This is a genomic window from Pseudomonas sp. SIMBA_041 (assembly GCF_046535095.1).
Lineage (GTDB): Bacteria > Pseudomonadota > Gammaproteobacteria > Pseudomonadales > Pseudomonadaceae > Aquipseudomonas > Aquipseudomonas mucoides.
The window spans coordinates 170890-228560 of the sequence record NZ_JAWRXJ010000011.1 but is presented as its reverse complement, the minus strand read 5'-3'; the positions used below and the strand labels follow the sequence as shown (position 1 = coordinate 228560).

Below are 57671 nucleotides of genomic sequence, written 5' to 3'. Positions count from 1 at the left end.
GGATTATGTTGCGGTGAGCATGCTTTCACAGTCCTTGATCAAAGTAACGATGACGGTCGTGCGGGATTTATTGACCCTCACAATGCCCGTTAGTGCTGAGCAGCGTTTACATTAATCACAACGGAAGCAGCCGGTCCTGAAAAACGCTTTTCATGACGAGCTACGAGGAAAGAGATGCTCTGCGACGGCGATCCCACCGAGGGTACTGCACCGTCTAATCTGTGTAGAGCACGATCACAAATACGCCTCTAGCCTTTTGATTGAGGGGAAGCAGGATGATCGAAAAAACAGCGCGCCCAGGCTGCTCATGGCTGCTCCTCCCCTTGCTCGTCATCAGCCTGGCGCTGACAACAGGATGTTCAAGAAAAGTGCACAGGGATCCCTATGCGCTTTCAAGCTTTGGCTCAAATTGCTATGCGAAAGCGCTACCCACTACCGGCGAGGGTGGTCTGGCCTGGGGCGACACCTTGAACATGGCGCGCAAGAAATCCATGGACAATTGCATACGCTATGCCGGTCGCTCCGGTGGCACGCCGAAGACCTGCCAGGTGGTGGTCGCGGAGTGCAAAAATCAATAGCGGCCCAAGACGGCGGACCAGAGCTTAACCCTGCCGCACAATGTCGACCGAGATCTCCACCGCCGCTACCGTTCCTCTGTTCTCCAGCCAGTGTGTGGTGTTCCTGTCTTCCGGCCAGCCCACTCCCGGGCCATAGTCCGTGGCGACACCGTTGCGGTGATCGGTGATCGTTCCTTGCAGGATGTAGACGGTGCCGGGTCGGTCTACATGGTTGTGAATCGGCCCGAAGACGCCTCCAGGCTCGATGGTCACCCTGCGCATTCTGAGTTGGCGCCCTGCCATGCCCTCGATCTCAGGACCCAGGTCAATCGTTGCCAGTAACTGCACCGCAACGCCTTTTGTCTCGGGTGCCGCCTGCTCATTACTCATCACCTATTCCTCTCTGTACAGACCGGGCCTGACTGTTAGTAAACACCCTTAAAGCGTGTGTGCACTCGAGAGGCGACAAAGGATCGATCAGCGGTTCAGACGTGTCATGAAATGAAAAGAAGGTGTCGTCGAATGAATGGTCGGCCACAAAAAAATACGCGTAAAACACGTCACTAACCGTAGTGGCGCTGCGCCTCTTTCGTACCTCCAAAACATAATAATAATCCGAAGAAGGATCGCGTTTTATGCGTGTGAATTTGCCCGTAACCGAGCATGAAAGACTCTTCCCCGCCGAACAACGGTTGATCTCCACAACCGACCTTGATAGCCGAATCACTTACTGCAATGAAGCGTTTGTGGCCATCAGCGGTTTCACCCATGACGAATTGATCGGCCAGCCGCATAACCTGGTCCGACACCCTGATATGCCGCCCGGGGTCTTCATTCATATGTGGCACACCATCAAGCAAGGCAAACCCTGGATGGGGATTGTGAAAAACCGCGCGAAAAATGGTGATTTCTATTGGGTCAGCGCCTACGTCACACCCATCTTTGAAAACGGACGATTGAGTGGCTATGAGTCGGTTCGTTCGGTGCCCACTCGCGACCAGGTCCGCCGGTCCTCGGCACTCTATGCGAGGATGCGGGCCGGCAAGCCGATCGTTTCGCTGAGTGCACGGATTTTCCGGCCGATGCAACACGGCTGGCCATTATTGATGGCAGGTGTGGTTTCACTTCTGGCTGATCAGTGGCTCCCAAAAGTGGCAGCCCAAGGGGTTCTGTTGGCGAGCCTGGGTATCGCCTGGTACTTGATCGAGTCCCGACATCGCCGAGCCATCGAGCGCACCCTGGCCGAGCATCCGAAAGCCTTTTCCGATCCGTTGGTCGCGCTCACCTTCAGCGACAACCACGGCCCCCAGGGTCGGCTGGACATGGCCATGCTCAGTGAGGAAGCACGCTTGCAGACAGCCTTGTCCCGACTGGTGGATGCCGGGATCAATGTGAAGGCCAAGGCCGCACAGTCCTCCGAACTCTCGGGTGCGCAAGCGCAGTCACTGGATCGCCAGCGCAGTGAAACGGATCAGTCCGCCGCCGCCATTTCGCAGATGGCGGCAACGAACCAGGAAGTGACGCAAAACGTCATGAACACCGCGCATGCCGCGTCCGAAGCCGACCAGTTGACTCGCGAAGGCAGTGAGCTGGCGGTGCAAAGCCTGAGCGCCATGCAGGCCATGAACGATGCCGTCAACGAAATCGGCCAGGCGGTCAACGCATTGGCGATCGAGACGCAAGCCATCGGCAGTGTCGTGGACGTCATTACGTCCATCGCCGAACAGACCAACCTGCTGGCGCTGAATGCGGCGATCGAGGCGGCCCGGGCAGGTGAACAAGGGCGCGGCTTTGCCGTGGTGGCCGACGAGGTGCGCTCCCTGGCACAACGCACCCGCACCTCCACCGAGCAGATCCACGGCATCATCGCGTCACTGAACATGGGCGCCGATCGCGCCGTCTCAACGGCCAGCCGGGGTGAGCAGATTTCCCGCGACAGCATGCAGCGTGTCGAGGCGGTACAGTCGGCGCTGGTCGGCATCAGTGAAGCCGTCAGCCGAATCACCGGCATGAGCCAGCAGATGGCGTCGGCATCGGAAGAACAAAGTCACGTGACTGAAGACATCAATCAGCAGATTACGCGGATCGCTCAGCTGTGCGATCACAGTGCCGGGCAGGCCAAGCAAGGTGCTGCGATCAGTCGGGATCTGGAGGGAATGGCTGAGTATCTGCACGGATTGGCAGAGCGTTTTAACCGATAGGTATTAGTGACGGTTGACCTACAGGGTGCTGAATCAGCACCCTGCGGTCATCACGGGCAGCACTTCCGTAAACAGGAGTCCCTCATCAGCAGGACAACGTTGCCAGATAATACGCAGTCGACCTTCCAAAATATCTAGGATCGACGACCCGGTTGGAACCCATGACGTCTCGCACTCAACACGGCCAGTAGGCTCAAAACTGCAAGAACCAATAGCGTCCATGGGAAAGAGCCAGGACCGGCGTATTGAAGTAACACTCCCCCCAGCAGCCCACCGCCGGCGACAGCAAGATTGAATACGGTTACCAACATTGACTGCGCGACATCTGTCCCTTCCCCCGCGTTATCCGCGATGGCTGTCTGCAACAGCGTTGGCGCCCCACCGAAGGTCAGCCCCCACAAGGCAATACCAGCCAGCGTAACCATTGAGCTGCCATTGGCGAAGCCAATGATTAATGCAGCCGCGGCAAACAGAGCGAGGCTGAGAATCGTCAGCATCCTGAGAGAGCGATCTACAAACACCCCCGTTATCCAGATTCCGAGGACGGAAGAGGCACCAAACAAAAACAACACAACATCCACATATTCGGCAAGTCCCACTGACGCCAGATAAGGTGCGATATAGGTGTAGAGGATGTTGTGAGCCAAGATCCAGGCAAAGATCACAAAGAGGACTGACCGGATACCCGGGGTAAGGAAAATTTCGCGAATGGATTGACGCTTTGAAGACGATTGACCGGGGTAATCAGGAATACAGGATCGGACCCAAATCAACAGTGCAAATGAAAGCCCCGACATTATCCAAAATACGCCTCTCCAATCCGAAAGACCGCCCAGCCAGGTGCCCAATGGAACACCAATAGACAGAGCGATGGGTTGGCCAACCCCGACAATTGCCAAGGCGCGTCCTTGAAGATGGTTAGGGACCATGCGTCTGGCGTAGCCAGCCAGCAGCCCCCAAATAAGACCCGCCGCCATACCTGCAATAAAACGCGAGACAAGTATCACTACGAAATTAGAAGAAAGCGCGGTAATTGAGTTGAAAACCAGCAAACCAAGAATAGCCAGAAGAAACAGAGGTCTCCTCCGCCAACTGCGTGTGGCTGCAACGATAGGAATCGCGGCTAAAACCGAACCCAACGCATAGAGAGTTACCAACTGACCGGCGAAAGCCTCTGAAACGCCAAGGCTTGATCCAATCTGTGGCAACAGTCCCGCCGGCATGGTTTCAGTCATGATGGCAATGAAACCCGCCAGGGTAAACGCCAGTAACTTCCAAATAGGAATACGTTCGCTATAGCCGATATCGGAAATAGGCTGATTGGAAAAACTGCTGTCCTGAGCTGTCATAATACGTTCACCGCTTTAATAATTTGGGACTTTGCAAAGTAGATGCGCACGCTGGAGAATCTCGTATTCATAAACGTCCGCGTGCCATCCAAAGGGGGTCAACAGGCTCGAATGCTATTGATATTTTTACGATACTTTCAACAGCACTAACTCAAGGCTCGGGTACCGCGTCACCTCAAACGCGATAGATCCACGTTAACTTGCCTTGTTTTATCAATCAGTACAGCCAAGACGCGTTCGTACTGATGGTGTTCAGCGCAGGTTTTACATCGCATTAACACGATCATCTAAAACAGCCAGACTTCTGGAATGATCAGTACAATACTAGGCAAAAAAATTTAACTGAGCTTGGTTATTCTAAAAAAAAGGCCTCAAAGAGCACTTATTGCGACGTCAACAATGTCTCCCAGCCTTTCCGCACGCTCTTCTTGTGCACTTCCTTTGCCAAGCACCCTGATACCCTGAATTGTGCTGACAAAGAATCTCGCAAGTGCGCCGGGATTTTTTTCTACGGATATTTCGCCGCTCTCCTGGCCTCGCTTTATCAGCCCCTTAAGGGCCCGCTCCATGCGCGAAAAGTTTTGGGCGACCAAACTTGCTATTTCCTGATCATGCCTTGCCAACTCTAACGAGGCATTGGCGACCATGCACCCCAGACTCTCTTTATCGTTGAGTTCTTCCGAAACAATCTTCATCAGCAGTTTGCGCACAATATCTCGCACCAAACCTTCCTCTGATAAAATCGAGATATTTGGCGCAGTGAGTTGGTAATAACGGCGAAGAGCAAATTCATAGAGACCTCGTTTGCTGCCGAACGCGTTATAGAGACTTCCGCGTCCTAACCCCGTTCCGTCTACAAGATGTTGAATACTTGCTCCGCTATACCCTCGCAACCAGAAAACATGCATAGCCGCTTCGGCTATGGCATCTGAGTCAAACTCCTTGGGTCTCATAGGGTGTGCGCTCTGGAATGATCGTTCCAAACAATCTAAAGCGTCCATGCCCGATAGTCAACACACGATTGAGCGCTCTGAAACGGGTCTCTTGGCCTTTACCGTAAACAGGGCAATACTAAAAAATGATCTTCAGCACACAAAAAATCCTGTAATTGCCGAAAATCGGCTCCATCCCCGGGCTTACTTCGAAAGCTCTTGCAACAAAGTTTGAAATCGTGCTGCAGCAATCCACCTGTGGATTCAATCGGCCAGAAGCAACCATCCGCAAACGTATAATTCAACGCTGATGATTGGAGCCGTATTGGTCAAAAGGAGATCGGGTGGGGGCATTACGCAGGTTCGCCCCCCACTACTAATCCACAATAAACAACTTCGCCCCGGTGGTGGTGAACGACCGATGTCCCTCAGCATTATTACCCACCTGATAACTCATGCCCGGCGTCAGTGTGAACTGACGACCATCTTCCAGCTCTGTATGCAACTGCCCCTCCAGGCACAAAAGGATGTGCCCCCTCCAGCACCAGTGATCGGCCAGATACCCAGGGCTGTACTCGACCATCCGCACACGCGCTGAACCAAACTGGCAGGTCCGCCAATAGGCTGTGCCTGTCTGACCGGCATGCGCCACCGGCTCTATCGTTGACCAATCGGTGGTACCGAAAGGAATGGCAGTGAGATCCATGGTTGCCTCATCGAATTACAATAAATGCGGACCGTAACAATCTGGCGATGGTGCCGATAGACACAGACAGCCCGGATTTAGGGGATACAGGCGCTGCAAACCCGCAACAGGCTGGCGAGCCATCTCACTGTTGTTTCTGGCTTACCGTACTAGCGATGGTTGCGATAGCGTTCGGTCAACGACTGCACGAGGGTGACGTAGGATTGCGTCTCGGCGTAGGGAGGCACCCCGTTGTACTCGACCACGGACGCTTCGCCAGCGTTATAGCCTGCCAACGCCAGCACCTGGTTTCCGTTGAAGCGCTTGAGCAACCAGGCCAGGTAGCGCACGCCGCCACGGATGTTTTGTCGTGCGTCGAACGGATTGTCCACGGCGAAGCGCTCGGCGGTGGCGGGCATCAACTGCATCAGCCCTTGGGCGCCAGCCTCGGAAATGGCGTTGGGGCGAAACGCCGATTCGGCATGAATCACTGCGCGGACCAGCGCCCTGTCGACACCGTAATGCCCCGCAGCGGCTTCGATCTCCCGCCGATAGGAATCAGTGTCCAGGCGCAGTGAGGCGACCTTGAAATCCTTCGGCACCCTGCACAGATAGCAGCCCTTGATGACATAGAGCTCAAGGACATCGACCCGTGCGGAGATGCCGACGGGACGTCGGCTCACATATTGACGAATACCCTTGTGCTTGAAGGTGAACACCCGAACCCGCACCGCGCCTGAATCGTCGTCCTGCGCAAGCTGGGGCGGGTCAATTGTCTTAGTGCCGACACCGGCGCCCGCCGTGCCATTCAGGCGAGTGCAGCGGGCGTTGGAACTGGCTTGGCTGGTGTAGCTGATGGCTCCGTCACTGGCTTGGCACTTGAACGTGGCGCTCGCGCACAGTGGAGCGGCCAGCAAGGCCAGCTCGATGCAGCCAAGAAGGCTCTTGCAAGCCCATCGCCATGCTCTGGAACTCATCACATCGCTCCGTGCCCGGGCGCAGCCTTTGGAGGCCTGTACTGGTGATCGCCTTTGTTCTGATAGTTATACCCCTTGTAACCGGTCAAGGAACTTGCATTGACGTACGGGCTGCCGGCGCTCCACGGCGAGGCCCAGACTTGATTGCTCGCACGACGCGACTTCCCAACTGTTGCCTGGACGAAAGCTGAGTGCTTTGGCATTCCTGCCAGGAATGCAATGCATAAAATTAATGAATTTTTATTATCGCCGCTTATGACCTAAGTTGATTCCAAGGACATGGAGAACCGCCTTGAAATCACCACTTAACCCCGCTGAAAAGTTTGATAACACTCGGGCCAATGAGTACGGACGACAGAGCCGTATCGCACTGGCAGGTTATGACGCCTGTCAGGACTTGGTGGCGTGCATGCTCGCGGCAAGCCTTGGAAAGAGGGACTCGGCAAAAATACTGGTCGTTGGCGCTGGCGGTACGGCGCAGGAGATCATCGCGATGGCCAGGCTTGAGCCAGTCTGGCGCTTCACCGCCGTTGATCCGTCTGAGCCGATGCTGGAAACCGCGAAACAGCAGTTAGCCGTAAACAACGTGCTTGAAAGAACGGACGTGCATCTCGGGCACGTTGAAGACTTGGCCGCAGATGAGTCCTACGACGCAGCCACTTTGATCGGTGTACTCCACCATCTCGATGGGGATGATGCCAAGGGAGAAATTTTACGGTCCATTCGGGCTCGTCTGAAACCGGGGGCTCCACTGATTGTCGCCGGCAATCACTATGCCTACGCCAGCCAGCCGTTACTCCTGGCAGCCTGGGGGCAACGTTGGCGGCAGCACGGAGCCAGTCCGGATGAAGTGAAAGTCAAACTTGGGAAAATTCTTCAAGGCGCTGACCCTCCACATTCTGAGGCGGCTGTTCAGAAGCTTTTGCATGATGCGGGTTTTGGGGACGCTACCCGTTTTTTCAGCAGCCTGTTTTGGGGTGCCTGGTTAACGTGTAAAACAGTCTGAACGGCGATCTGACATGCACGGAGCTAGACTCCGCCGTCATCCCCTTTAGTTGGCGTAACAGCCGAACCTGCCAGCAGGCCGCCGTCAATGTTGAATTCACTGCCGGTGATGTATGTCGCTTCATCCGAGGCCAGTAACAGCGCCACGGCCGCCACTTCTTCGGGCATGCCAAACCGTCTGAGCGGCGTATCCCGGACCAGTGCGGCCATTCGTTCTTCACGCCCCTCGTCGGTGCCTAACATCGGCTCCCACATGGGCGTGAGGATCGCCGCCGGATGAATTGAGTTGCACCGAACCTTGAGGCCTTGCTCAGCGCAGTAAAGCGCCACCGTTTTCGTGTGATTACGAACCGCGCCCTTGGACGATGCGTACGCTGCCGCGCCCGGAATACCGACCAAACCTGAGCGGGAGGAGATGTTGATAATCGAGCCCGATCCTGGATTCCGCATGGCGCGAATGGCGTACTTGCACCCCAGGAATACACCGTCAAGATTGGTCTGATGCACGGCGAGCCAGTCTTCCAGTCGCGCATGTTCCGGGTCGTGCCGCACGGCGCCTTGTTCAAACCCGGTAATGCCGGCGTTGTTCACCAGGATGTCCAGCCTGTCGCGCTCTTTCAAAATGTGCGCCGTCACTCGCTGCCAATCGTCCTCCCGCCGCACATCCAGGCGCAGATAACGGGCACGATCACCGAGTGAGTTTGCTAGCGCTCTGCCGAGCTTATCGTTTATATCGGTGACGTAAACGAAGCACCCCTCCTGCACGTAGAGTCGTGCAATCGCGGCGCCAATTCCTTGGGCTGCCCCTGTAATGATCGCAGTCTTGGCGGTGAGTTTATTATCCATAAATGATCCTGAGACGCCCTTGGTTTGATGGGAGCAAAGCGTTAACGAACCCGAAGTCGAGTTCACACGCAAAAGCAGACACTAGCACCCCGAACATAAAGCACCTGTTCTATCCTCTCATCCAACCAACAACTCCGGACATCAACATGCCCGCTCCCGAATCCACCCTCCTCCAAAGCTGGCACCATAATGCCCGATCCTGGATCGAAGCCATCCGCACCGGCGCTATCGAAAGCCGCCGGCAAGTCACCGACCAGGCCATCTTGTTGGCGGTAATGGGCCGGCAGCCTGAGCGCGTGCTCGACCTGGGGTGTGGTGAGGGCTGGTTGTTGCGTGCGTTGGCTGACCGGGGCATAGAGGCGGTCGGGGTGGACGGTGATGCGACGCTGATCGAGGCGGCACGGGCAGCGGGCTCTTCGACAGTACAGGTGGCGAGTTATGAAGAATTGGTGGAGGCGAAGGTCAACGTAGGCAGTGACTTCGATCTGATCTGCGCCAACTTCGCACTATTGCACCAGGACATCATCCCGCTGCTCACGGCCATGAACGCCCTGCTCGTTCCTGGCGGCACGCTGGTGATCCAGACGCTGCATCCGTGGACCGTAGCGGCCGGCAACTATCAGGATGGTTGGCGGGAAGAGACCTTCGCCGGGTTCGGGGGTCAGTGGCAACCCATGCCCTGGTATTTCCGCACCTTGTCCAGTTGGCTCAATGCGCTGGACATGGCTGGTTTTCGGCTGGTCGCCTTGCAGGAGCCGCAGCACCCGCAAAGTCCTGTGCCGCAGTCATTGTTGTTGATGGCGGAGCGGCGGGAGTCATAGCAATCGCGAATGTCACTGCGGCTGAAAGGTTTGCAGGTAGGCCAGCAGGTTTTCGATCTTTTCCGGATCGCTGAGTCCCCAGAAAATCATCCGGGTGCCGGGGACCACTTGTTTCGGCGCTTCGAGGTACGCGGTCAGTGTCTCGCGGGTCCAGACGATACCGGCGGCTTTCATCGCGTCGGAGTATTGGTAATCCGTGGTGCTGCCGGAGTGCCGGCCAAAGATGCCATTGAGCTGCGGACCGAATGAACCCCGCGCCGACTCCCCGACCTGATGGCAGCCCCCGCAAATTCGCTTGAACAGTGTCGCACCCGCTTCAGCATCGCCGGCCGCGTGTGCCTGAAGGCTGAATACACCTGCAGTGAGCAACAAGGTAAACGTGAGTGCAGCGGCTTTGTTCATGTTCATTTCCCAGTCGTGTTTCGTCAGGCGCGAAAGATGGGCGCCCGCTTGCGGGGGCGAAAGTCTACGCAAAGAATGGCTGTCTTCATAACCCACGGTGTCATCAGGGGTTATTCACTGACAGCTTCAAGCGCAGTCTCTATCCTGTGCGGGCGTATTGGCGTTTGACGAACATTCTATTGGAGACACCTGTGCTACCCCTGACCGCTCGCGAGGTTTACCAGACATTGCGCGAGGCCGCCCTGGGCATCCACCCTTTGCGGCGCCTCGATGAACACGCCGGGCCCGGCCAGGTTCAGGTCGATATCGAAGGCTGGCGCCTGACCCTCGACGTCGACGGCGTCCATGTGCGCCACTGTCAACGCTGCCAAAGCCCCGATGGCCGCGTGGGTGAACTCGACGGCTGGCAACGTTTTGGCACTGACCCGGTCAGTTTTCTCAGCGCATGGGAACTGGCCCAGATCGAGCGGCTGCTGACCAAGTGCCAAGGCGCACCCGCCAAACGCCAGCCATGAAAAAACCCGGATAAACCGGTCTTTTTTCGTTGTTCGTCCCGCAGCCCAGGCCATTGCCCTCCTCCACGTGCCTCACGCCAGATGCATTCGCAAAGAAGCAGAAAATAGTCGCGAGACTGCGTAATAATCGGGTCCAATCGATAAATACTGAGGAGTGAGTTTTATGACCACGCAATCCGAAACCGCCATTCTGGCCGGCGGCTGCTTCTGGGGTATGCAGGATTTGATCAGGCGAATGCCCGGCGTGCTGTCTACCCGGGTCGGTTACTCGGGCGGCGATGTGCCCAACGCCACGTACCGCAATCATGGCACCCATGCGGAAGCCATCGAGATTGTGTTCAATCCGGCGGTGATCAGCTATCGCCAGATCCTCGAATTTTTCTTCCAGATTCATGACCCTTCGACGGCCAATCGTCAGGGCAACGACATCGGCCTCAGCTACCGTTCGGCGATCTTCTATCTCAACGAAGAACAACGCGATGTCGCCGAGGACACCGTGGCTGATGTCGATGCGTCCGGCCTGTGGCCTGGCAAGGCCGTGACGGAAATAGCCCCCGCCGGCCCGTTCTGGCAGGCCGAGCCGGAGCATCAGGACTACCTCGAAAAAGTACCCAATGGCTACACCTGCCATTTCATTCGGCCGAACTGGAAACTGCCAAAACGCGCACTCTGAAGCAATGACTCGAGTCGCGAGCAGGCTCGCTCCCACAGTGTTATGGGGTGGGTTCAAGGTTGTGCTTGAACCACCCCACGCTCTTCCAGCAAGCGCACAAACATGGTCAAACTCTGGGACACCGTTCCTCGGCGCCACACCAGCCACGTGCGCAAATACCGGAACGATTCGGACAACGGCCAGATACTCACCGTGGTGCACCCTGGCATGCTTTCCAGCATGCTGCGCGGCATCAACGCCAGGCCGGCACCGGCGCTGACGCAGGCCAGCATGCCGTGATAGGACTCCATTTCGAAGATCTTGCCCGGCACCGCCGCGTCCTTGCTGAACCAGCTCTCAAAGTGGTGCCGGTACGAGCAATTGGAGCGGAAGGCGTAGATATTTTCCCCATTCACATCCTGCGCCCGGTGGATCGGCGAATGGTTGAGTGGCGCAATCAGCACCATCTCTTCCTCGAACGCCGGCACGCCTTCCAGTGCCGGGTGCAGCACCGGCCCGTCGACAAACGCGGCAGCCAACCGCCCCGACAACACCCCATCAATCATCGTCCCCGAAGGGCCGGTCGACAGGTCCAGTTCAACCTTGGCGTGTTTCTGGTTGTAGGCCGCCAGCAGCCCGGGAATGCGCACCGCCGCCGTGCTTTCCAGCGACCCCAGTGGAAACGAGCCTTGCGGTTCTTCCCCTGCCACAGTGGCACGGGCTTCCTGCACCAGGTCGAGGATGCGCCGGGCATAGTCGAGAAAACTCCACCCGGCCGGCGACAGGCGCAGGCGGCTTTTCTCGCGGATAAACAGGTCCACGCCCAAGTCCTGCTCCAACTGCTTGATCCGCGTGGTCAAGTTAGAAGGCACGCGGTGGATGTGCTGTGCGGCGACGCTGATGCTGCCGTGCTCGGCAACGGCCTTGAAGATTTCCAGCTGAACCAGATCCAAGTCATTCTCCAAACGTGAACGATATGCTCAGCATTATTCAGTTTCCGAAAAACAAACACCACCGTAACCTGAGCGCATTCCCACCTAGCAGGACGGTGCCATGACCCGCGTTTCCAGCCTTACCCACGCCATTTCGATCAACCCGACCACCAGCGAGCAGATCGGCCACTACCCTTTTGAGTCCGACTCGGCACTGCAAGCCGCCCTGTCGCGGGCCGCAGGCGGCTTCCGTGTCTGGCGCAAAACCGCCGTGGAGCAACGCTCGCAATTGCTGATCGCCCTGGCTCAGGCCCTGCGCAACAGTGCCGACACAATGGCCACCATGATCACCCTGGAGATGGGCAAGCCCATCTCCCAGGCCCGTGGCGAAATCGAAAAGTGCGCGCAGCTCTGCGAGTGGTACGCCGAACACGGCCCGGCCATGCTCAACGCCGAATCGACGCTGGTTGAAGGCGGCAAGGCGCGCATCGAATACCGCCCGCTAGGGCCGATTCTCGCGGTGATGCCGTGGAACTTCCCGATCTGGCAAGTGCTGCGCGGCGCCGTTCCAGCGTTGATCGCCGGCAACACCTACGTGCTCAAACACGCTCCCAACGTCATGGGCAGCGCTTACCTGCTACTGGACGCTTTCAAGAACGCCGATTTCCCTGAAGGGGTTTTCGAAGTACTGAACGTCACGCCGGACGGCGTTTCCACGGCGATTGCCGACCCGCGCATCGCCGCTGTGACCCTCACCGGCAGCGTGCGCGCCGGCATGGCCATCGGCGCTCAGGCTGGGGCGGCATTGAAAAAATGCGTGCTGGAACTGGGCGGTTCCGATCCGTTTATCGTGCTCAACGATGCCGACCTCGATGAAGCAGTCAAAGCCGCCGTCATCGGCCGCTACCAGAACACCGGGCAAGTCTGCGCGGCGGCCAAGCGCTTGATCGTCGAGCAAGGCATTGTCGAGGAATTCACACGTAAATTCGTCGAAGCCACGGGCATACTGGTGGTCGGCGATCCACTGGCCCCTGACACTTACCTCGGCCCGATGGCGCGGTTTGATCTGCGTGATGAACTGGATCAACAAGTGCGTGACACCCTCGAAGAAGGTGCGACTTTGTTGATGGGCGGCAAGAAGGCGCAGGGGCCGGGCAACTTCTACGAGCCGACCGTGTTCGCCAATGTCACCGACCAGATGACCTCGTTCAAACAGGAATTGTTTGGCCCGGTAGCCTCGATCATCACCGCACGCGACGCCGCCCATGCGCTGGAACTGGCGAATGACAGCGAGTTCGGCCTGGCGGCAACCGTCTTCACGGCCAATGTCGCGCTCGCCCAACAGATGGCCGGCGAACTGGAAACCGGCGGCGTGTTCATCAACGGCTACAGCGCTTCCGACCCCCGCGTGACCTTCGGCGGCGTGAAGAAAAGCGGGTTTGGCCGCGAGCTGTCGCACTTCGGCGTGCGCGAGTTCTGCAATGCCCAGACCGTGTGGCTGGACCGCCGCTAAGCGAAAAACGCAGCCTGGGCGTCGTTGGCTCCCAGGCTGCGATTTTATTCATGCACGAAATAGAGCTTGTTGACGATCATCCAGCGCTCATTGATTTTCAGTAACGACAAATAATCGGTAAAGCAAATACCGGCATAGTCATCCATTACCTTGACGGCCGCAGCATCCCCCGTGATATCGACGCTGAGCGTTTCCCAAAACGGCTTGACCTCTCTGGGCGCCGGCCCCTCGGCCTTGATGGCGCTGACAAACTCATCCAGCGACGACCATTCCAGCGTTCCCTCGTAGTGACCGATGATGCGACAGGCGGGATGAAACGCGTGCCGCAGCAGCACTTCGTCGGCGAATACCATTCCTTCGACATAATTACGAATGACAACGCTGATGTGCTCCCTGTCCAGCGATTGAGCAGTCATGACATACCTCCAGCTTTATCGTCCTCACACCGCCGGTGAGGGCTCAACCTAAAAAGTCTAGCACCGCGATTCGACCCCTCGTGCGCGGCGACTATGCTGTTGGAGGTCACTTCCCGGGAGGCGCTGAAGATGTCCCTGACGCTTTATTACCATCCACTCTCGTCGTACTGCCACAAAGTGCTGATCGCGCTCTATGAGCATGCGGTCGACTTCGACAAACGGATCATTGATCTGGGCAACGCCGCTGAAAAAGCCGAGTTGCAGGCGCTCTGGCCGATCGGCAAATTCCCGGTCATTCATGATCACACCGGCCAGTGCGACGTGGCGGAGTCGACGATCATCATTGAATACCTGGATCACTATTTTGCCGGGCAACACCGGCTGATTCCGGGCCATTGGGACACGGCGCTGGAGGTCCGTCTGTGGGACCGGGTCTGCGACAACTACCTTCAGACGCCACTGCAACAGATTGTCCTGGATCGCATCCTCGGTGCGAACGGCAATCTGACCCAACAGCGCGCCACGCTACAGACCGTGTACGGCATGCTCGACCGCCAGTTGGCGAACAACGCCTGGCTGGCCAGCGCCGCGTTCAGCCTGGCCGATTGTTCAGCGGCCCCGGCGCTTTTCTATGCCAGTACGCTAGAGCAGATACCTGGTGAACACGGCCACTTGAACGCCTATTTCGAGCGGCTGATGAACCGGCCATCCGTGCAGCGGGTGATCGACGAAGCCAGGCCTTACTTCTCGCTCTACCCGTTCGAGCAAGACATCCCGCAACGGTTTCACCCGCGCCCCTAACGCACGATGTCGATCAATTGTTCGCGCTGCGCCCCCGTGAGCATTGGCCCGAAACCGGCGCCGGCATTGTCCGCCATGTAACGCGGATTGCCGGTGCCGGGAATCACGCAGGTCACCGCCGAATGGGACAGCAGGAACTTCAACGCCAGTTGCGCCCAACTGGTGACCCCCACTTGCGCAGCCCAACCGGGCAGTGGCTTGCCCTTCAAGCGTTCGAGCAAACCGCCGCCACCGAAGGGCCGGTTGCAGATCACCGCCACCCCGCGTTCGCGACACAGCGGCAGGATGCGTCGCTCGACACCGCGATCGTCCAGCGCATAGTTGATCTGCAAAAAATCCAGGGGCTCAGCCTTGAGCACCGCCTCCACTTCCTCATAGGCCGTCGGCGTGTAATGGGTGATGCCGATGTAGTGAATCCGACCTTGCTCCTTCCATTCGCGCAACGTCGGCAAATGGGTTTGCCAGTCCAGCAGGTTATGGATCTGCATCAGATCGATGCGGTCGGTTTGCAGCAGGCTGAAGGACCGTTCCATCTGCGCAATACCTTCCTCGCGGCCACGGGTCCACACCTTGGTGGCGAGAAAGGCCGGCGAGCGCGGCTCATGGATCGACAGCAATTCACCGGTGGTCTGTTCGGCGCGGCCATACATCGGCGAGCAGTCGATGACGGTGCCGCCCTTCTTGAGCAAGACGCTGAGCACCTCTGGCAATTGTTTGTAGGCGAGGCTGGAAGGCTCGACATCAAAACCGCGATACGTGCCCAGCCCGACGATGGGCAATAGCTCGTTGCTGGAGGGAATGGCGCGGGTCTGCATGGTCTTGCCTCCTGTTTCCGTCGACGGCGCCGAGGTTGCAAAAGCCCGATCGAAGGTGAAAACCGCCGGAACACCGGCAGCCAGCGTGAGAAATCGTCGACGCGTGTATCCGTCAGTGTGGCTCATCGTATTGCCCGTGTGGCCCAACCCGGCGTGCCCCGCTACCGTTGAGCTAAACTCTGGCACCGATCCCGTGTTAGCGGACCTCGATCCCAGAGCCGTCAATGTCGCCCCCTAAAGTTAGTCGAATGTTCAGAACCCTGACGCTTCTCGTTGTCATCCTTGCTGCGTTGTACCTGACGCTGTGTGCGGCGTTGTTCGTGTTTCAGCGCGCGCTGATCTACTACCCGCAAGCCAGCGCGGCCACCACACCCGCATCACTGCTGACGCTGACGGTCGAAGATGCGCAAATACAGGTGTCGGTCAGGCCTCATGACGGCCCGAACGCCTTGATCTACTTCGGTGGTAACGCCGAGGATGTGTCTCGCAGTCTGTCCGGTTTTTCCCAGGCGTTCCCCGAGCAGGCGCTGTACTTGATGCACTACCGCGGGTTCGGCGGCAGCAGCGGCTCGCCCTCGGAGGAAGCGATTGCTCGTGATGCGCTGACCTTGTTTGACAAGGTCTACAGCAGCCATCCGAAGGTTGTCGTGGTCGGGCGCAGTCTCGGCTCGGGCGTCGCCGTGCGCCTGGCCAGTCAACGCCCGGTCTCGCGGTTGATCCTGATCACGCCCTACAACAGCCTCGAAAGCCTGGCCAGACAACAGTTTCGCTGGTTCCCGGTGAGGTGGCTGTTACAGGACCGCTTCGAATCCTGGCGATATGCAGCGCACATCACGGTGCCGACGCTGTTGATCGCCGCCAGCCACGACGAGGTCATCCCGCGTTCCAGCACGCAGCAGCTCTACACCCATTTCGCCCCCGGTGTGGCGACGTTGAAGGTGATACCGGGCACCGGCCATAACTCCATTTCCGACAGCCCCGAGTACCTGAAGCTGCTGGGCGACGGATTATGAGATGGACTACCTTCATAGACAGTATCGATCAAGCAGTCATCCAGAGTGATTGGACTCACCGCCCGCAAGCTCTTAGCCTGCGCGCGACGCGAAACACCTGAAGGCAGAACTCCATGATCGTCAGACCCAAACCGAACTTCATCAACATCCTCAGCGCGATCAAGGGCTCCATCGCCAAACGGATCGCCCTGCGCAGTTTGATGGTGACGCTGCTGGCATCGGTCATCGTGCTCGTCGAGACTTTGCACCCCAGCTACTTTTCCAAAGTCAGCGCGACGCCGTTCACGCTGCTCGGTTTGTCGCTGTCGATCTTCATGAGCTTTCGCAACAACGCCTGTTATGACCGCTGGTATGAAGGCCGCAAAGCCTGGGGTGATGTGATCGTGGCGATTCGTTCGATGATTCGAGAAACCGTGATCATCAAGGACGCCGACACGCGCAACACCCTGCTGAGTCACTTGTGCGGGTTCGCCCACGCGCTCAACGCCAAACTGCGCCAGGAAAACGAACTGGCAGCGAGTGGCCGCTGGCTCGACCCGATCCCCAAGGACAACGCGCCGGACTTCAGCGGGCGCATATTGCTGCAGGTCGGTCAGCAGTGTTCGGCACTCAGCGAGTCGGGGGTGATCAACGAATGGCGCTACACGATCATGGCCAATCACCTGGCACACCTGACCCAGGCACAGGCTGCCTGCGAACGGATCAAACACACGCCGCTACCGTTTGCCTACACCTTGCTATTGCACCGCACCAGCTACCTGTTCTGCTTCCTGCTGCCCTTCGCCATGGCCGAACCCCTGGGCTGGATGACCCCGATTTTCACGGCGATTGTCAGCTACACCTTTTTTGGCCTGGATGCGATTGGCGACGAACTGGAGGACCCGTTTGGCCGCGACGAAAACGACCTGCCCCTCGATGCGATCGTGCGCACCATCGAGCGGGAAATCCTCACCGCGATGGGGGAAACACAACTTCCACCGGCGCTGGAACCGGTGGACTTTGTGTTGAAGTGATTTCACACCTGATAAAAATCCCGGTACCACTCGACAAACTGCGCCACACCGGTTTCAACCGTCACTTGCGGGCGGAAGTCGACCCAGTCCGCCAGCGCCGACACATCGGCCCAGGTCTTGATCACATCACCCGCTTGCATCGGCAAGTTATTGCGCAGCGCTTTGACCCCCAATGCCGACTCCAGGCATTCGATAAAATCCAGCAACGCGACCGGATGGCCACGGCCGATGTTGAAGAGACGGTTGAAGCCCCCACTCTCGTGGTTCGCCACTGGCGGCTTTGTTCGCAAGCGGGCGATACCTTCGACGATGTCGTCGACATAGGTGAAATCGCGCGCCATCTGACCATGGTTGAACACCTCGATCGGCTGGCCCTTGAGGATCGCTTCGGTGAACTTGAACAGCGCCATGTCCGGGCGCCCCCAAGGCCCGTAGACGGTAAAAAAACGCAGGCCGCTGGCCTTCAGGCCGTACAGATGGCAGTAGCTGTCGGCGAGCAGTTCATTGGCGCGCTTGCTCGCGGCGTACAGCGAAACCGGATGATCCACCGGATCATCCACACTGAACGGCAGCTTGTTATTGGCACCGTACACCGAACTGCTCGACGCGTAGATCAGGTGCGCGGGCGGATAGTGTCGACAGGCTTCCAGCACATTCAGGAAACCCACCAGGTTGGATTGCGCATAGGCGTCCGGGTTATCCAGCGAGTAACGAACCCCCGCTTGCGCCGCCAAGTGCACCACTTCGGTGAAGTGATGTTCGTTGCACAACGCCATCAACGCAGGCTTGTCGATAATGTCCATTTTCTGAAAACGGAAGCCCTGCAACATGCTCAGTTGTTTGAGCCGGGCCTGTTTGAGTTCGACGCTGTAATAGTCATTGAGGTTGTCGACACCTATCACTTCAAGGCCTTGCAGGCATAACCGTTTGACCGTGTGAAACCCGATGAATCCCGCAGCGCCAGTCACAAGAACGGTCATAGTGCCTTGCTCCCCTGTTAACACAAGAAGGGCTTAGTTATAGCGTTGCTATTGCATGGGGTCCAGATTCGAAGCTTACTACTTAACAACCCCCATGATTGGGGATTATTCTCAACGGCCTGACTATCAATCACATCAAAAGTTTAATTTGTCCGACGAAATAAAAATTCCTCCTGAAAACAGCCGCTTGAGTAGAAGCAAATTCACTATTGGATAAAAGGCGTGCTTTTTGACGAGGAACGTTTGACAGCTCGCTTAGAGTGGTCGATAACTACACCGGTCTATTGGAACAGTTGTGCGAGTGCGGACTGTCTGTTTAGCCTCTGATCCTTAGTCTCCTACCGAATTAGTTTTTATGTGGGTCCCTTGTGCGGACCGTGCGGTAGCTTTGCCCAAAGCGAAGTTGACTCAGGCTTATGCCTGATATGTTGCACGGTATAGCGTCACGTCATTGGCTTGTGCCCTTTCGTGATGCGTTTTGTGATTCATTATTGATACACAACTGCGCAACTCTATAAAAAAACATATCTGCTCGATTAACACTTCCTAGGCCTCAATAGAGCCACTGCCTGCCTAAACTTCTCAATTCACAGAGTTTACCAGCATGCCAGCATTAAGCTCCGAGCGGTCTAATTGGTACCTGTTGCAATGTAAACCACGTCAGGATGAACGTGCCCACCTGAACCTTCTGCAACAAAACTATGTGATCTTCCACCCCCAACTGGTGACCGAGCGCGTGATACGCGGAAAACGCCACAGGGTGCTGGAATCGCTGTTCCCCGGGTATCTGTTTATCCACCTCAGCCGTAACGACAATTGGGCGCCCTTACGTTCCACCCGCGGCGTCAGTCGTATTGTCGAATTCAATCATGGTCCTGCGACAGTGGCAGAGCACGTCATCGAGCATCTGCGCGCGCGCTGTTTTGAATCGGCGGATGCGCACGTCGACCATGACCTGAAACCCGGCGAACACTTGCAAATCATTCGAGGGCCACTGTCGACACTGGAAGGCATCTTCGTGTCCTCGCAGGGGGCTGAACGTGTGATGATCCTGCTGCAGTTCCTTAATCGCGATCAAACTATTTGCGTTCCACGCAGTGATCTCGGACTCCAGAGCACGCCCATACAACTTAATAACTAATTGTTTGCCTTATATGCTTTCGTCAGGAGCTACGAAAAATGGCCTTGAAGTCACGCTGCCCTATTGCACTGCTCATGGTCTCTCTTTATCCAGGGATGGCATGGAGTATCAACCCACAAAACATTGATGTTTACGGCTTCAACTTCACTCCAACTTTCCTGCTCTCAGAAAGTTACGACGATAACTTTCGCGAATTGGAAAACAACACGCAATCTTCCATGATCACTCGGTTGGCGCCCTCCTTCGAACTGAAGGCTGAAGACCGCAACAGCGCCACGCGCCTTATCTGGCAGCCGACTCAGAACATATACCACGATGAGTCCGATGCCTCGTACACGGCACAGCGGGTGCGGGCCGACAGCATCATGGAGTTCACCGACCGACACCGTCTGAAACTTGAGGCCGAGTACCGCAAATGGGAGCGTACGGAATCGACGGCGGTCATAGGCGAAAACGACAAACTCAACAACAAACGTGTGGGTGGACTGTACACCTACGGCGCCAAGAGCGCTGATAACCAGATTGATGTCGGCGCCAACTATGCAGAACTTCGCTATACCAATGCCGATGGCGTCAACGACGACAAAGAACGTAATACCGCCGGTGTGACCACCACCTGGTATCACCGCATTGGCAGTAACACCCGTGGCTTGCTGGAATACGACCACACGAACTTCGATTATCTGCAATCCAACAGCCCGCGCAGCAGTAAATCCGACGCCATCCTGGGCGGAGCCACATGGGACTTCACCGCCCGCACCTCGGGCAAAGTGCGCATTGGTTACGAGAAAAAGAATTTCGACAGCAACCAATCCAAAGACCTCGACAACCCCACCTGGCAAGTGGATCTGCAATACAAACCACGTACTTACTCGACCTTTACCTTTGTCGCCCGCCAGGCCCTTGCCGAGGGCGACGATGGTGCTGACGCTGTCAAATCAACCTTCACTCAGGTCGGTTGGCGCCACGGCTGGACCGAACGCATCACCACCGTGGCCCAGGCCGGTTATGGCCGATATGTCTACGAAGGCGAAAGCCGCACGGACAATCTTCAGGATTACAACCTGGCCCTGAGATACGCCATGCGCCGATGGCTGGATATCGAACTCGGCTATCGCTACCGGGATAACAATTCGGACGCCGAAGATGAAAGCTACACCCGCAACGTTGTTTCGATCAGCTTCAACGTAAGCCTTTAGGAGGGTTTTGCGATGAACTCACACACTCTTGGCTTGTTGTTCGCATTGGCATTTGCCCCCACTACGTACGCAGCGGACTCCGGCACCCAGTACAAACTGGCGGCGGGCGACGTGTTGCGCATCACCGTGTTCGGCGAGCCGGAACTGAGCATTAAAAGGGTTCGCCTCAACGACGCCGGAACGTTTTCCTACCCGTTCCTCGGTGAAATTTCCGCCAAGGGCCTCACCCCCAACCAGGTCGAAAAGATCATCGTCGACGGGCTAAAACAGGGCTATCTGAACGATCCGAAAGTCAGCCTGAGCCAGATCGAATACCGCTCGTTCTACATCAACGGCGAGGTCACCAAACCCGGCAGTTACCCCTTCGTGCCCGGCCTGACGCTTGAGAAAGCCATTGCCTTGGGCGGTGGCCTCACCGAGCGCGCCTCGATCAAACGCGTGACGATCGTGCGCGGCGACAGCGGCCAGACCCTCACCGATGAAGTGACGCGCAGCACCACAATTGCCCCCGGCGACACCATTTCCATTGCACAAGGCTTTTTCTAATCATGGACAACAGCCCTAGCAACTTCGTCGAACGTCCTCTGCAAACGCACGTGTATCAACAGCACAGCGAAGACAGGGACACCATTGATCTGCTCAAACTGTGGAGGGTGATCTGGCGCGCGAAATGGAAAATCGGCTGGCTGGTTGTGCTCAGCGTTGCCCTGGCGGTGGTAGCCGTCTCGCTGATCACCCCGCAATACATCGGCAGCACCACGTTGCTGTTCAACGACAAGACGCCGCCGCTGATGTCCTTCCAGCAAGTGAAGGATTCAGGCAGCAACGCTACTGACTACTTGCAGACCCAGCAGGCCCTCCTGGAATCCCGGGACCTGGCCGAACGCGCGGTGAAAAAACTCGGTCTCACCACCAACCCGATCACCGACCCGCGCCAGCAGCCGGCGCCGTGGTTCACGCCGCGCAAATGGCTGGCGGACCTCAACCTTAATCAGTGGATACCCGGAATGGGCATGCTGTTGCCGGTGAAGGACGCGCCAACCGAGGAAGACGTGTTCAATCAGGTCACGCAAAACCTGATGCTGCACACCACCGTCAAGTTTGTCGGCAAAAGCCAACTGCTGAACATCGAAGTCGAGCTACCGGACCCTGATCTCGCCGCCGCAGCGGCCAACGCACTGGCCCAGGGCTTTACCGACAGCCAGATCGACACCAGCGAAAAATCTTCGCAGTCCACCACGGCCTGGATGAACACCCGACTGGTCGATTTGCGCAACAACCTGCGCGTGGCCGAGAAAAAACTTCAGGGCTACCGCGAAGAGCAAGGGCTGGTCGATGTCGGCGGTGTCTCCACCATCAGCGCCAACGAACTGGAGGCTACCGGCAGCCGCATGGTCGACGCCCGCCGTACCCGCGCTGAAGCCGAGAGCGAATACCGTCAGGCCAAGGCTTTGAGCACTGGCGACCTGAGTCGGCTCTCCAGCGTACCCGCTGTGTTGTCCAATCCGCTGGTCCAGCAATTCCAGGCTGACCGGGCCAAAGCGCAAGCCAAGGTCGATGAGCTGTCGGGGCGCTATGGGCCGAAACACCCGAGCCTGATTTCCGCACAGTCCGAATTGCGCGCCGCCACCACGGCCCTGCAATTGCAGGTGCAGCAAGTGGTCGCCGGGATCGAGCGGCAATACCAGCTCGCCTCGGCCAGCGAAGCCTCAATCCGCCAATCGTTCAACAGCAACAAGGCGCAGATCCAGGACATCGCGCGCAAAGAGTTTCAGTTGCGCGAGTTCCAGCGTGAAGTCGACAGCACCCGTGCGCTGTACGAAACCTTCGTCACTCGCTTGAAGGAGACCGCCGCCACCGCCGACATGGACTCGACCAAGGTGCGCATCGTCGACCCGGCAATTGTTCCGATGGAAGCCAGCAAGCCACGCAAAACGTTGATCGTGGGCATTGTCGGGTTGCTGGCAGCCCTGATTGGCGTTGCGCTGGCCCTGCTGTTTGACAGCCTGAGCAACACCTTCAAGACCGACGAGACCATCGAGAGCACGCTCAATATTCCATTGCTCAGCGTCGTTCCGTTGGTGATGAAGAAAAGCCGCCGGCAACTGGCGCGGTTGTTTGAGGACAACGACAACCCGCGCTTTTCCGAGACCATTCGCAACCTGCGCACCTGGTTGATGTTGCAAAGCAGCGAGATGCCGTCGCAGGTGGTGCTGGTGACCTCGACTGTGGCCGGTGAGGGTAAAAGCACCATCGCCAACAACCTCGCCAGCTCGCTCACCTCCCTTGAGCGCGTGCTGCTGATCGATGCCGACATGCGCCAGCCGACCCTTTCGCTGAACTTCGACTTCCCGCCGGACGCCCCCGGGCTGGCGAATGTGATTGCGGGCACGGCTCGGCTCGAAGACTGCATCGTCTCGGTGGGCAACCTGGATTTGCTGCCGGCCGGGAAAATGTTGCAGCCCTCGGTGGACCTGTTCACCGCGCCGCGCCTGCCATCTCCCGCCGACGCGCTCAACCCGGCACGCCAGCCTCCGCCCCAGGACTTGCTCAGTTCGCCACGCATGGCGCGGATGCTCGAAGCACTGAAGTCGCGTTACCGCCACATCATCATCGACTCGCCGCCGGCGGAGATGATCAGCGATGCCTTGCTGCTGGCCCAGCATTCGGACGCCGTGATCTACGTGGTCAAGGCCGACAGCACGCCGATCAGCCAGGTGCAAAGGGGCATCGCGATGCTGCAACAAAGCCACGTACCGGTGTTCGGTACCGTGCTCAACCAGGTCGACCTGCGCAAGGCGCGCAAGTATGGCTACAACCACTCCCGCACGTTTTATAACTACGACTTCGCGCCCCGTTAACACCGGGGCGACCTAGCCAACGCGTCACCTCTGCCAATACAAAAACAGCTGCTTCACCTCTGCCGAGCAACGGAAAAGCCTGCGGGAGCCACGCCGTGTCCGCCCGTTTTGTGCTGGTGCATTTACTTCTGCCTTGAGGTCAAGCCCATGACACCGCTCTATACCGCTCACCTGACTCACCGCCGAGGCCTGACGTTCTGGGGACAGTGGGTCTGCGCAATGACGCTGACCATCGGGCTGCTGATGCTGCTGGTACTGTGGCGCGTCGGCAACCTGACCAGCGATTACCGGATTCTGATCATTCTGACCGTGCTCGGCTCGGTGCCGATCTACAGCCTGATGCAGGTCTACCACAAGCGTCATGGCTTGCTGGTCGGGCTCGGTCGATTGCTGGCCGGCTGGCTGATCCTGCTGGCCGTGCTGGCGGCCATCGCCTTCATCACCCAAACCAGTGCGACGTACTCGCGACAAGTCATCATGGTTTGGGCGGTGTTGGGGTTTCTGGTTCAGGCGCTGAGTTTCCTGCCCCTGCATTACTTCGCCCGGTTGCACGCGCGCATGGTCTGCAAGGAACGCCGGTCAGTGATCATCGGCACCTGTCCGACCGCCCATGAGCTGGCGAAAAAACTCTCCCGGCCGAACCGCGCGCTGGTCCTGGGGTTCATCGCCGCCGCCGACGACAGTGGCCCGGCGCCGAGCATTCTGCCGCTGCTGGGCCGGGTCGACGCCATTCGCGAGATCATCACTCGCCTGGCCGTGCGGCGCGTCTATATCGTCCTGACGATGGCGCATGCCGCGACCATTGAAGCGCTGTACATCGACCTGCTGGACATGAACGTCGACGTGGTCTGGATCCCGGATTTCAGCAGCATGGTGCTGCTCAATCATTCGATCTCGGAAATCGAACGGATGCCGGCGATCTACCTCAACGAAAGCCTGATCAGCTCGCACCCCGCCAGCCTGTTTTGCAAGGACCTGTTCGAACGCAGCCTGGCGGCCACGGCCCTGATTGTGATCAGCCCGTTGCTGTTGGTGGTCGCGGCCGCCGTCAAGTTGAGCTCGCCAGGGCCGGTGCTGTTCAAGCAAAACCGCCACGGCTGCAACGGCGAAGTGATCAAGGTCTGGAAGTTTCGCTCAATGCGCGTCCATGACGACCGCGAGGTGCGCCAGGCCACCCGCGAAGACGATCGCGTCACGCCGGTCGGACGCTTCCTGCGCCGCAGTTCCATCGACGAATTGCCGCAGCTGTTCAACGTGCTGTTCGGCCAGATGGCCCTCGTCGGCCCCCGCCCGCATGCCGTCACCCACAACATTTACTACACCGGCAAAGTCCGCGCCTACATGGCCCGTCATCGCCTAAAGCCTGGGATTACCGGGCTGGCCCAGGTCACCGGGCATCGCGGCGAGACCGAGACCGTGGAAAAGATGCAGCTGCGCGTGGCCCAGGACCTCAACTACATCAACCAATGGTCACTGTGGCTGGACATCAAGATTCTGATCAAGACGCCCTTCACGTTGTTCTCGAAAAACATCTACTGACGCCCTGCTTCGACTCCCCGAGGTTTGATCATGAATGTGAGCGTATTCGGTATAGGTTATGTGGGCCTGGTCCAGGGCGCCGCGCTGGCAGAAGTCGGCCATAGCGTGATGTGCGTGGATGTCGACGCCACCAAGGTCGATGCCCTCAAGGACGGCACCTTGCCGATCTACGAGCCCGGTTTGGAAGCCCTGGTGCGCGACAATTACCAGAGCGGCCGCCTGCAGTTCGGCACCGACCTGGCCAGCGCCGTGCAGCATGGCGATGTGTTGTTGATCGCCGTCGGCACGCCGCCTGACGAAGACGGTTCGGCAGACCTTCAGTACGTGTTGAGCGTGGCGCAAACCATCGCGCAGCACATGGATCGTCACCAGATCATCGTCGATAAATCCACCGTCCCCGTCGGCACTGGCGACCTGGTACGTGCACGCATCGAGCAGGTGCTGGCCGACAACGGTCGCAGCCACCTGACCTTCGATGTGGTCTCCAATCCGGAGTTTCTCAAGGAAGGTTGTGCGGTAGAGGACTGCATGCGCCCGGACCGGATCGTCATCGGCACCGACAGCCCGCACGCCGAAGAGGTCATGCGTGAACTGTACGAACCGTTCAATCGCAACCGCGAAAAAATCATTGTCATGGACATTCGCAGCGCCGAGCTGACCAAGTACGCGGCCAACTGCATGTTGGCGACCAAGATCAGCTTCATGAACGAAATGGCCAACATCGCCGAAAAGCTCGGCGCAGACATCGAAATGGTCCGCCACGGAATCGGGTCCGATCCGCGCATTGGTTATCAATTTATCTACCCCGGCCTCGGCTACGGCGGCTCGTGTTTCCCCAAGGACGTGAAGGCGCTGATTCACGCCGCCACCCGTGTCGACATCGATGCGCGGGTGCTCAAGGCCGTGGAGTCGCGCAACAACGAGCAGAAAACCACCCTCTACAGCAAGATTTCCGATCACTTCGACGGCGCCCTGCGCGGCAAGACTTTCGCCCTGTGGGGCTTGAGCTTCAAACCCAACACCGACGACATGCGCGAAGCCCCCAGCCGGGTCCTGATGGAAGCCTTGTGGCACGCCGGCGCGAGCGTCCAGGCCTACGGCCCGAAAGCCATGGAGGAAACCCAGCGCATTTACGGCTCGCGCGACGACCTGACCCTGGCGGGCACCAAGGAAGCGGCGCTGAAAAATGCCGACGCCTTGATCATCGTCACCGAGTGGCAAGCGTTCCGCGCGCCGGACTTCGACCTGATCAGCCAACAGCTCAAGCAACCGCTGATTTTCGACGGACGCAACCTGTTCGATCCGCAGCGCTTGAGCAAGCGTGGCTTCACCTACGTGTCCGTGGGTCGCCAGACCCACGCCGCAATCTGAGGGGGTCAGGCCATGATCACGCTGAAAATCGTCAGGCAATACTCACCGACGTTGCTGGATGCCAGCCAGGCGTATTCCTTCATTAATTTTGCGTCCATCGGCAGCCTGATCAAACACACCCCGGGCACCGTTGCCTACTTTTGCGACGGCATGCTGATGTCGGCGTTCATGTCGCGGGTCACTGGGCGCAACGTCGGCCGGGTCAGTTTCGACTTCACTTCCATCGCTCATCCGGTGCTGGGTAGCGCCGAGCAACAGGGCAAACGGGTGTATTTCGTCGGTGCCCGGCAGGACGAACTCGAGTTGTTCATCAGCAAGATCAAGGCGCGCTATCCGCAACTGATCATCGCCGGCTATCACAACGGCTATTTCGATGCAGCGCAGGCCGAGGGCATTCAGGCCGAGATCTGCCGCAGCGGAGCGAACATCCTGATCGTCGGCCTCGGTGCCGGACTGCAAGAAAAGTTCGAGCAGGACGCGCAGCGCTCCGGGTTTCGCGGTGTTGCCTTTACCTGTGGCGGGTTCATTCGCCAGGAGGCCATGGCCACGCGTCACTACTACCCGGCGGTGATCAACCGCCTGCACCTGCGCGCGTTCTATCGCATGTACCGCGAGCCGCACACCATCAAGCGCTACCTCGTCGACTACCCGAGCAATTTCCTGCAACTGCTGGGGATGGTCGTTCGGCACGAAGTCACCATCAGTGTCGGGGAATGACCATGCACATTCTGTTCATCCTCAAGGATTTCACTTCGGGCGGCGGTGTCGAGCGCGTTCAGCAGCGCTTGTCCGAGCAGTTTCTCAAGGACGGCCAACATGTGAGCTTCTTCGTCATCAACGGCGACACGCCCGACACTGAAGGCGTGCGAAGTCTTAATGACGGCGATGGCAGCGGTCTTTGGGGGATGCTCAAATCGATCGTCCAGTTACGCCGGCTGATTCACCGCGAAGGCATCACCCACCTCATTTCCGCCAAGGAGCAGGCCAACCTGTGCACGTGGTTCGCCACCCTCGGCAGCTCCTGCAAGGTGATCTATAGCCGTCACGCATCATTCGATTGCTCGGAACAGAAAACCGGCCCCACCAGCCTGCGCCTGCTCTACGCGCTGTACCTGTGTGGCAGCGGCAAGGTGGTGGCGGTGTCCACCGCGCTGCGCCAATCCCTGGCCGAGATGATGCCGTGGGGACGGCAGCGCATCCGCTATTGCCCCAACGCGGTCATCACCGACCAGCTCCTGCGCGCCGCCAAGGGTCCGTTGCCCACCGAAGTTCCGCGCAATTACTGGCTGGGCCTGGGCCGGTTGGTCGAACCCAAAGGCTTTAACCTCCTGCTCGACGCCTACGCCATGGCCCTGCAAAGCGAGGCAGTGCCGGACCTGGTGATTGCGGGTGACGGTCCGTTGCGCGAAGCGCTGATCATTCAGGCAAACCGCCTGGGCATCGCGCACCGGGTGCATTTCACCGGGTTCCTGAGCAACCCCTATCCCCTGCTCAAACAGGCTCGACTGTTCATTCTCAGCTCGCTGCACGAAGGCATGCCGACCGTGCTGATCGAAGCCCTGGCGCTGGGTACGCCGGTGCTGGCGTGCGACTGCGAGACCGGGCCTCGGGAACTGCTGGACCACGGCCGACTCGGCCAACTGGTCAACGTCAACGACGTACCGGCGTTGGCCGAAGGCATGCTGCAAAGCCTGTTTTTGCAGGGTCAGGTGGCGATCAACGGGGAAATGATCAGTGACGCGATCCGCCAGTACACCAGCCAGGACGCCGCGCAGGCGTATTACCAGGTATGGAACCAATGAAAAAGCTGCTGATTATCCTCCACGACCTCAGCGCAGGCGGGGCGGAAAAAATGATGACGCGCCTGGCCGGTGCGCTGGTGGACGCGGGCAACGACGTCACCCTGCTGATGCTCACCGGCGGCGGCCTCAACGTGGCAAACCTCGACCCCCGAGTAAAAAAGGTTGAACTGGGCAGCCCGCGCAGTTCAAGGGCGGTGCCGGCGCTGGCGCGCTTCCTTCGGCAAAACCGTTTCGACGCACAACTGGCAGCGCTGACTCACGTCAACGTGGTGGCCATCGTTGCCGCCGCGCTGTCGGGGACGCTGGCCCGACTGCACGTCAGCGAGCGCAATGCGTTTTCTCACGACAAGCACGTCAACCCGGACCTCATGGTACGGATCGCCTACCGCGTAGCGCCGCTGCTGTATCGACTGATTCCCAACCCGGTGATTTGCGTGTCGCGAGGCGTCGCCCAGGACCTGATCGACACGACTATTGCGCGCCGACAGGACGTGACCATTGCCGACAACCCGGTGCTCGACAACGACTTTCGCGACAAACCGCCACGCCCGCCCAGCCACCGCTGGCTGCTGGAAGCGTCGAGCCCGGTCATTGTCGCCGTGGGCCGCCTGGCACCGCAAAAAGGTTTCGACACCTTGATCACCGCGTTCGCCGCGCTGCCCAATCGCAGTGCGCGCCTGATCATTTTTGGCGAAGGCGTACTGCGCGATCGTTTGCTGGCGCAGGCACGCAAACTGGGTGTGGAGCATCGGGTCGACCTGCCGGGTTACACCCATGACCCGATGGCGGAAGTGGCCGCGGCCGATTGCTTCGTGTTGTCGTCGCGTTTCGAAGGCAGCCCGAACGCGCTGGTCGAAGCTTTGTCCACCGGCACGCGGGTGGTCTCGACCCGGTGCCCCCATGGCCCGCAAGACATCCTGATCAATGGCGTCGTCGCCCCCCTCGTGGCGGTCGACGACCCGATTGCCCTGTCGCAGGCGATTGCCCTGCAACTCACCACTCCACGCGATGTACACCGCCAGGCCCGCCTCGATGCGGCGGCCCGGTTCATGAACGCCAGCGCGGTGAAAACCTACCTCACCGCCCTGCTCGGGAGCCCCTCGCCATGAACAGACTGGAGATCCGCCATTCCACCCTGCGTGACGGTTTCACCTTGTTCGGCGTGCTGTTTTACATCCAGGTGATTTCCTTTGTCCTTGGTTTGGGCAGCGCCTCGAGTTTCGACGACATCGACAAAGACCTCGAAGGCAACGTGACCAACCAGGTCTGCGGTTTGATCACGCTGCTGGTGCCGTTGTTTTTCTTCATCCGCAACAAGGTGTTCCTCAGTAAAAGCTTTTACCGGGGCAACTTCTTTCTGCTGCTGTTCATGCTCTGCGTGATCGCCTCCATCGGCTGGTCCTTCGACCCGATGCTGAGCCTCAAGCGGTTTGTCGCGATGATCAGCGTGGTGTTTTTTGCAGGCTTCATTGCCTACAACTACAGCCTCGAAAAAATCACCTTCATGCTCGGCTGCGCCATTGGCGCGGCGGCGTTGATCGGCTTGATCCTGGCGCTGGTGATGCCCAGTGCCGCGTTCGTTTCCGGCGGCATTCGCGAAGGCGCGTTCAAGGGGATTTTCATGGAGAAGAATGCCGGCGCACGGATCAACGCCATCGCGATCCTGTTGCTGCTGCCGATGATTCGTCAGCGCAACCGCTGGGCACTGTTCTGTTCGTTCTTCTCGCTGATTGCGATCCTGCTCGCCCAATCTGCGACCGGTGTGGTGCTGGTCGTTGCCGGCACCATCAGCTACTGGTATTTCCTGACGCTGATCCGTCTGCGCATGAACCGATCGCAGCTGTTGTTCCTCGGCTGCACCCTCGTCTACCTGCTGGGCTGCCTGTTTCTCTACAGCAACTTTGCGGTGGTCCTGGAAATGGCCGGTCGCGACCCGTCACTCACCGACCGCACGATGATCTGGGAGCTGCTCGGGCCGTTTGTCGACGATCAGTACCTCAAGGGCTACGGCTTCGGCGCCTTCTGGTCGAGCCCCGATGCTGCCGCGTTCATCAAGCGTTGGGGGTACATCGGCAACGCCCACAGCGGCTACATGGAGACGCTGCTCAATGGCGGCATCATCCAGCTGGCCGCGCTGGCTCTGCTGCTCGCTGAAGCGCTGCTTAAACAGTACCGGGCCGTGACGGCGAACCAGTCTGCGCAGTTTCGCGCCAGCGCCTTGGTGACCATCGGTCTGTTCATCGTCACCAACTACGTGGCGTACGTGATTCCCAACTACCGCTCCGCCGAGTTCCTGGTGTTCTGCACCCTGGCCCTGTCCTTCCGGCATCACCACGCGACCTGTCCCGAGTTGTCACCGTCACCCGTGCGTCAGCGTCCATCTGGCCAAGCATTCCCGCGCGATTCAGCCAACGCGTAAAAAAGGAGAATCACCCGTGTCAGACCAAACCCCGTCTTTACCGCATTCAGTGTGTGTCGTGATCCCGATGTACAACGGCGCCGACAGCATTGAGCAAACGCTGACGTCCCTGGCCGGGCAAACCCGACTGCCCGACCACGTCATCGTCGTCGACGACGGTTCCTCCGATGACGGGCCACAACGGGTCAAAGCCTTCGCGGCGCCGTTTCGCCTGACGCTGCTGCACCAGGCCAACGAAGGCCAGGCCAGCGCCCGCAACCACGGTCTGCGGCATTCTGAAGAGACGTTTGTCGCGTTTCTCGATGCCGATGACCAGTTCCGTCCGCAAAAGCTGGAGCTGCAACTGGCCCTGTATGACGAACTCAGTCGTCAAGGCCGGCCGGTGGGGCTGATCGACTGCTACACGCAGGTCAATTACAGCGACGGCAGGCGGCAACTGGACAATCTGCGCAAGAACGGCCGGCATTTCTACGATTTCATCCACGCCAACGTCCTCAATGGCGTATCCACCGCGCTGGTCAAGCGCGACGTGATCATGCAATACGGCGGCTTCGATGCCAGCCTGCGTTACTCCGAAGACCGCTTCATGTGGACCCGGATCGCCGAACACTGGGAGATCCACACGGTGCCGCAGGTGCTGCTGGAGCGCACGGTCAATGGCAACAACATGACCGCGCAACCGAAGAAGTACTACCCGAACAAAATCAGGTTCATCGAGGTGTACCTCGCCCGCTACGGCGCGCAGTTGACCAAGCAGCAACGGATCGATTTCGTGCTGGGCAACCACACTGACTTTCTCAATGCCTTTTCCCGCAAAGGCGAGTATGCCGACGTGATCGGCGTCTACCGGCGAATGCTGGACTATTCCTGGCAAACGCTGATCTTCGCCAGCGGCAAACCAACCTTGCGCTACCTCAATGCCTGCGCCCGCTCATGGCGCAAGGCAACGGCGTCAACCACCGCTCATTGAACCGGTATCCGCCATGGCCAATCATCGCCTGATGACATTGATCTGGATCTTCACCGAGAAATTCGGCCTGATCTTCCTGTCGATGATTACCTTTGTCGTGTATGCCCGGCTGCTGTCGCCCGCCGAGCTGGGTGTGGGCACGGTGATCATTGCCATCGTCGAGTTGATCGGCCTGGTGTATTCATCGGTACTGGAAGACCCGCTGGTGCGACTCGAACGGCTGGAGGACAACCACATCTCCACGGCCTTCTGGGCGGCGGTACTCGTCAGCCTGGTGTCCATCGTCATCATCTCGGGGGCGGCAGCTCTGTATACGCCCGACCCGGTGCTGCAATGGATGACGGCGGTGGCCTCGGTGAAAATCCTGTTCACCATGATGGCGCGAGTCTATGTGGCGCAAATGCGCCGTAGCGGCGACTTCAAGACGTTGGCGTCGCGCACACTGCTGGGCAAAGTGTGTGGTGGCGTCGGCGGCGTCGCTGTCGCGCTTTTGGGGTTGGGGGCCTGGGCGGTCATTGCCCAGGCACTGATCATGGAGTTCGTGTCCATCATCGTATTGATGCGCGCCGACCCGCGACGCATTGCCTTTCATATTGACGGCCCGTTCTTGCGCGAACTGTTGAAGGCCGGTGCACCGGTAGCCGTCAACGCACTGAGTTCGCAAACGCTGCAGCGCGGGGTCAATGTGGTGCTGGGCATGACGGCCGGCGCCAACGCGGTCGGCATGTTCAACATGGCAATGCGCATCATTGAGCTGCCACGCACGGCGATTTACAACGGCCTGCTGAGCTACGCGCTGCCGGTGTTCGCCCGGCGCAGCGCCGATCCATCACGGTTGCGCGCGATCATCGGTGATTCGACCGCCGTCAGCGGTTTCCTGCTGACGCCCTTGTTCATCGGCATCGCACTCACCGCGCACGACGTGATCCTGTTGATCTTCGGCGCCAAATGGACCGAGGCCATTCCCCTGTTGCAGGTGCTGGCGTGCACGGCAGCCATTGGCAATGTCGCCATGTACGCCACCACCGCGCTGGTCGCGGTCAATCGCAGTCACCTGACCATCAAGGCCGAAGTGGCAACCACCGTACTGGCACTGGCGCTGGTCTATGGCTTCGGCAGTCTCTATGGCGGCATGGCCGCCGCCCTGGCGTTACTGGCCCGGATGGTGATCATCACGCCGTTGCAGATCCGTGGCTTGAACAGCGCCATCGGCTATGGCTGGCGGCTGTTTTTCGACACCAACTATCGCAGTGTGATTGCCTCGCTCGTCATGGCCGCGATCGTTCTCCTTGTTTCTTCTCGATCGGGTTTCGAAGGTTACTTGCACCTGATCTGCAGCATCGTGGCCGGCGCGCTGAGCTATGCCGTGGCGTATAGCCTCATGCACCCGCGCTGGCCGCAAGAATTCAAATCGGTATTCACCGCCCGCTGAATTCAATCCCAAAACAGGAACACCTCACCATGCGCAAAACTACGCTGATCACCGGCGGAGCGGGCTACATCGGCTCGCATACCGCCCTGGCACTCATCAACGCCGGACACCGTGTGCTGATACTCGACAACCTGTGCAACAGCTGCCGAGAGTGCATCGCGCGCCTTGAGCTACTGACCCACACCCGAGTCGATTTCATCAATGGCGACATGGGCGACCCGATCTTGCTCGAGCAGATTTTCAGTCGTTACGACATCGACGCCGTGGTGCATTTTGCGAGTCTCAAATCCGTGGAAGAAAGCGTCCGAAAGCCACTGGACTATTACGCCAACAACGTCGCCGGGACGCTCAATCTGTGCCAGGCGATGCTGCGCCATGAAGTGTTCAACCTGGTGTTCAGCTCGTCGGCCACGGTGTATGGCGACCCCACGCAAATACCGATTGCCGAAGACCTCGGCACAGGCAAACCGGTCAATCCCTACGGCCGGACCAAGCTGATGATCGAAGAGCTGCTGACCGACCTGTGCCACTCCGATTCGCGCTGGAACATCGCCTTGCTACGCTACTTCAACCCGATTGGCGCGCACGAAAGCGGGATGCTCGGCGAAGATCCCAAGGGCCGACCCAACAACCTGTTGCCGTGCCTGACGCAGGTCGCGATTGGACGGATGCCCGAACTCACGGTGTACGGCAGCGACTATCCCACCGTGGACGGCACGTGCGTGCGCGACTACATCCATGTGGTCGACCTGGCCAATGGTCACCTCAAAGCGCTGCAGGTATTGCAAGACATGGGCGGCATTCACTGCTGGAACCTCGGCACCGGCATCGGCTACAGCGTGCTCCAGATCATCCACAGTTTCGAAGACGTGACCGGCATTGCCATTCCGTACCGCATCGCCCCGCGCCGCCCCGGAGATATCGCCCAATGCTGGGCCGACCCGAGCCGGGCTGGACGGGATCTGGGCTGGAGCGCGCAACGCAATCTGGATCAGATGATGGAGGATTCCTGGCGTTGGCAGTCGTGCAATCCGCAGGGCTATCAATCCTCATTCGACGTCCCGGCATTGACGGCGGTGAAGTAAGCCGTCGTTCCAACGGCAAGGAAAACACATGCTCAGAGACTGTCTGTGGGTACTGCTGTTGTCGGTTTCGCTGGCGTGCAGCGCCGCGCCAGCGCCCTCCCGTCCGCCCGCCGCCGGGCTGGTGCTGTGGCTGGACGCGGCCGATGCGTCGAGCATGAGTATCGATGCTCAGGACCGCCTCGAGCACTGGAACGACAAGTCCGGCAAATCCAACCACGCCACGGTCGACGATGCCATTGCGTCCTCGCGTCCGCAGCGCGTGGCCAACGCCCTGAACGGAAACGCGGTGGTGCGTTTCACTGGCGCTTCGGCGTTGCTGGGCAAAACCATCCGCGCCGACAAGGGCCCGGCAACCCTGCTGATCGTCTCCCGCCGGCAGCCCGAACAGACTCCGGCAGACCCGTGGCAGCGGCTGTTCAGCTCGCGCCCGAACAGCGTCGATAACGACAATGTGCTGCCGAACTTCGCCATCAGCCTGCGACAGGCAGACGCCTACGCGCCGACCTTTTCCGTCCTCGAACTTCAGGACGTGCCCATCGGCCCCTACGCGGTCGGGCGCAACGTAGTCGGTAACGCCGATAATTTCAAAGGCGATATCGCGGAAGTGCTGGTGTACGACCGCCCGTTCGCCTCCCTTGCGCAGCAACAGGAGGCGTATCAATACCTGGCGAACAAGTGGTCGATTGCCGTTCCCAGGCAGGCTGATACCTGGACCCGGGTCGGACCGTTGGGCACGTTGCCAAAACCCCTCGACGCCAGCTTGCCCCTGTCCGATCAGGCCAATGCTGGCAACTGGATATTCGACGGCAACCTGTCCGATGACTTCAATGGCGACGTTCTCGACCCCGTGCGCTGGCACGTCAACAATGCCCAGGGGAATGAATCCCTGGGCCGCAAGCCGGCACTGTTCAAGCCGGCCAATGCGTTCGTGGCCAACGGCAACCTGAACATCGTCTTTCGCAAGGAAGCCTTGCCACAGAAGTACGTGGACCTGGGTTTCAAGGACTATTCCTCCGCCATGGTGCGCACGGTCGACCGCGGTTTTTACGGTTACTACGAGGCACGCGCCAAACCCATGGACTCGGCAGGTTCCAGCGCCTTCTGGCTGGCCTGGACCGGCATGGAAGACAACGCCACCGAAATCGACATCTTCGAAATCGGCGGCAAGACCAAAAACGCGGCCTTCGACCGGCTGTACAACATGAACGCCCACGTATGGGCCACCCCGCAAAGCACCGAGCATATCGCCAACGGCAGCAACTGGGTCAGCCCCTGGCGCCTGGCGAGTACGTTTCATGTCTACGGCTTCGACTGGCAGCCCGACAGCCTGCGCTGGTACGTCGATGGCGTGCTGGTCCGGGAATCGAAAAACACCAATTTCTTCTTTCCGATGCAGATCGTCTTCGACAGTGAGGCCATGTGGCAATGGTTCGGCGTGGTCGACGATGCTGACTTGCCCTCTACCTTCAGGGTCGATTACGTCAAGGTGTGGCAACGCAGCCAGTAGCGTTTCTCAATCATGGATCAGCCCGTCAGGTGCCTCCGATTAGCCCTGAACTTTCGTTCGAGCAGTCGAGTCGACAGAATTCCAGCCCGTCCGCACGCCCGATCATTCCCGCGCACGGCCGCACTGGGTCAGCGTTCAATCGACAGGGACGTCAGTCGTCAATCAGCGCCAATCCATCTGGAGTGTGTACGTGATCAAACGCCGGCTGAATGAACTGGATTTGCTGCGCTTCCTGGCAGCGCTCGCCGTGGTGTTTTTTCACTATGCTTTTCGCGGGTATGCAAAAGGCGACATGTCTGAAATGCCCTATCCGCTGTTGGCAGAGCCTGCCAAATACGGTTACTTGGGCGTCGAACTGTTTTTCATGATCAGCGGATTCGTCATTCTGATGACCGCGTCGGGCAATAATCTAAGAGCGTTTTTCATCTCCCGCGCCATTCGCCTCTACCCTGCTTTCTGGGTGTGCTGCACCCTGACTTTTCTAGTCACGCTGGCCATCGGACAGCCGCGCTACAGCGCTGATATTTATCAATACATTATTAACATGACGTTGCTGGGCGACTTTGTGGGCGTCGAGCCGATAGACGGCGTGTACTGGTCGCTGTTTGTAGAAATAAAGTTCTACCTGATGATCTCCATTCTCCTGGCCTTCAAGAAAATAGAAAGAATAGAAACCTTTCTTGTGTGCTGGCTACTGATCTCTGCCGGTGCCGAAGTCTTCGCCTTTGAAAAGTTGCGCTCGACATTAATTACCGACTACGCCGCCTATTTCATCGCGGGTGCGACGTTCTACATGATCTGGGCCAAGGGGTTCACCAAAAGACGCGTGCTGCTCCTGGCAGGCGCGTTGGCATTGGCCTGCTTCACCGCCGTCGTATGGGCCGAATTGCTCGAAACCAAATACCCAACCGACTTCGATCCGCTGATCGTCTGCAGCATGATCATCCTGTTTTTCATGACGTTCCTCCTGGTGGCAACCAACAAGACAGCAGCCGTAGGAGCCTTCAACTGGACGGCATTAGGTGCGCTGACTTACCCGCTATACCTGCTGCATCAAATGATCGGCTTCATGATCTTCAACATCGCCTATCCGGCGGTAAACCCGCACGTCCTGCTCTGGGGCACTATCGCGTTGATGATCGGTGCGTCTCATGTCATCCACACAAAAATAGAAACCCCCATTGCCAGGCACTTTAAAAAAGCCCTGTCATTCTCCTTCAAGCGTGTCGAGGCGAATAAGCCAAGGTATCTGCGGCCGGTTGAGCGTCAAGCGGACGCAAAACCGACCGAGCCAATCCCTAAATCATCGGCGAAGCACTGACCACCCGCAGCGCCAATCCTTCGAACGCATCCAGCGTGATGGTGAATTCCCCTTCAGGCGTCAGGTCCCCTTCCACCCGCTCATTGATGATGTCGACCACCGGCCCCGGCGCAATGTTGGGCAGGTGCAGGGTTTCAGTGATCGGCGTGGAGCCGAAGTTCAGCGCAGTGATTTGCGTGCCTTTGCCGGCTGGTAATTCGTGGACCATGACCAGCAGCCCCGGATGCTCGACATCCGGAATCAGGATCTGCCGACTGGCGGCAATGTCGTAGGCGCGGCGTGCGGCGAGGATTCGCTTGAGTTGCGAGACGAACGAATCCGGATCCTTCAATTGGCTGGTCAGGCTGCCATACAACGTCTTCGGTCGCGGCATCTGCCCGGCGGAATGTTCTGCTTCGGGGTTGAGGTTGACCAGATCATAAGCGCCGCGATGAATCCACCGGGTGTCGCCGTCGTGCATCAAATGCGCGACCTGTTCGGCCGGCAATGGCAGCGCACCGACCAGATCCCATCCAGACAACGCGAATACGCCGGGCTGCATCGCGTTGTACATCACCAACAGCAAATGCACCTGACGAATCTGCTGGATGTCCTCGGCGGTGATCGCGTCGAGATCACGAATCCCCAGTGCGGCCGTGATGATGCTGGCGGTGGTGCAGGACACACCGTTGGTGACGAACTTCAGATTGTACGGCGCGTGTTCCCCGGCCAGGCGTTCATACATCTGCTCGCGAATGTGCTCGCGCAGGATGTTGCCGGGGAAGGTCTGGCCCTGATAGAGGAAGTTATCGTGGGCGTGCAGCGTCCAGAAATGCACCAGTTCCAGGGTCAGTTCGTCGTGGTTTTGCAACGCGTGGATCAACGAACCGGGGTCGATACCGAGGGTGTGCATCTGCCGCAGCATCAGGCGCAGGAACTCGGTATCGCCCATCAGCAGCGCATGCTGGTAGGCCGGTCGGGTGATGAAATCGTATGAAAGATCCGCGCCGCCGTGGGACATGGCGGCGATATCGTCGACGGTCAGGTTGAGCTCCTGAAAACTGAAGCCGCCCGCCTTGCGGATCGCCCCGGCCAGCAACTGATTGCCGGTGATCGACAGCGGATGGCTTTCCGACCAGGCGGTGCCGTCGAGTTTGCGTTCGACGCCGAGAAAACCGTTGGCATCCAGACGCAGGATCTTGGCGCCCATCACGTCGATGGCGTGCAGCGCGTCGCCGATGATCATCTGCTGCGCGGCGAAGGTTGGGTCCAGCCAGTTCAGCGAGGGCTGCCCTTCCTTGAAGTAATGCAAATAGACCCAGCGGCGCGGCTTGCCGTCGACGCCCACCACAACCGGTGTCGCGCTCCAGTCAGTTTCCTTGACCCCGGGCTCGAAGAAAATTACTCGCTGCAACTGGCCGACGATGTAGTGCTTGTCGCGGAGCACATCGACCTGCAACGGGCTGAGGTTTTGCGCATCGCGGCCCTCAGCGATGTCGGGCAGCAGCGGCCAGTCTTCTTCGCGGATTTCCACCATGTGGTAGAGGCCGGGATAGTCCTCATACGCCATCTCGGCCAAACGGAAGTCTGCGCCTTTGCCGGTGTGCGACGGGATCACGTCATCGATGATCACCGCGTTGTGCGCGGCGGCCATGCGCACCAGCGCCTGCAACTGCGCCTCGGTGCCCAGTTGCGGGTCGATGTCGAAACTGATGCGGTCGAAATTGCCGTCAATCGTCGGCGTGCGTTCGGTGCCCGTCAGGCCGCCGGACATTTTCAGCGGGCCATTGTGAATGCCCTGAATGCCGATTCTCGACAGCGCATGCCACAAGGTTTCATCGCCCAGGGCTTCCAGCACGGTGCCGTTCTCCCGGGTGACGATGGACGCCGGGTACGCCGTGAACCACACCGACGCCAACGCCGACGCATCGCGCGGCCGGGTATGCGCATAGGGTTGTTGCCACAAGCGGCCCTGCCCGGAATAGAGCCTGGCCCGCTGCCGGGCGGCGTGCAGCATGGATTGTTCAACCAGCCAGATCACATGGTTCTTGTCCGCTGCGGTCATAAAAACAATCACCTGTCATTGAAGTCAGAGGCGCGAGGCCCGTATTCATAGGGCGTCGCTCGTTTTTATATGAGGCCCTGTGGCGGGATTCGTTGCATTGACCGGCGAACGCTTTCAAGTAGAAGGTATCGCCGCCGATACAATGAAAGCGTCATGGATACGGCGTACGGTGTCCGGCATCGAGCGTCTTATCGCTCTCACTTGCGAGCGTTCCTCGCCAAGGAAGCACAATGATCACTGTTTCAACTTCAACGAATGCGGCGATGTCAGCCTACGCGGCGGCCGTCGATTCGAAGTCTGCCACTGCCCGGCAGCCGGTCGCTCAAGACGACACGGCGCAGGCCAAGGCCTCAAACACCGATTCGGTGAGCCTCTCCAGCACCTCCACCGATTACAGCAGCTCAATCGTCGGCAATGCGCCGTACTTTCCGGTGCGCGCGGGGATGAATGCCGATGCGCTCGTGTTGGGTGCGTCCAAGCCCGGTGCGGTCTCCAGCTCCAAGGACAAGACCTTCCCGGAAGTCGCCGCCGATGCGCGCAAGCGCATGGATGAAAAATACGCGCAGATGACCGCCAGCGGCAAGCCGTACGCCAAGACCGATGAAGACCGTAACGCGCTGTTCGGCGACCTTGATCGACGCTCGCTGAACGCCGTCGCCACCAATGAAGGCGGCAAGTTCACCGCGGATGAACAAGCCTCGGCCCAGGCCTTGATGCGCCAGCAGGGCCGTCTCGCCACCGGTTATTACAGCGGCCCGGCGGATCAGGAAAAAAACTGGAAAGACCCGTTCGCCAACGACCCGGTCGCCCGTGCCCATGCGGCCCTGGATTTTCTCGACAACATGAGCCCCGAGGAAAAGAACACGCCGCAATGGCTGACCCAGCACTTGTCGCTGGAAGCGGCGTTGAACCAGGGTGGTGGTTCGGATCCGACCGAGAAAAAGTCCGGGCATTTTCACAACCTGGCTGAAATTCTCGCGGGTGTGGTGACGGATGGGTCGGACCAGAAAAAAGCCGACGATGGCAAAACTGACGATCCGGCCGCTCTGATCCTGGCCAAGCTTCAAACACAGGTTTCCTGAGCCCCTCGCACCGCCGCAGTCCCTTGTGGGAGTGAGCTTGCTCGCTCCCACAAGGGACTGCGGTGGCTGCAATATTCAGGCAGCGGCGAGTTGGCGTTTGCGGGCAGGCAATGCAATAACCAGCGCCAGGACAATCAACCCCGCCGCCACCGCAAACGTCACCCGCATGCCATTACCGGCAAACACCGCCCCCATCGCCGAGGCTCCCGTGATCAACCCCAGATTGCGCGACAGACTGAGCAGCCCGGCAATCACCCCGCGCTGATCGGCGCTGACACCGGTCATGATCGAGGTGTTATTCGCCGCCTGAAACAGCGCATAACTGGCCGTGATCACCGCGATGGGAACGACGTAGCCAGGCACACCAAAACCCACCGGCATAATCGCCAACACCCCGGCGCCCAACGCCATGGTGACCAGCCCGAACACCATCATGCGCTGCGCCCCGAATCGATCCACCAGACGCCCCGCCGGCACCCCGCCCAGCGCCGCCACCAGCGGACCGACCGACAAGGTCAACCCGACCAGCGCGGCGTTCAGCTCCAGCGTACCCGAGAGATAAAACGGCCCCACCACCAGCGTCGACATCATCACCGTCGACACCAAGGCGCTCATGGCCAGGCTCGCACTCAGCCCACGTTCACGGAACATCGCCAGCTTGATGAGGGGCGACGTGGATCTCGCCTCGACCCACAGGAAAACCCCACCACCGATACCAGCAATCAGCAGCACCCACCCTTCACCCAACGTCATGGCCAGCGCATACGCACCGAGCGTCAGCGCCAACAGCAGCGTCCCGGGGAAGTCGAAAGCGCTACGCCGAGCTACCGGCCGATCTGCCGGCAAACAGCGGTAAGCGAGTACAACATTCAAAACACCCAACGGCACGTTGACCAGAAAAATCGTCTGCCAGCCGAACCCGGAAATCAGCACACCGCCCAACGAAGGACCCAGCGTGGTGCCCATCGCCGACATCGTCCCCAGCAAGCCCATGGCGTTGCCGGTTTGCGCTTTCGGCACCGTATCCGCGACAAACGCCACGGTCAGCGCCAACATGATCGCCGCGCCCAGACCTTGCACGGCACGGGCCGCCACCAGCCAGCCCAGCGAAGGCGCGAGCCCACAGGCCAGCGAAGCCAGGGTGAAAATGACGATCCCACCCAACAACAAGCGTTTGCGCCCGATCAAGTCACCGAGCCGCCCGACGCTGACGATCAACGTCGTGATCGCCAGCAGATACGCCAGGACAATCCATTGCACATCTTGAAACGCTGCATCAAAGGTCTGAGCCAACGTCGGCAATCCGGCATTGGCGATGCTGGTGTCGAGGGAAGGCATCAACATTGACAGCGAAAGGCTGGCAAGCGCCCAGCGGACCGGGGTGGATGGCGTGAGGGTTTTCATGGGCAGGCCCCTTCTGAAAGATTGGCTTTCAGCGTAAGCGCGCTGCTGGCATGGCGGAAGACGCAGCGTTTGCACTTGATACCTGCACACAACGCCATGCCACCGCCAAGTCGTGCTAACGTTCAGCCATGACCACGCCCGATCTGAACCTGCTGATTACCCTTGATGCCTTGCTCGCCGAAGGCAGTGTGGCGCGCGCCGCTCAACGCTTGCGCCTGAGCCCGTCGGCGATGAGTCGTGCGCTGGCGCGCTTGCGCGAAACCACCGGCGACCCGCTGCTGGTGCGCGCCGGCCGTGGGCTGGTGCCGACACCGCGAGCGCTGGAACTGCGCGAACAAGTCAGCCAATTGGTGCAGCACGCCGAAGCGGTACTGCGCCCCGCCGAGCAACTCGACCTCAAGCACCTGACCCGAACCTTCACCCTGCGCACCAGCGACGGCTTCGTCGAAAACTTCGGCCCGGCACTCATCGCCCGTCTCAGCGAGCAAGCGCCCGGCGTGCGTTTGCACTTCCTGCAGAAACTCAACAAGGACAGCGCGCTGCTGCGCGATGGAAGCGTCGATCTGGAAACCGGCGTGGTCGGCGACACCACCAGCCCCGAAGTGCGCACCCGTGCGTTGTTTCAGGACCGCTTTATCGGCGTGACGTGCGCCGGACATGGGTTGAGCGAAGGCGAGATTACCCCCGCCCGTTACGCCTCTGGCCGGCACATTCTGGTCTCGCGTCGTGGGCGGGACCGCGGGCCGATGGATGAGGCGTTGCAATCACTGGGGCTGGAACGAGACATCGTCACCATCGTCGGCGGTTTTTCCGCGGCACTGGCACTGGCCCGCGCCTCGGACCTGATCGCGACCGTCCCCGAACGGCACACGCAAAACCTACGCGCGGGGTTGCACAGTTTTTCCCTGCCGATCCCGACGCCGCCGATCACGATCTCCATGCTCTGGCACCCGCGCATGGATGCGGACTCGGCGCATCGGTGGTTGCGCGACTGCGTTCGTGAGGTGTGCGCGCAGGGGAACTGATTTTTGCCGCACCCGGGTCTAGACTTCAATCCTTGCCGATACGGTCTGCTGATGTGAGCAAAAGTCATGAGCGACAAAGACGATCTGCGCAAATACTCCTCCCAGGTCATCGACGGCGTCGAAGCCGCGCCCGCCCGCGCCATGCTGCGCGCCGTGGGTTTCACCGATGCCGACTTCAAGAAGCCACAGATCGGCATCGCGTCCACCTGGGCGATGGTCACGCCGTGCAACATGCACATCGACAAGCTCGCCCTTGAGGCCGAAAAAGGCGCCAACGCGGCGGGCGCCAAAGGCGTCATTTTCAACACCATCACCATTTCCGACGGCATCGCCAACGGCACCGAAGGCATGAAGTATTCGCTGGTGTCGCGGGAGGTGATCGCCGATTCGATTGAGGTGGTGGTCGGTTGCGAAGGCTTTGACGGGCTGGTGACCGTCGGCGGTTGTGACAAGAACATGCCGGGCTGCCTGATCGGCATGGCGCGGCTCAACCGTCCGTCGATTTTCGTGTATGGCGGCACGATTCGTCCCGGCGCGGGCCATACCGACATCATTTCCGTGTTCGAGGCCGTGGGCCAGCATGCACGGGGGGATATCAGCGAGATCCAGGTCAAGCAGATTGAAGAAGTGGCGATTCCCGGTCCCGGTTCCTGCGGTGGGATGTACACGGCCAACACCATGGCCTCGGCCATTGAAGCGTTGGGCATGAGTTTGCCCGGTTCCAGTTCTCAGGACGCGGTCGGCACTGACAAGGCCTCAGACAGTTTTCGCGCCGGCCAGCAAGTGATGGAGCTGCTCAAGCTGGACCTCAAACCCCGCGACATCATGACCCGCCAGGCCTTTGAAAATGCGATCCGCGTGGTCATCGCCCTCGCCGGCTCGACCAATGCCGTGTTGCACCTGCTGGCCATGGCGAATGCCGTGGATGTTGACCTGACCCTGGACGACTTCGTCGAGCTGGGCAAAGTGTCGCCAGTGGTGGCCGATCTGCGCCCCAGCGGCAAATACATGATGAGTGAACTGGTGGCCATTGGCGGTATCCAGCCGCTGATGAAACGCATGCTCGCCGCCGGCATGCTGCACGGTGATGTGCTGACGGTGACTGGCAAGACCCTGGCGGACAACCTCAAAGACGTGCCCGACTATCCCGAAGGCCAGGACGTGATCCTGCCCTTCGACACGCCGATCAAGAAGGACTCGCACCTGGTGGTGCTGCACGGCAACCTCTCACCCACCGGTGCCGTGGCCAAGATCACCGGCAAGGAAGGTTTGCGCTTTGAAGGCACGGCGCGGGTTTATCACGGAGAGGAAGGCGCGCTGGCGGGGATTCTCAATGGCGAGGTCAAGGCGGGCGATGTGATCGTGATCCGCTACGAAGGGCCCAAGGGCGGTCCGGGTATGCGCGAGATGCTGTCGCCCACTTCGGCGGTGATGGGTAAAGGCTTGGGCAAGGAAGTCGCGTTGATTACAGATGGGCGTTTTTCGGGTGGCTCGCACGGTTTTGTCGTGGGGCATATCACGCCGGAGGCCTTTGAGGGTGGGCCGATTGCGTTAGTTGAGGATGGCGACAGGATCACCATTGACGCCGAAACCCGGCTGATTACGGTGGATGTTTCCGATGCCGTGTTGGCCGAGCGTAAGACCCGTTGGGTGCGGCCCGAGTCCAAGTACAAGCGTGGGGTGTTGGCGAAGTATGCCAAAACCGTGTCGAGCGCTTCGGAAGGGGCTGTGACGGATAAGTATCTTTAAGGCTTTGGATTTGTTTTGTTTGGGCTATTGCCATCGCGAGCAGGCTCACTCCTACATTGGATCTCGGGCGTTTACAAAACCCATGTAGGAGTGAGCCTGCTCGCGATGGCGTCTATACAGACACCATCAATTAAAGCCTGAACCGATCCACCGACTGCGACAGTTTCCCCGCCAGACTCGACAACTCATCGGTCGTCGACGCCGTCTGCCCAATCACCTTGCTATTGCCTTCCGACATCCCCGCAATCATGTCCACCTGATGCGCGATTTCGTTGCTGGCCAGGCTTTGCTCGCCGATGGTGCGGGTAATGTCGTTGACCAGTTGCGTGGTGCTCAGTGTCGCGTCGAGGATTTCACGAATCGCCCGTTCAACATCGGCGGTCACGGCCATGCCTTTGTCGACCTGCGCCACGCCCGCTTCCATGCTGGTTACCGCTTCGCGGGTGCTTTGCTGGATGCGCGCGACCATGCTGGCAATTTCCTGAGTGGAGGCGCTGGTGCGGCCGGCGAGGTTGCGCACCTCGTCGGCGACCACGGCAAAGCCACGGCCCTGCTCACCGGCACGGGCGGCTTCGATGGCGGCGTTCAACGCCAACAGATTGGTCTGGTCAGCGATGCCCTTGATCACCTGAATGATGTTGAAAATCCCTTCCGACTCCTTGTCCAGCGTACGAATCACCTGAGCCGACTGCTGCGCGGAACGGGCGATGCCGTCCATGTCTTCGACAACCTGATGGATCACCCGACCGCCATCCTTGGCCAGTGACTCGGCCTGGTTAGCCATGTCCAGCGCGCGTTCGGCGTGGCGGGTGATTTCCTCAATGCTGGCGGTCATTTCGCTGGCGGCGGCGGCCATGGTGCTGGCGGCGGCGCTTTGCTGCTGACTGCTGTCAGCGACCTGATGGCAACCGCTGCTCAGTTGATCACTCATGCCGCTGACGCCATGGGCATTGCTGCGTACCACCTCGATCATACCCCGCAGATCGCGCTGCATGGTCGCCAGGCTGCGGATCAACGCGCTGGCTTCGTCCTTTTGTGTCGGCTCGACAATCGGTTCGCTCAAGTTGCCGTGGGCGATGCTTTGGGCAATCCGGCTGGCGGTCTGCAACGGCCCCATGATGCTCAGAATCACCCAGCGCCCCTGAATCAACAGCAACACCAGGCTGGCGATCAGCACCACGCCGAGGGTGAAGTTGGCGCTGTGGATGACTTGCGCCGTGCCTTGGCTGGTCTGCTGCGTGTTGGTTTCGATCAACTCGCTGAGGGCCGCCATCTGGTCTTCCAGTTGGCTGAACGCGGTATTGAAAGTGCCCAGTTCCTTTTGCGCAGCTTCAGGATTTTCCAGCGCCAGGCCAACGATACGCTCGGCGGCGCTGATGTAGGTGTCGAGGCTCGGTTTGACCTTGTTCAGTGCAGTCTTGAGAGTGTCGTTGACCGGCAGCTTGAGGTTTTCACCCAGCACGTCACGAAAATGCTTTGCGTGCTCCTCGATGGAACTGTGGACGTCAGCCTTGCTGCTGGTGCTTTTGCCCAAGCCCACCAGCATCGCCGACAGCACGTCAGCGCGCAGGGCGTCGTGCATCATGTCGGCTTCGAGGTGATTGCGCAGCGCCGTCATGCTGACCTCGCTTTCGTTCACTGCGTCAGCCATCTGTGTGTTGCCCACGTAACTGACCAGGCTGACGATCAGCGCGGTCAGCAAACTGGTGCCAATCAACAAGAGTAAACGGAGTTTTATAGACATGGTGCAGCCCTCTGTTGGCACGTCGGCATTATGAAAACGCTATCGACTGCAAACGCCACATATTTAAGGCAGGACCGGCACTTTTCGCATTTTGCGACACGCGGTAGGCAACGCCGCTGTTTTTGCGCCCCTCCTTCCTGAACCTAGTCTCAAAACCCCAGTCATACAGGCGCCTTGAAATCCCACTTACCGTCGTCTCTGATCAGAGCTGTCCGCCTCATGCACCCGACCGTCCTCGCCTTGCGCTGCGCCTCGCTGTGTCTTTTGCCTGTGTTTGCTCTATTTGCCTCCCCCGCTCATGCCAATGGCGAACGCCAACTGGTGGCGGCGATCAACGATTACCGTGCCCATCCCCAGCGCTGCGACAGGCGCCCGGCACAACGCCTGGCACCGCTGGCGCTGAATTCCAACCTGGCATTGCCCATCGGTTATGGCGGCGGTTTGCGCGATCGGCTGAAGGCTTCCGGCTATTCAGCAGTGACCGTACGCAGCATACGGGTGGTCGGCGCGCAGGATGCCGATGAAGCGTTTGACAGGCTTCAGGACGATTACTGCGGGGCGCTGCTGGACGGCCAGTACGCCGACATTGGTGTCAGCCGCGCCCGAAGTGAATGGCAAGTGGTGCTCGCGCAGCCGGTGCTCGACCGCAAGGTCGGCGATACACGCGCCGTCAGCAAAGCGTTGCTGGCGCAGGTCAACGCCGCGCGGGCCAAGTCGCGGATGTGTGGCGGCCAGCGCTTCTCTGCCGCGCGGCCGCTCAGCTGGAACGCTGCTTTGGGTGCCGCCGCACAAGGCCACAGCAAGGCCATGGCCTACGGCAATTACTTCGCCCACCGCGACCCCGACGGCGATATGCCCGCGGATCGCGCGAGGGCCGCCGGTTACCGTGGCAGGCAGATCGGCGAAAACATCGCCGCCGGGCAGAGTTCACCGAGCAAGGCGATGGCCGGGTGGCTGGCCAGCCCCGGGCATTGTGCGAACCTGATGAACCCGATGTTTACTCAGGTCGGCGCGGCGTATGCAGCGGATGCGCGCAGTGATGAGGGGGTGTATTGGACGATGCTGTTCGGGGCGCAATGACCGTGGTCATGCCTGCCGCTTTTTCAGCAGGCACATCACCCACACACTGAAACAGAAGTTCGTATCGCGCCTCTGACTTGGGCTGCAGGGTACGGGCTCCTGGCTCAACCTCGCATTGAACGCTTGCGCGCCAGACGCTGCTGCCAATTGCCATCATTGGCACGCTGACATTGCTCTTCAGAATCGAACTGCACATGGGCCGATACCGGATTGACGATGACATCCGCGTCGCTCAGAGCCATCGCTGTCAGTTCGACCATGCGCTCCCCTTGCCCGCCGGCCAACGCCTGATCCTTATTAGCCTGAGTGTCAAAAACCCAGATCACCCTGAGGCTTGAAGGGAATACGGTGTAATCGACTACATGGGTCAGCCAATCAAACCCGACGACTTCCGCTTTGGCGGTTTCACAGGCATCGGTCAGGGTGGCGACCAGACGGCGTTCGATGTGAGCCTGGTCGCGTTTGGTCAATCCCATGGAGGAATCCTTGTGATGATCGAGATAAAAGTGGCGGAGCCTACAAATGATGCTTCTACAAATCAAATTGATTCGCCCGTGCAGCAGTGGCTCCAAGGCGCCAGCTACCTTCCGGCCTTACTCAACCCTTGTGGGCGCAGGGCTTACCCGCGATGGGACCATCAGCCCCGGTCAATTCCGACGCCTCCCATAAAAGCTTTTACCTATCAGCCCCGAATACTCCACCTATTAGCTGACTTGCAGATAGGCGTCTAACCTTATCCCAGCGCTGGCGTCAGCCGGCCGGTTTTGAGCTGATAAGGAGACAGGAATGAGTCAGAAACATGACTAAGCCTGCCGTGGGCCACCGTGATTGCACCTCTTTTTTTCTGTACCGATAGCCGTGTGATCAAAACAATCAGTGAATCGAACTGCTGGCCCAGCAGCCTGTGTCATTGCTTTCGCTCGTCGCTATTCCAGAACCCACAAAGGGCCGGATAGCCCGGATGAACACGACCAAAGGTAGCTCGCACATGGCAAATGAATCGAAATGCCCGTTTAACCACGCCGCTGGCGGTGGCACGACGAACCGCGATTGGTGGCCGAACCAGCTGAATCTGAAAATCCTGCACCAGCACTCGTCCCTGTCCGATCCGCTGGACGAGGGCTTCAACTACAGTGAAGCGTTCAAAAAACTGGACTTTGCCGCGGTCAAAAGAGACCTCACGGCACTGATGACCGATTCGCAAGACTGGTGGCCGGCCGACTTCGGTCACTATGGGCCGCTGTTCGTTCGCATGGCCTGGCACGCCGCCGGTACTTATCGCACCGGTGACGGCCGCGGTGGCGCCGGTTCCGGCCAGCAACGCTTTGCCCCCCTCAACAGCTGGCCCGATAACGTCAGCCTCGATAAGGCACGCCGGCTGCTCTGGCCGATCAAGCAAAAATATGGCCGCAACATTTCATGGGCAGACCTGATCGTACTCACCGGTAACGTCGCGCTGGAGTCCATGGGCTTCAAGACCTTCGGCTTCTCCGGTGGTCGTCCCGACGTTTGGGAACCGGACGAAGACGTGTACTGGGGCTCCGAAAACAAATGGCTGGGTGGTGACACCCGCTATGGCAAAGAAAACGAGCCCATGCAAGAACCCGGCGACGGCCCACTCGTGGCTGAACCGGGAGAAAACGAGGAGAGCCGCACCGAACAGGGCCGCAATCTGGAAAACCCGCTTGCGGCCGTGCAAATGGGCCTCATCTACGTCAATCCCGAAGGCCCTGAGGGCAATCCGGATCCCGTCGCTTCAGCCAAGGACATCCGTGAAACCTTCGGCCGCATGGCGATGAACGATGAAGAAACCGTAGCCCTGATCGCGGGGGGGCACGCCTTCGGTAAAACCCACGGCGCCGGACCTGCCGACAATGTCGGTGCCGAGCCCGAAGCCGCCGGTCTCGAACAGCAAGGCTTTGGCTGGAAGAACAGTTTTGGCACCGGTAAAGGCGCGGACACCATCACCAGCGGCCTGGAGGTGACCTGGACCACCACGCCGACAAAATGGAGCAACAACTACCTGGAAAACCTGTTCGGCTTCGAGTGGGAACTGAGCAAAAGCCCCGCCGGGGCGAACCAGTGGGTGGCGAAAAACGGTGCAGGTGCCGGCACCATTCCGGATGCCCACGACCCGTCCAAACGGCGCAATCCGACCATGCTGACCTCGGACCTGGCCCTGCGTTTCGACCCGATCTATGAGCCGATTTCCCGGCGTTTCCTGGCCAATCCCGATCAACTGGCCGACGCCTTCGCCCGCGCCTGGTTCAAGCTGATCCACCGCGACATGGGTCCCCTCTCCCGCTACCTCGGCCCGGAAATGCCGAACGAAGAACTGCTGTGGCAAGACCCGATCCCGGCGGTCGATCATGCCTTGGTCAACGACAGCGATGTCGCCGCACTCAAGAGCAAAATCCTCGCCTCCGGCCTGTCGGTTTCGCAGCTTGTGTCCACCGCTTGGGCGGCGGCTTCGACCTTCCGCGGCTCCGACAAACGCGGCGGTGCCAACGGCGGACGCCTGCGTCTGGCCCCGCAGAAATTCTGGGCAGCCAACCAGCCGGAACAACTGGCGAACGTGCTGGCGAAACTTGAAAGCATCCAGAACGAGTTCAACAGCGGCGGCAAGAAAGTCTCGCTGGCGGACCTGATCGTGCTGGCCGGTAACGCCGGCGTTGAACAGGCCGCAAAAAATGCCGGGCACACCGTCACCGTGCCATTCACGCCAGGACGGATGGACGCCTCACAAGAGCAAACCGACGTGGAATCCTTCGGCTTCCTCGAACCGATTGCCGATGGCTTCCGCAACTACCTGAAAACCAACTACCGCGTACCGGCCGAGCACTTGTTGATCGACAAGGCGCAATTGCTGACGCTCACCGCGCCAGAAATGACCGCGTTGGTCGGCGGCCTGCGTGTGTTGAACACCAACGTCGGACAAACCCGGCACGGCGTGTTCACCCAGCAACCGGAAGCGCTGACCAACGACTTCTTCACCCACCTGCTCGACATGGGCGTGGAATGGAAACCGACCTCCGAAGCGGCTCAAGAGTTTGAAGGCCGGGATCGCAAAACCGGTCAAGTGAAGTGGACCGGGACGCGGGTGGATCTGGTCTTTGGTTCGAATGCGCAATTAAGAGCATTGGCTGAGGTGTATGCGAGCAGCGACGCGAAGGAGAAGTTCGTCAACGACTTCGTGGCGGCCTGGACCAAGGTGATGAACCTCGACCGGTTTGATGTGAAGTGAAGCACCTGTTCCACCCCGACCCGGTGACAAGGGCCGGGGTGGCCTGATTCGGTGCAGATCGACACAACAACAAAGATCCCCTGTAGGAATGAGGTTAAAAAGCCTCGCCCCCTCGCTGACCAGGGATCAACGCTCTCGATAACGACTATGCCCAAGGGTGTTTTTTCATTACCGGGCTCCAGCACTACAGTGGCCACATCTTCTTCCCCCACTCTGGAGCAACATCATGAAAAGCATCATCGGTCTTGGTTTCGCCCTGTCGGTCCTTGGCGCTACGTCCGCTATCGCCGCCCCGCATACCACTTCGCAGGTTGTCGCCGGCGTCAAGGTCAGCCAACCGGCGACACTGAACGTGAACACGGTCGGTCTTGATCACAAAGACAGCCAGCCAAGCAAACTCTACGTCGCTGAAAACCGTCCTGAATTCGGTTCGAAGTATCAGCGTTATTGATTAACCGCTTTTGCACCGTTTGAACAAAACCCCGGGCAGATCCGATCTCCCCGGGGTTTTTCTTTGCCTTACGCAATCCCTGAAGCAGCTGCCACCAGTCGTGCGGCCAGGGCTTTGGCCTGCAGCGCTACGTCGGTGACAGCGGTACTTTCCCACCACATGCCGCGCAACGGCGGGCCCATGGCGAACAGGCGACGGGCGACCTGGCCATCGCCGTCCAGTACGGCACCGTCGACCACCGCCGCGATTCCCAGCGCCAATGGTCCCGGCTGGATCAGTCCGCGCGCCAGCAATTGCTGCGGCAACGGTCGAGCAACCCGACGCCAGTCGTATTCGATACCGCTGGAGTTGATCAACGCCGCGCCAGTCACCACACAGGTGTCGGCCTCGCCACGGCGGCGAATGCGGATGCTGACGCCACCCTGCGACACGGGCTCAAGCCCTTTGAACGACGCGGCCTGAATCCGCAACCGCCCTTCCCGGTGCAACCGTTCCACCAGGGCCGCACTCAACGGCGGCGAGCGGTGGTGATGACTTTCCCACCATGGCCGGACATGCCGCACAAACTGCCGACGTTGCAGGTCCGTGGCCTGATTCCACAACCGTCCAATGTGCGCCCGCACGGTATCGAGCGGTGCTTGCCAGTCGATACCTTGGGCGATCGCCTCGCGGCATTGCCGGCGCAGTTCGCGCACCAGTTGCCGGGGGGTGCGAAGGCTGTGATCCGCGGCCAGAAAATCCACCCAGGCCGGCGGTTGCCGTCGCACATGCGGCAGCAAGCCGTGGCGGGAAAACACTTCGATCGGTCCGCGATGCCCAGCCTGTTCCAGCGACACCACGGCATCGACCATGGTCAGGCCGGAACCGATGATCAACACCGTTGATTGTGGATCGAGCTGACGCATCGCGGCGACATCCCACGGATCGAGCGCGGCGGCGTTCAAACCGCTGGACTCGGTCTGTGGTGTGCGCGCGGCGGGGAACATGCCTGTCGCCAGCACCGCATAAGCGCCCTGCAAGCGTTGCCCGTCACTCAAGGTCAGCCGTACGGAATCGTCGTCGGTTTGCAGATCGATTACTTCAGCCTGTACATGCTCGACGGTTGAGCCATTCAACGCGCCGACCGCTTGCGCTTCAGCCAGACGTTGTTGCACGTACACACCGAACAGCCCTCGTGGCGGGAACAACTCGCTGATCGGTACTGGTTGCTCAGCCGATTCCGGCCAGCCACCCGCGGCAATGTGCTCGGTCAGCCATTGCGTCAAGTCATCGGCATTGTCCGGGTCGACGCTCATCCGCGCTGCGTTGCCGTTCAGCGTATGACCCAATTCGACCGCGCTGTAGGCTTCGCCTCGACCGAGTTCGGCACGTGGTTCGATCACCAGCACCGAACGGCGGCCCGGCAAGCGCAACAACTGCGCCGCCAGCATCGCACCACTGAGGCCGCCGCCGATGATCAGCATGTCGGCGTGGCGGATGGCGTTGGTCGTCTGTGCGCTTTGGATTTCGCTCATGCCATGCTCATTGGTCAAATGGAAAGCTGCTGCGTGCCACCTTAATGGGTTGCTCTCCCGCACACAAACCCACCCTTAGTAGGAGTGGGCCTGCTCGCGAAGGCGTCTACGCAGACACCATTTCTTCTCCAGTTTCCGCAACGTCGCCAGTTCCCGATACCCCGCCCCCGGATGACTTTCCGGCAACCGCGCCCCCTCCTCAAACAACTTCTCGGGATTCTGATAAAGGCGCCAGGACCTTTTGCAGGCGTCGTACCCGAATAATATCTCCAGCTATTTCAACGGGTTGGCGAACCTTCCGAGAACAAAGTGCAGCTGTAGAAAGGCAAAGTGTCCATCCCCTGTTGATCGGCGAACAGTCAGATCACCACGTTGCGCACAAACCGCGCTGCCACCGGGCCATCGTTGCGATAGGCATGAGGCTGGTTGCTGGCGAACATGAAAAACTCACCGGCAGCGATGTGCTGTGGCGTATCACCCAACATCAGGGTCAGGCAGCCTTCGAACACGTAGATCTGTTCACTCCAGCCTTCGGCATCTGGTTGCGACGGATAAACTTCACCTGGTTGCAGGCACCATTCCCATTGCTCCACTTCGCGAGTCGCGGTGGCCTTGGACAATAAAACAGCTTTGCTGCCGGGGATTAATCCGGCCCAGGCCACTTCGTTGATGCGACTCGCATCGCGGGCGTCCGGTGCCTGAATAAGGTCGCTGAACCTCACGTCCAGCGCTTCGGCCACTCGGTCGAGGGTGGTCAGGCTGACGTTCTTCTCGCCGGCCTCGATGGCCACCAGCATCCGGCGGCTGACCCCGGACTTTTCGGCCAGCGCGGTCTGGCTCATGTCGGCGGCATGGCGCAGGCGCCGAACGTTTTGGCTGACGTGCTGGAGGACCGAAGCCCGTTGCGTGGAATCTTTGTGCACTATATTGCTCACTTGGTGGGGTTGGGCAGTATACTGCGCAACATTCGGCGCATTGTGCGTCCCCCTCAGGTAGCGTGCAAGGTCATGACGTCGGTGAACTCCTCTTCCCCCCGTTTCTCACGGTTCAGCAAAGCCGAGTGCGTGCTGGTGCTGATCACCATGGTCTGGGGCGGCACCTTTTTGTTGGTGCAGCACGCCATGACCGTCAGCGGCCCGATGTTTTTCGTCGGCCTGCGCTTCGCCGCTGCTGCGAGTCTTGTGGCGCTGTTCTCCTGGCGCCACTTGCGGGAACTGACCTTGTTCGAACTCAAGGCCGGGGCCTTTATCGGTGTGGCGATCATGCTCGGGTACGGCTTGCAGACCGTGGGCTTGCAGAGCATTCCCAGCAGTCAATCGGCGTTTATCACGGCGTTGTACGTGCCCTTTGTGCCGCTGCTGCAATGGCTGGTGTTGGGACGTCGCCCGGGGTTGATGCCGAGCATCGGGATCATGCTGGCGTTTACCGGGCTGATGTTGCTGTCGGGACCGTCCGGCGCTTCGTTCAATTTCAGCCCCGGTGAAATCGCCACGCTGATCAGTGCCATTGCGATTGCCGCCGAAATCATTCTGATCAGCACCTATGCCGGTCAGGTCGATGTGCGGCGGGTGACGGTGGTGCAATTGGCAACCACCTCGGTGCTGGCGTTTCTGATGGTGGTGCCGACCCAGGAACGCATTCCGGACTTTTCCTGGCTGCTGTTGTGCAGCGCGTTGGGGCTGGGCGCGGCGAGTGCGGCGATTCAGGTGGCGATGAACTGGGCGCAGAAGAGCGTTTCACCGACCCGGGCGACCTTGATTTATGCGGGCGAGCCGGTGTGGGCCGGGATTGTCGGGCGGATCGCCGGGGAGCGGTTGCCGGCGATTGCGCTGGTGGGCGCGGGGTTGATTGTGGCGGCGGTGATTGTCAGTGAGTTGAAGACCAAAGGTAAGGAGACTGCGGCTGAGGGAGAGTTGGAGCGGGAAACCTCGGTTGAACCTTGATAATTCTGTTGCCGGATAGATAGCTATCGCGAGCTTGCTCGCGATGGGGCCAGACCGGCTAAAAACTGGCCCTGGAAACCATGTGAATCAGCCTTTTTCCGTCTACCGTGTAGGATTCTGCGACAGCTTGGCGTTTGGCGATCTTGGGAGTGGCACGTATGATGCTTCACAAACTTCCGCAGATTAGAAGCCTATGTCCCTGATAGTTCTACTGCTTCTGCCTTTTATCGGCAGCTGTCTGGCAGCCGTCCTGCCACACAACGCACGCAATACCGCCCCCCTGCTGGCCGGCCTGATCGCACTGATCGGCACGGTCCAGGTCGCGCTCCTGTATCCACAAATCGCCCATGGCGGAGTGATCCGCGAAGAATTCTTCTGGCTGCCAAGCCTCGGCCTTAACTTCGTCCTGCGCCTGGACGGCTTCGCCTGGTTGTTCTCGATGCTGGTACTGGGCATCGGCACGCTGGTGTCGTTGTACGCACGTTACTACATGTCGCCGGACGATCCGGTGCCCCGGTTCTTCGCGTTTTTCCTGGCGTTCATGGGCGCCATGCTCGGGCTGGTGATTTCCGGCAACCTGATCCAGATCGTGTTTTTCTGGGAGCTGACCAGCCTCTTCTCGTTCCTGCTGATCGGTTACTGGCACCACCGCAGCGACGCGCGACGCGGCGCCTACATGGCGCTGATGGTCACCGGCGCAGGCGGTTTGTGCCTGCTGGCGGGGGTCATGCTCCTCGGCCATGTGGTCGGCAGCTATGACCTGGACAAGGTCCTGGCCGCCGGCGAGCTGATTCGCGCACATGCCCTCTACCCTATTCTGTTACCCCTGATCCTGATCGGCGCCTTGAGTAAAAGCGCCCAATTCCCCTTCCACTTCTGGCTGCCCCACGCGATGGCGGCGCCGACACCGGTCTCGGCCTATCTGCACTCGGCGACCATGGTCAAGGCCGGGGTGTTTCTGCTGGCACGGCTGTGGCCTTCGTTGTCCGGCAGCGAAGAATGGTTCTACATCGTCAGCGGCGCCGGCGCCTGCACCCTGTTGCTGGGCGCGTACTGCGCGATGTTCCAGAACGACCTCAAAGGGTTGCTGGCCTACTCGACCATCAGCCACCTGGGCCTGATCACCCTGCTGCTGGGCTTGAACAGCCCGCTGGCGGCCGTCGCCGCAGTGTTCCACATTCTCAACCACGCGACCTTCAAGGCCTCGTTGTTCATGGCCGCCGGGATCATCGACCACGAAAGCGGCACCCGCGACATTCGCAAGCTCAGTGGTTTGATCAAACTGATTCCGTTCACCGCCACCCTGGCCATGGTCGCCAGCGCCTCGATGGCCGGTGTGCCGCTGCTCAACGGTTTCCTCTCGAAAGAAATGTTCTTCGCCGAAACCGTGTTCATCAATGCCACGGCCTGGGTCGAGTGGAGCCTGCCAATCGTCGCGACCATCGCCGGCACTTTCAGCGTCGCCTATTCGCTACGCTTCACCGTCGACGTGTTCTTCGGCCCGACCGCCACCGACCTGCCGCACACCCCGCACGAGCCGCCACGCTGGATGCGTGCGCCGGTGGAATTGCTGGTGTTCACCTGCCTGGTGGTGGGGATGTTCCCGGCGCAAGTGGTCGGTTCCATCCTGGCCGCCGCGGCCCTGCCGGTGGTCGGCGGAACCCTGCCGGAATACAGCCTGGCGATCTGGCACGGCTTGAACGCGCCGATGATCATGAGCTTGATCGCCATGTCCGGTGGCATCGTGCTCTACCTGCTGTTGCGCAATCAGCTCAAGCGCGGGCGCTTCAAATACCCGCCGGTGATTGGCCGGTTCAACGGCAAGCGCCTGTTCGAGCGCGGCCTGGTGATCATGATGCGCCTGGCCCGTCGCCTGGTGCGCCGGATCAGCACCAACCGCCTGCAAACCCAATTATTCCTGGTGGTCCTCGCCGCCGTGCTGGCCGGGCTGATCCCGATGCTTCACAGCAGCCTGAGCTGGGGCGACCGGCCGAAAATCCCCGGCTCCATCGTGTTCGTGACCCTGTGGCTGCTGGCGATTGCCTGCGCCCTCGGCGCAGCGTGGCAGGCCAAGTATCACCGGCTCGCGGCCCTGACCATGGTCAGCGTCTGCGGCCTGATGACCTGCGTAACCTTCGTCTGGTTCTCCGCGCCGGACCTGGCGTTGACGCAACTGGCGGTCGAAGTGGTGACCACGGTGCTGATCCTGCTGGGCCTGCGTTGGCTGCCACGCCGGATCGAAGAAGTCTCGCCACTGCCGAGCACCCTGCGCAAGGCGCGCATCCGGCGGATCCGCGACTTGCTGTTGTCGACCGGGGTCGGTGGCGGCATGGCCTTGCTGGCCTACGCGATGCTGACGCGCCAGACGCCCAACGATATTTCCTCGTTCTACCTCAGTCGCGCCCTGCCCGAAGGCGGCGGCAGCAACGTGGTCAACGTGATGCTGGTGGACTTCCGTGGCTTCGACACCTTGGGTGAAATCACCGTGCTGGTGGCCGTGGCCCTGACCGTGTTCGCCCTGCTGCGACGCTTCCGCCCGCCGAAAGAAAGCCTGCAGTTGCCGGCGCAGCAACGCCTGTTGGCACCGGACGTGGTCACTGACCTGGTCAACCCGCGCCACGCCAGCGACACCGCACTGGGTTTCATGATGGTCCCGGCGGTGCTGGTACGCCTGTTGTTGCCGATTGCGCTGGTGGTGTCGTTCTACCTGTTCATGCGCGGGCACAACCAACCGGGCGGCGGTTTTGTCGCCGGGCTGGTGATGTCGGTGGCGTTCATCCTGCAATACATGGTCGCCGGCACGCAGTGGGTCGAGGCGCAAATGAGCCTGCGACCGCTGCGTTGGATGGGCACCGGGCTGCTGTTCGCCACGGTCACCGGGCTTGGAGCCATGGCGGTCGGTTATCCGTTCCTCACCACCCACACCTGGCATTTTTCATTGCCGGTACTGGGGGACATTCACATCGCCAGCGCGCTGTTTTTCGACATTGGCGTGTATGCCGTGGTGGTCGGTTCGACGCTGTTGATCCTCACCGCCCTCGCCCACCAATCGGTTCGCGGCCACAAAACCGCGGCCCAGCCTAAACCCGTCGCCACGCAAGGAGCCGTCTGATGGAAGAAGTCATCGCAATCGCCATCGGCGTGCTTGCGGCCTCCGGCGTCTGGCTGATCCTGCGGCCACGGACCTTTCAGGTGGTGATGGGCCTGTGCCTGCTGTCCTATGGCGTCAACCTGTTCATCTTCAGCATGGGCAGCCTGTTCATCGGCCGCGAGCCGATCATCAAGGATGGCGTGCCGCAGGACTTGTTGCATTACACCG

At 59.6% G+C, this 57671-nt stretch carries 51 protein-coding genes and 1 pseudogene (1 of these 52 running past the window's edge); 34 read left to right on the top strand and 18 right to left on the bottom strand.

The features are described from left to right. Nucleotides 1-275: 275 nt before the first annotated feature. A complete protein-coding gene (locus tag SB725_RS25105) occupies nucleotides 276-578 on the top strand; it encodes a DUF4189 domain-containing protein (protein ID WP_082694353.1) in 303 nt (100 codons plus the stop codon). Nucleotides 579-602: 24 nt separating this feature from the next. Here SB725_RS25105 and SB725_RS25100 read toward each other — a convergent pair whose 3' ends face one another. Beyond that, nucleotides 603-947, bottom strand: a complete 345-nt coding sequence (locus SB725_RS25100) for a cupin domain-containing protein (RefSeq protein ID WP_059182728.1) — start codon at nucleotides 945-947, stop codon at nucleotides 603-605. 245 nt (nucleotides 948-1192) lie between these two features. Between SB725_RS25100 and SB725_RS25095 the strand changes: the two genes are divergently transcribed. After that, nucleotides 1193-2758 carry a methyl-accepting chemotaxis protein gene (locus SB725_RS25095; protein ID WP_410922731.1) on the top strand — a complete coding sequence of 522 codons (1566 nt, stop codon included), beginning with the start codon at nucleotides 1193-1195 and terminating at the stop codon, nucleotides 2756-2758. A gap of 134 nt (nucleotides 2759-2892) precedes the next feature. Here the strand turns inward: SB725_RS25095 and SB725_RS25090 are convergent, their stop codons facing one another. The 4 genes from SB725_RS25090 to SB725_RS25075 all read right to left on the bottom strand — a co-directional run bounded on the left by SB725_RS25090 (nucleotide 2893) and on the right by SB725_RS25075 (nucleotide 6701). Further along, nucleotides 2893-4107 carry an MFS transporter gene (locus SB725_RS25090; RefSeq protein ID WP_027924645.1) on the bottom strand — a complete coding sequence of 405 codons (1215 nt, stop codon included), beginning with the start codon at nucleotides 4105-4107 and terminating at the stop codon, nucleotides 2893-2895. 371 nt (nucleotides 4108-4478) lie between these two features. Next, nucleotides 4479-5108 carry a TetR/AcrR family transcriptional regulator gene (locus SB725_RS25085; RefSeq protein WP_228758763.1) on the bottom strand — a complete coding sequence of 210 codons (630 nt, stop codon included), beginning with the start codon at nucleotides 5106-5108 and terminating at the stop codon, nucleotides 4479-4481. Nucleotides 5109-5415: 307 nt separating this feature from the next. After that, entirely contained in the window at nucleotides 5416-5745 is a 330-nt protein-coding gene (locus SB725_RS25080) for a DHCW motif cupin fold protein (protein ID WP_007992577.1), read from the bottom strand. A gap of 149 nt (nucleotides 5746-5894) precedes the next feature. After that, a complete protein-coding gene (locus SB725_RS25075; RefSeq protein WP_027924648.1) occupies nucleotides 5895-6701 on the bottom strand; it encodes a lytic transglycosylase domain-containing protein in 807 nt (268 codons plus the stop codon). A 292-nt stretch (nucleotides 6702-6993) separates the two neighbouring features. On the opposite strand from SB725_RS25075, the gene SB725_RS25070 reads away from it, so the two are divergent. Then, nucleotides 6994-7707 (top strand): class I SAM-dependent methyltransferase, encoded by a 714-nt coding sequence (locus tag SB725_RS25070; RefSeq protein ID WP_059182720.1) that lies wholly within the window; start codon nucleotides 6994-6996, stop codon nucleotides 7705-7707. A 23-nt stretch (nucleotides 7708-7730) separates the two neighbouring features. On the opposite strand, the gene SB725_RS25065 is transcribed toward SB725_RS25070, so the two are convergent. Then, on the bottom strand, nucleotides 7731-8552 hold the full coding sequence (locus tag SB725_RS25065) for an SDR family oxidoreductase (protein WP_410922730.1): 822 nt from the start codon (nucleotides 8550-8552) through the stop codon (nucleotides 7731-7733). 146 nt (nucleotides 8553-8698) lie between these two features. On the opposite strand from SB725_RS25065, the gene SB725_RS25060 reads away from it, so the two are divergent. Continuing rightward, nucleotides 8699-9373, top strand: coding sequence for a class I SAM-dependent methyltransferase (locus SB725_RS25060; RefSeq protein WP_059182719.1), 675 nt, complete (start codon nucleotides 8699-8701; stop codon nucleotides 9371-9373). 12 nt (nucleotides 9374-9385) lie between these two features. Here the strand turns inward: SB725_RS25060 and SB725_RS25055 are convergent, their stop codons facing one another. Then, nucleotides 9386-9775 (bottom strand): c-type cytochrome, encoded by a 390-nt coding sequence (locus SB725_RS25055; RefSeq protein ID WP_410922729.1) that lies wholly within the window; start codon nucleotides 9773-9775, stop codon nucleotides 9386-9388. 191 nt (nucleotides 9776-9966) lie between these two features. Here SB725_RS25055 and SB725_RS25050 point away from each other — a divergent pair, with 191 nt between their 5' ends. Both SB725_RS25050 and msrA read left to right on the top strand, forming a co-directional pair. Continuing rightward, complete coding sequence (locus tag SB725_RS25050; protein WP_410922728.1) at nucleotides 9967-10290, top strand: hypothetical protein; 324 nt, start codon at nucleotides 9967-9969, stop codon at nucleotides 10288-10290. Between the two features lie 163 nt (nucleotides 10291-10453). Beyond that, nucleotides 10454-10963, top strand: coding sequence for a peptide-methionine (S)-S-oxide reductase MsrA (gene msrA, locus SB725_RS25045; RefSeq protein ID WP_027924654.1), 510 nt, complete (start codon nucleotides 10454-10456; stop codon nucleotides 10961-10963). 53 nt (nucleotides 10964-11016) lie between these two features. Here msrA and ptrR read toward each other — a convergent pair whose 3' ends face one another. Then, a complete protein-coding gene (ptrR, locus tag SB725_RS25040) occupies nucleotides 11017-11895 on the bottom strand; it encodes a putrescine utilization regulator PtrR (protein ID WP_027924655.1) in 879 nt (292 codons plus the stop codon). A 100-nt stretch (nucleotides 11896-11995) separates the two neighbouring features. On the opposite strand from ptrR, the gene SB725_RS25035 reads away from it, so the two are divergent. Then, a complete protein-coding gene (locus SB725_RS25035) occupies nucleotides 11996-13387 on the top strand; it encodes an aldehyde dehydrogenase family protein (RefSeq protein WP_410922727.1) in 1392 nt (463 codons plus the stop codon). 44 nt (nucleotides 13388-13431) lie between these two features. Here the strand turns inward: SB725_RS25035 and SB725_RS25030 are convergent, their stop codons facing one another. Further along, nucleotides 13432-13803: a nuclear transport factor 2 family protein gene (locus SB725_RS25030; protein WP_410922726.1), complete on the bottom strand. Its 372-nt coding sequence runs from the start codon at nucleotides 13801-13803 to the stop codon at nucleotides 13432-13434. 129 nt (nucleotides 13804-13932) lie between these two features. Between SB725_RS25030 and SB725_RS25025 the strand changes: the two genes are divergently transcribed. Beyond that, entirely contained in the window at nucleotides 13933-14604 is a 672-nt protein-coding gene (locus tag SB725_RS25025) for a glutathione S-transferase family protein (protein ID WP_027924658.1), read from the top strand. Here the strand turns inward: SB725_RS25025 and SB725_RS25020 are convergent. Further along, a complete protein-coding gene (locus tag SB725_RS25020; protein WP_081743977.1) occupies nucleotides 14601-15545 on the bottom strand; it encodes an aldo/keto reductase in 945 nt (314 codons plus the stop codon). The genes SB725_RS25025 and SB725_RS25020 overlap by 4 nt on opposite strands. A 98-nt stretch (nucleotides 15546-15643) precedes the next feature. Between SB725_RS25020 and SB725_RS25015 the strand changes: the two genes are divergently transcribed. Continuing rightward, nucleotides 15644-16432, top strand: coding sequence for an alpha/beta hydrolase (locus SB725_RS25015; RefSeq protein ID WP_410922725.1), 789 nt, complete (start codon nucleotides 15644-15646; stop codon nucleotides 16430-16432). 113 nt (nucleotides 16433-16545) lie between these two features. After that, nucleotides 16546-17445, top strand: a complete 900-nt coding sequence (locus tag SB725_RS25010; RefSeq protein WP_027924661.1) for a bestrophin family protein — start codon at nucleotides 16546-16548, stop codon at nucleotides 17443-17445. Nucleotides 17446-17447: 2 nt separating this feature from the next. Here the strand turns inward: SB725_RS25010 and SB725_RS25005 are convergent, their stop codons facing one another. Then, nucleotides 17448-18425, bottom strand: coding sequence for an NAD-dependent epimerase (locus SB725_RS25005; RefSeq protein WP_410922724.1), 978 nt, complete (start codon nucleotides 18423-18425; stop codon nucleotides 17448-17450). A 604-nt stretch (nucleotides 18426-19029) separates the two neighbouring features. Here SB725_RS25005 and rfaH point away from each other — a divergent pair. From rfaH to SB725_RS24930, 15 genes are all read left to right on the top strand, one after another. Beyond that, nucleotides 19030-19566, top strand: coding sequence for a transcription/translation regulatory transformer protein RfaH (rfaH, locus tag SB725_RS25000; RefSeq protein ID WP_027924663.1), 537 nt, complete (start codon nucleotides 19030-19032; stop codon nucleotides 19564-19566). 38 nt (nucleotides 19567-19604) lie between these two features. Next, the gene (locus SB725_RS24995; protein ID WP_410922723.1) at nucleotides 19605-20765 is read left to right on the top strand and encodes an outer membrane beta-barrel protein; all 1161 of its coding nucleotides are present in this window, start codon (nucleotides 19605-19607) and stop codon (nucleotides 20763-20765) included. 12 nt (nucleotides 20766-20777) lie between these two features. Then, nucleotides 20778-21311: a polysaccharide biosynthesis/export family protein gene (locus SB725_RS24990; protein ID WP_027924665.1), complete on the top strand. Its 534-nt coding sequence runs from the start codon at nucleotides 20778-20780 to the stop codon at nucleotides 21309-21311. Nucleotides 21312-21313: 2 nt separating this feature from the next. Beyond that, complete coding sequence (locus tag SB725_RS24985) at nucleotides 21314-23626, top strand: GumC family protein (RefSeq protein WP_027924666.1); 2313 nt, start codon at nucleotides 21314-21316, stop codon at nucleotides 23624-23626. A gap of 147 nt (nucleotides 23627-23773) precedes the next feature. Continuing rightward, entirely contained in the window at nucleotides 23774-25165 is a 1392-nt protein-coding gene (locus tag SB725_RS24980) for an undecaprenyl-phosphate glucose phosphotransferase (protein ID WP_032833585.1), read from the top strand. 30 nt (nucleotides 25166-25195) lie between these two features. Further along, on the top strand, nucleotides 25196-26536 hold the full coding sequence (locus SB725_RS24975) for a UDP-glucose dehydrogenase family protein (protein WP_410922722.1): 1341 nt from the start codon (nucleotides 25196-25198) through the stop codon (nucleotides 26534-26536). 12 nt (nucleotides 26537-26548) lie between these two features. Continuing rightward, entirely contained in the window at nucleotides 26549-27253 is a 705-nt protein-coding gene (locus SB725_RS24970) for a WecB/TagA/CpsF family glycosyltransferase (RefSeq protein WP_194940272.1), read from the top strand. 2 nt (nucleotides 27254-27255) lie between these two features. Continuing rightward, nucleotides 27256-28338 carry a glycosyltransferase gene (locus SB725_RS24965; RefSeq protein WP_027924670.1) on the top strand — a complete coding sequence of 361 codons (1083 nt, stop codon included), beginning with the start codon at nucleotides 27256-27258 and terminating at the stop codon, nucleotides 28336-28338. Next, nucleotides 28335-29447: a glycosyltransferase gene (locus SB725_RS24960; RefSeq protein ID WP_027924671.1), complete on the top strand. Its 1113-nt coding sequence runs from the start codon at nucleotides 28335-28337 to the stop codon at nucleotides 29445-29447. The genes SB725_RS24965 and SB725_RS24960 overlap by 4 nt, the downstream gene beginning before the upstream one ends. After that, nucleotides 29444-30757: an O-antigen ligase family protein gene (locus SB725_RS24955; protein ID WP_410922721.1), complete on the top strand. Its 1314-nt coding sequence runs from the start codon at nucleotides 29444-29446 to the stop codon at nucleotides 30755-30757. Before SB725_RS24960 ends, SB725_RS24955 begins: the two co-directional genes overlap by 4 nt. A gap of 16 nt (nucleotides 30758-30773) precedes the next feature. Beyond that, nucleotides 30774-31727, top strand: a complete 954-nt coding sequence (locus SB725_RS24950) for a glycosyltransferase family 2 protein (protein WP_027924673.1) — start codon at nucleotides 30774-30776, stop codon at nucleotides 31725-31727. Between the two features lie 13 nt (nucleotides 31728-31740). Beyond that, nucleotides 31741-33159, top strand: coding sequence for an oligosaccharide flippase family protein (locus SB725_RS24945; RefSeq protein ID WP_027924674.1), 1419 nt, complete (start codon nucleotides 31741-31743; stop codon nucleotides 33157-33159). Nucleotides 33160-33188: 29 nt separating this feature from the next. Beyond that, complete coding sequence (gene galE, locus SB725_RS24940) at nucleotides 33189-34244, top strand: UDP-glucose 4-epimerase GalE (protein ID WP_027924675.1); 1056 nt, start codon at nucleotides 33189-33191, stop codon at nucleotides 34242-34244. A 28-nt stretch (nucleotides 34245-34272) separates the two neighbouring features. Further along, nucleotides 34273-35751, top strand: a complete 1479-nt coding sequence (locus SB725_RS24935) for a family 16 glycosylhydrolase (protein WP_410922720.1) — start codon at nucleotides 34273-34275, stop codon at nucleotides 35749-35751. 190 nt (nucleotides 35752-35941) lie between these two features. After that, nucleotides 35942-37072: an acyltransferase family protein gene (locus tag SB725_RS24930; RefSeq protein WP_410922719.1), complete on the top strand. Its 1131-nt coding sequence runs from the start codon at nucleotides 35942-35944 to the stop codon at nucleotides 37070-37072. Here SB725_RS24930 and treS read toward each other — a convergent pair. Continuing rightward, the gene (gene treS, locus SB725_RS24925; RefSeq protein ID WP_410922718.1) at nucleotides 37050-39116 is read right to left on the bottom strand and encodes a maltose alpha-D-glucosyltransferase; all 2067 of its coding nucleotides are present in this window, start codon (nucleotides 39114-39116) and stop codon (nucleotides 37050-37052) included. The genes SB725_RS24930 and treS overlap by 23 nt on opposite strands. 230 nt (nucleotides 39117-39346) lie before the next feature. Between treS and SB725_RS24920 the strand changes: the two genes are divergently transcribed. Continuing rightward, entirely contained in the window at nucleotides 39347-40198 is an 852-nt protein-coding gene (locus SB725_RS24920; RefSeq protein WP_027924678.1) for a hypothetical protein, read from the top strand. A gap of 75 nt (nucleotides 40199-40273) precedes the next feature. Here the strand turns inward: SB725_RS24920 and SB725_RS24915 are convergent, their stop codons facing one another. Further along, nucleotides 40274-41602, bottom strand: a complete 1329-nt coding sequence (locus tag SB725_RS24915; protein WP_410922717.1) for an MFS transporter — start codon at nucleotides 41600-41602, stop codon at nucleotides 40274-40276. 128 nt (nucleotides 41603-41730) lie between these two features. On the opposite strand from SB725_RS24915, the gene SB725_RS24910 reads away from it, so the two are divergent. Further along, nucleotides 41731-42627, top strand: coding sequence for a LysR family transcriptional regulator (locus tag SB725_RS24910; protein ID WP_194940279.1), 897 nt, complete (start codon nucleotides 41731-41733; stop codon nucleotides 42625-42627). Between the two features lie 66 nt (nucleotides 42628-42693). Beyond that, a complete protein-coding gene (gene ilvD / locus SB725_RS24905) occupies nucleotides 42694-44376 on the top strand; it encodes a dihydroxy-acid dehydratase (RefSeq protein ID WP_027924681.1) in 1683 nt (560 codons plus the stop codon). A gap of 130 nt (nucleotides 44377-44506) precedes the next feature. On the opposite strand, the gene SB725_RS24900 is transcribed toward ilvD, so the two are convergent. After that, nucleotides 44507-45232: a methyl-accepting chemotaxis protein gene (locus tag SB725_RS24900; protein ID WP_410922736.1), complete on the bottom strand. Its 726-nt coding sequence runs from the start codon at nucleotides 45230-45232 to the stop codon at nucleotides 44507-44509. A 132-nt stretch (nucleotides 45233-45364) separates the two neighbouring features. Further along, nucleotides 45365-46120 (bottom strand): annotated as a pseudogene (locus tag SB725_RS24895) (MCP four helix bundle domain-containing protein); the annotation flags it as partial. 219 nt (nucleotides 46121-46339) lie between these two features. On the opposite strand from SB725_RS24895, the gene SB725_RS24890 reads away from it, so the two are divergent. Then, on the top strand, nucleotides 46340-47200 hold the full coding sequence (locus SB725_RS24890; RefSeq protein ID WP_027924683.1) for a CAP domain-containing protein: 861 nt from the start codon (nucleotides 46340-46342) through the stop codon (nucleotides 47198-47200). 104 nt (nucleotides 47201-47304) lie between these two features. Here SB725_RS24890 and SB725_RS24885 read toward each other — a convergent pair whose 3' ends face one another. Next, a complete protein-coding gene (locus tag SB725_RS24885; RefSeq protein WP_410922716.1) occupies nucleotides 47305-47676 on the bottom strand; it encodes a hypothetical protein in 372 nt (123 codons plus the stop codon). Nucleotides 47677-48188: 512 nt separating this feature from the next. On the opposite strand from SB725_RS24885, the gene katG reads away from it, so the two are divergent. Both katG and SB725_RS24875 read left to right on the top strand, forming a co-directional pair. Further along, entirely contained in the window at nucleotides 48189-50444 is a 2256-nt protein-coding gene (gene katG, locus SB725_RS24880; RefSeq protein ID WP_410922715.1) for a catalase/peroxidase HPI, read from the top strand. Nucleotides 50445-50670: 226 nt separating this feature from the next. Further along, on the top strand, nucleotides 50671-50895 hold the full coding sequence (locus tag SB725_RS24875; RefSeq protein ID WP_027924686.1) for a hypothetical protein: 225 nt from the start codon (nucleotides 50671-50673) through the stop codon (nucleotides 50893-50895). 68 nt (nucleotides 50896-50963) lie between these two features. On the opposite strand, the gene SB725_RS24870 is transcribed toward SB725_RS24875, so the two are convergent. Together SB725_RS24870 and SB725_RS24865 are read right to left on the bottom strand one after the other, a co-directional pair. Further along, nucleotides 50964-52409 (bottom strand): FAD/NAD(P)-binding protein, encoded by a 1446-nt coding sequence (locus tag SB725_RS24870; protein ID WP_410922714.1) that lies wholly within the window; start codon nucleotides 52407-52409, stop codon nucleotides 50964-50966. A gap of 359 nt (nucleotides 52410-52768) precedes the next feature. Next, nucleotides 52769-53332 (bottom strand): helix-turn-helix domain-containing protein, encoded by a 564-nt coding sequence (locus SB725_RS24865; protein ID WP_027924688.1) that lies wholly within the window; start codon nucleotides 53330-53332, stop codon nucleotides 52769-52771. Here SB725_RS24865 and SB725_RS24860 point away from each other — a divergent pair. The 3 genes from SB725_RS24860 to SB725_RS24850 form a co-directional block, all read left to right on the top strand. Further along, nucleotides 53327-54352 carry a DMT family transporter gene (locus tag SB725_RS24860; protein ID WP_194940286.1) on the top strand — a complete coding sequence of 342 codons (1026 nt, stop codon included), beginning with the start codon at nucleotides 53327-53329 and terminating at the stop codon, nucleotides 54350-54352. The genes SB725_RS24865 and SB725_RS24860 overlap by 6 nt on opposite strands. 193 nt (nucleotides 54353-54545) lie before the next feature. Beyond that, the gene (locus SB725_RS24855) at nucleotides 54546-57464 is read left to right on the top strand and encodes a monovalent cation/H+ antiporter subunit A (RefSeq protein WP_059182707.1); all 2919 of its coding nucleotides are present in this window, start codon (nucleotides 54546-54548) and stop codon (nucleotides 57462-57464) included. Further along, nucleotides 57464-57671 carry the 5' portion of a Na+/H+ antiporter subunit C gene (locus SB725_RS24850; protein WP_007944721.1) on the top strand. It continues 137 nt past the right edge of the window, so only the first 208 of its 345 coding nucleotides appear in the window; its start codon is at nucleotides 57464-57466; its stop codon lies beyond the right edge, outside the window. Before SB725_RS24855 ends, SB725_RS24850 begins: the two co-directional genes overlap by 1 nt.

Coding starts and splice junctions, on each gene's coding strand:
- SB725_RS25100 (WP_059182728.1), bottom strand. CDS start 947: ATGAGTAATGAGCAGGCGGCACCCGAGACAAAAGGCGTTGCGGTGCAG.
- treS (WP_410922718.1), bottom strand. CDS start 39,116: ATGACCGCAGCGGACAAGAACCATGTGATCTGGCTGGTTGAACAATCC.
- SB725_RS24890 (WP_027924683.1), top strand. CDS start 46,340: ATGCACCCGACCGTCCTCGCCTTGCGCTGCGCCTCGCTGTGTCTTTTG.
- SB725_RS25105 (WP_082694353.1), top strand. CDS start 276: ATGATCGAAAAAACAGCGCGCCCAGGCTGCTCATGGCTGCTCCTCCCC.
- SB725_RS25015 (WP_410922725.1), top strand. CDS start 15,644: ATGTCGCCCCCTAAAGTTAGTCGAATGTTCAGAACCCTGACGCTTCTC.
- SB725_RS24990 (WP_027924665.1), top strand. CDS start 20,778: ATGAACTCACACACTCTTGGCTTGTTGTTCGCATTGGCATTTGCCCCC.
- SB725_RS24945 (WP_027924674.1), top strand. CDS start 31,741: ATGGCCAATCATCGCCTGATGACATTGATCTGGATCTTCACCGAGAAA.
- SB725_RS25060 (WP_059182719.1), top strand. CDS start 8,699: ATGCCCGCTCCCGAATCCACCCTCCTCCAAAGCTGGCACCATAATGCC.
- SB725_RS24975 (WP_410922722.1), top strand. CDS start 25,196: ATGAATGTGAGCGTATTCGGTATAGGTTATGTGGGCCTGGTCCAGGGC.
- SB725_RS24995 (WP_410922723.1), top strand. CDS start 19,605: ATGGCCTTGAAGTCACGCTGCCCTATTGCACTGCTCATGGTCTCTCTT.
- SB725_RS24900 (WP_410922736.1), bottom strand. CDS start 45,232: ATGGCCGCCGCCGCCAGCGAAATGACCGCCAGCATTGAGGAAATCACC.
- SB725_RS25035 (WP_410922727.1), top strand. CDS start 11,996: ATGACCCGCGTTTCCAGCCTTACCCACGCCATTTCGATCAACCCGACC.
- msrA (WP_027924654.1), top strand. CDS start 10,454: ATGACCACGCAATCCGAAACCGCCATTCTGGCCGGCGGCTGCTTCTGG.
- rfaH (WP_027924663.1), top strand. CDS start 19,030: ATGCCAGCATTAAGCTCCGAGCGGTCTAATTGGTACCTGTTGCAATGT.
- SB725_RS24960 (WP_027924671.1), top strand. CDS start 28,335: ATGAAAAAGCTGCTGATTATCCTCCACGACCTCAGCGCAGGCGGGGCG.
- SB725_RS24985 (WP_027924666.1), top strand. CDS start 21,314: ATGGACAACAGCCCTAGCAACTTCGTCGAACGTCCTCTGCAAACGCAC.
- SB725_RS25025 (WP_027924658.1), top strand. CDS start 13,933: ATGTCCCTGACGCTTTATTACCATCCACTCTCGTCGTACTGCCACAAA.
- SB725_RS25020 (WP_081743977.1), bottom strand. CDS start 15,545: ATGAGCCACACTGACGGATACACGCGTCGACGATTTCTCACGCTGGCT.
- SB725_RS24915 (WP_410922717.1), bottom strand. CDS start 41,602: ATGAAAACCCTCACGCCATCCACCCCGGTCCGCTGGGCGCTTGCCAGC.
- SB725_RS24855 (WP_059182707.1), top strand. CDS start 54,546: ATGTCCCTGATAGTTCTACTGCTTCTGCCTTTTATCGGCAGCTGTCTG.
- SB725_RS24920 (WP_027924678.1), top strand. CDS start 39,347: ATGATCACTGTTTCAACTTCAACGAATGCGGCGATGTCAGCCTACGCG.
- SB725_RS25010 (WP_027924661.1), top strand. CDS start 16,546: ATGATCGTCAGACCCAAACCGAACTTCATCAACATCCTCAGCGCGATC.
- SB725_RS24980 (WP_032833585.1), top strand. CDS start 23,774: ATGACACCGCTCTATACCGCTCACCTGACTCACCGCCGAGGCCTGACG.
- SB725_RS25030 (WP_410922726.1), bottom strand. CDS start 13,803: ATGACTGCTCAATCGCTGGACAGGGAGCACATCAGCGTTGTCATTCGT.
- SB725_RS24955 (WP_410922721.1), top strand. CDS start 29,444: ATGAACAGACTGGAGATCCGCCATTCCACCCTGCGTGACGGTTTCACC.
- SB725_RS24910 (WP_194940279.1), top strand. CDS start 41,731: ATGACCACGCCCGATCTGAACCTGCTGATTACCCTTGATGCCTTGCTC.
- SB725_RS24870 (WP_410922714.1), bottom strand. CDS start 52,409: ATGAGCGAAATCCAAAGCGCACAGACGACCAACGCCATCCGCCACGCC.
- SB725_RS24885 (WP_410922716.1), bottom strand. CDS start 47,676: ATGGGATTGACCAAACGCGACCAGGCTCACATCGAACGCCGTCTGGTC.
- SB725_RS25065 (WP_410922730.1), bottom strand. CDS start 8,552: ATGGATAATAAACTCACCGCCAAGACTGCGATCATTACAGGGGCAGCC.
- SB725_RS25080 (WP_007992577.1), bottom strand. CDS start 5,745: ATGGATCTCACTGCCATTCCTTTCGGTACCACCGATTGGTCAACGATA.
- SB725_RS25055 (WP_410922729.1), bottom strand. CDS start 9,775: ATGAACAAAGCCGCTGCACTCACGTTTACCTTGTTGCTCACTGCAGGT.
- katG (WP_410922715.1), top strand. CDS start 48,189: ATGGCAAATGAATCGAAATGCCCGTTTAACCACGCCGCTGGCGGTGGC.
- SB725_RS24875 (WP_027924686.1), top strand. CDS start 50,671: ATGAAAAGCATCATCGGTCTTGGTTTCGCCCTGTCGGTCCTTGGCGCT.
- SB725_RS25005 (WP_410922724.1), bottom strand. CDS start 18,425: ATGACCGTTCTTGTGACTGGCGCTGCGGGATTCATCGGGTTTCACACG.
- SB725_RS24935 (WP_410922720.1), top strand. CDS start 34,273: ATGCTCAGAGACTGTCTGTGGGTACTGCTGTTGTCGGTTTCGCTGGCG.
- SB725_RS25085 (WP_228758763.1), bottom strand. CDS start 5,108: ATGGACGCTTTAGATTGTTTGGAACGATCATTCCAGAGCGCACACCCT.
- SB725_RS24965 (WP_027924670.1), top strand. CDS start 27,256: ATGCACATTCTGTTCATCCTCAAGGATTTCACTTCGGGCGGCGGTGTC.
- SB725_RS24970 (WP_194940272.1), top strand. CDS start 26,549: ATGATCACGCTGAAAATCGTCAGGCAATACTCACCGACGTTGCTGGAT.
- SB725_RS25090 (WP_027924645.1), bottom strand. CDS start 4,107: ATGACAGCTCAGGACAGCAGTTTTTCCAATCAGCCTATTTCCGATATC.
- galE (WP_027924675.1), top strand. CDS start 33,189: ATGCGCAAAACTACGCTGATCACCGGCGGAGCGGGCTACATCGGCTCG.
- SB725_RS25075 (WP_027924648.1), bottom strand. CDS start 6,701: ATGAGTTCCAGAGCATGGCGATGGGCTTGCAAGAGCCTTCTTGGCTGC.
- SB725_RS25095 (WP_410922731.1), top strand. CDS start 1,193: ATGCGTGTGAATTTGCCCGTAACCGAGCATGAAAGACTCTTCCCCGCC.
- ilvD (WP_027924681.1), top strand. CDS start 42,694: ATGAGCGACAAAGACGATCTGCGCAAATACTCCTCCCAGGTCATCGAC.